A 57671-nucleotide genomic window follows, 5' to 3' on the forward strand; every position below is an offset into this window, starting at 1 on the left:
TTCGGTACCGCCTATAGATTGAAACACCAGATCGATCGGCGCCTTTTGCTGCACCAGTTGTAAAGAAGTGGTTACATGGCTTAAAATGCAGCTTTGCGTTGGGATCTCAAACCGCTGAATGATGGAATCGAGCATATGCAGCAGCATTTGCACATGCGCCGGTGAATCCGTTGCCGGATTGATGCCGATCACCGCATCACCGCTGCCATATAATAAACCGTCAACGATACTGGCTGCAATTCCTTTGGGATCATCTGTAGGGTGATTGGGTTGCAGCCTTACCGACAACCTTCCTTTCAACCCGATCGTATTGCGAAACTTCGTAACCACTTCGCATTTACGGGCCACGCTGATTAGGTCCTGGTTGCGCATCAGTTTTGAAACGGCCGCCACCATTTCAGGTGTTAATCCCGGCGCCAGTTGTCGTAAACCAGCCGGCGTAGCTTCATCGCTTAACAACCAGTTGCGCAACTGGCCGGTTGTAAAATGGGCAACCGGAGCAAATGCCTGTGCATTATGTGAATCGATGATGAGCCGGGTTACTTCGTCCTGTTCATACGGAATAACATGTTCGGTAAGAAAGTTTGTAAGCGGTACATCGGCCAGCGCCAATTGCGCTGCTACCCGTTCTTTATAATCAGCAGCCGCTACGCCCGCCAGCGCATCGCCCGAACGGAAAGGGCCTGCCTTCGCCAGCAGTTCTCTCAATGTATTAAAATGGTAAGTATGCTGCTGTATGGTGTAACGATAAGCCATCAGTTATTTAGTTATTGAGTGCTCTTTTCTGAACGCAACAAACAATACAACCAGTAAGATCAACAAGCCAAAGAATACAATACTTATTAAGGGGTTATACCAGACAATGGCCACCAGGCAAACCACCCCTAATACCAGGGCCGTTCCGGGGAACCAGGGATACAAAGGTACTTTGAAAGGCCGTTCCATAGCCGGCTCTTTTCGCCGCAATACCAGCAAACTGATCATACTGATTATATACATCACTACCGCCCCCAAAGCGCTTAAAATGATCACCTCGCCGGTATTCCCAATACATAAGGCAATAACACCTACCAGTCCACCGGCGGTCATTGCCGCATGCGGCGTTTGAAACCGTTTATTTACCCTGGCCAGCACTTCGGGTAAATAACCGCTTCGGGCCATGGCATATAACTGCCGCGAATAACTGATAATTACGCCATGAAAAGAAGCCACCAACCCAAACAAACCAATGCCCGCAAATACTTTTGTCCAGCTGTTTTGTTTACCCAAAACCACACTGATAGCCTCGGGCAACGGGTAATCGATAGCGGCCAGGTTATGCCAGTTGGTAACGCCGCCGGTAAAGAACATTACCCCAAAAGCCAGCAGCACCAACGTTACTATGCCATAAATGTATCCGCGGGGAATGGTACGTTGCGGGTCTTTCACTTCTTCGGCCACCATTGCCACGCCTTCAATAGCCAGGTAAAACCAGATGGCAAAAGGCAATGCGGCAAATACGCCGCCCCAGCCGAATGGCATGGGATCATGGTTAAAATTTTCCCAGCGAAAAGCAGGCGCGGCTATGCCCATGAACAATAATAGTTCAGCCACCGCCATCAGCGTTACTACCAGCGAGAACATCGCCGATTCTTTAATGCCCAATACATTTATCAACGTGAACACCACATAACACCCGATAGCAACGGGCAATACCGGCAATGCCGGGTGCAGAAAATGTACATAACTGCCCAGTGCGAAAGCAACGGCCGGGGGCGCCAGTAAAAATTCTACCAGCGTGGCGTAACCGGCTATCAACCCGCCCACCGGTCCCAACGCTTTGTATGCATAGGTGAACGGGCCGCCCGCCTGCGGTATGGCAGCGGTTAATTCGGTAAAGCTGAAAATGAATGTAATGTAAAAGACGGTGACGATGATGGTTGCGATCAGCAACCCGCCCGTTCCTGCTACCTGCCAGCCAAGGTTCCAGCCAAAATATTCGCCTGAGATCACCAAACCTACCGCCAGCGCCCACAGGTGCACGGGTTTCAATACCTTTTTCAATGAAGGGTTGCTATGCATGCAATTAGTTTTAATATTCCAACTTTCTGTTGTTTTGGACTTTAAAGCAACCGTAAGAACAATGAGAACTTAAGATATTACAAACTAATTAAAAGTTGGGAAAGAACAGGAAAAGAATTTATAATTATATCAATCAGTAAGTTAGGCTCAAATTATGGCACTGCTGATCAACGTGCATTTTTGCAAAAAACAGCAACCGGCCTACAGATTTTTAAAATTTTAAGGTTAGATTCGCTGCCATTTGAACGGTACGCATTAGTGCCTTTTATTACTTTCAAAACTTATTTATTTATGCGACTGCTGCTGTACATTTCCTCTTTTATCGCTATTACTTTAGTAAGCTTTACCGGAATGCAACAAAAACAAAAGATCGTTTTCTTCGGCGACTCAATTACCCAGGCCGGTGTATCACCAACAGGTTATATAACAGTGCTGGGCAACCTGATTGCACAAAAGGGATTGAAAGATCAGTATGAACTGGTAGGCGCAGGGATCGGCGGCAATAAAGTAACAGACCTGTATTTAAGACTGGAAGATGATGTGCTGGCCAAAAATCCCAATACGGTGGTGATCTGGATCGGTGTTAACGACGTTTGGCATAAAAAAGGCGGCACCGGTACCGATGCCAATAAATTTGAACAATTTTACAATGCCATCATCAAAAAATTACAGGCAAAAAATATTAAAGTGGTAATGGCCACACCGGCTGCCATTGGCGAAAAAACCGATTTCAGCAATGAGCTGGATGGCGATCTGAACAAATACGCCAATATCATTCGTTCCGTTGCAGCAAAGAACAACTGTCCGCTGGTTGATCTGCGCAAAGCTTTCCTTGCTTATAACCTGGCCAACAATACAGAGAACAAAGACAAAGGAATTCTTACCGGCGACGGCGTTCACCTGAACGAGAAAGGCAACATGCTGGTAGCCGAAGAAATGATGAAAGCGCTGGTTAAATAGGAACATTTGGGAAAGGTGTGCCACACTTTCGAAGTGTGGCACACCTTTGTTATTTTTGTATAATACTATGAATAAACCAACAACCATACGAGTGGCTCTGCTGGATCTGTATGAGGGCCAGGTAAATGAAGGGATGCGCTGCATCCGCGACATTCTGCAGCAGTATAGTAAAGCAAACAATATCAATCTCGTATGCAAAGAATTCGACGTACGGCAAAAATACCAGCTGCCCGGTCTGCATCACGATGTTTACATTTCTTCGGGCGGTCCCGGTTCACCGCTTATAACCGGCCATGAATGGGAACGGTTGTATTTTGAATGGATCTATGAACTGGAGCAATATAACCGCAGCGAACAGCGTCCCAAAAAACATGTATATTTTATCTGCCACTCTTTTCAGCTGGCCGTTCAATACTTCCGCATAGCCAAAGTTACCAAACGCAAATCCACCGCTTTTGGCGTTTTTCCGATTCATATGCAGTTGAATAGTAAAGAGGAGGCTATTTTCAATGGTTTGCACGACCCATTTTATGCCGTTGACAGCCGTAACTACCAGGTGGTGAAGCCCGATCATGAGCAAATGCAAAAAAAAGGCGCCGTTATTCTGGCCATTGAAAAAGAACGCCCGCATGTGCCGCTCGAAAGGGCCATCATGGGCATACGTTTCAACGATTATATGGTGGGCACCCAGTTTCACCCCGAAGCAGATGCGCCCGGTATGAGCCGGTACCTGCAGCGTGAAGACAAAAAACAAATGGTGATCAAAAACCATGGGTTCGAAAAATGGCAGTCCATGATCGAACATCTCAACGACCCCGATAAGATCTTATTTACCTACTCGCATATACTACCCAATTTTCTCGACATGGCAATTGAAGCGACAAAAGGGGGCGTGAATCGACAATCGTGAAATAAAATACAGCCGAAGGCCAACAGCTTAAGGCTTAAAGCCAATACAGAAACAGCCGCGCTGGAAACTGATAGGGATACTCACCGTTCTTCTGCACTAAGAACTCAGAACTGAATAACTGAATAACTGAATAACTGAACAACTGAACAACTGAATAACTGAATAACCAGTCAACTTGTTAACCCGTCAACTTTCTTACAATAACTTCTACGTATCTTTCCCTACAAAACAGTCAACTCATGGTACCCGGTTTGCGGAAAACATTTAATACATCTTTTACCGATCGGCAATACGAAGCATTTTTAAAAGACCTGAACAGTAAATACCCCGGCGCCATAGCGTTCAGGTTGTGCGAAACACCGGTCTTTGCCGATAAGCTGTTTGCCGGTAAAATGATCGGGGCCTGCGAGCATATTGTCGATGTGATCACCGACCCGGCATTTAAATCAATGACAGAAGCAGGCATCCCCGCCGGCGAACGGGTTCCCAACGAAAGCGATCATTGCGAACTGTTCTGCTTCGATTTCGGCGTTTGCCTCAATGAGGAAGGGGAACCCGAACCCCGGCTGATCGAAATGCAGGGCTTTCCTACCCTCTTCGGCTTCCAGGTATTTTACCCCGATCTCTTCAGAGAATATTTCCCCATACCAGAAAATTACAGCCAGTACCTGAACGGACTGAACCGTGAAACTTATCTGCAGTTGTTAAAGGAAGTGATCACCGGTGATGTACCTGCAGAGAACACAATTTTGCTTGAAATAAAACCACACGAACAAAAGACCCGGATCGATTTTTACACCACACAGGAATACCTGGGTATACAACCGGTTTGCATTACCGAACTTATACAGGAAGGAAAAGACCTGTATTATATGCGCAACGGTAAGAAAACCCAGGTAAAGCGCATTTACAACCGCGTTATATTCGATGAATTGCAGACAAAGAAAAATACACTTGGCAATTTTACCGACATTACCCAGGACCTGAACGTACAATGGGTGCCCCATCCCAACTGGTTTTACCGCATCAGTAAATACACCCTGCCGTTGTTACACCATCCTTATGTGCCGGCCACTTATTTTCTGAACGAAATAAAACAACTGCCTGCCGACCTGGAGAATTATGTTTTAAAACCCTTATTTTCCTTTGCGGGACAAGGCGTAGTGATAGATATAACACCTGCGGATATCGAAAAAATAACCGACCCGCACAACTGGATCCTGCAGCGAAAAGTAAAATATGCAGAGATCATTGAAACACCCGACATGCCGGCCAAAGCGGAGATCAGGATCATGTATGCGTGGAAAAAAGGCTGGGACCGGCCGCAACCCGTTATCAACCTCGCCCGGTTAAGCAAAGGAAAAATGATCGGCGTAGCTTACAACAAAGACAAAAAGTGGGTTGGCGGCAGCGTTTGTTTTTTTGAACGGTAATGCTCATTCTATAAAAAAATACATATGCAACACCTTAACGACATTAAAGGCAAAGAGATTGTGCCGGGTTTATTCGGCCGTTTTGTTCATGGCGATAAAATAACCCTTTCGTTCGTTGAGATACAACAGGGAGCGCAATTACCCGAGCACAGCCACCCGCATGAACAGATCACCTATCTTATGGAAGGAGAACTGGAAATGGTGATCGGCGGCGAGAAAATGTTGCTTACGCCCGGCATGGTGCATGTCATTCCGGGTAATGTACCACACAGCGCCTATGCCCGTACTGCGGTTAAAGTGCTCGATGCCTTTTCACCGGTGCGGGAAGATTATATAATACCATAGTTATTCAGTTGTTCAGTTGTTCAGTTATCGAACGCGATATTATTCGCGAGCTCCTGAATTTGAGAACTTATGAACTGAACAACTGAACAACTCACAAATTGGTTTACTCCTCCGCCGTATTTTTCATTTTACCCAGCACTGCATACGCATTCTTTGTAACTACACTCATTCCTGAAAGCTCACTGTTGTTTGCGCTAACGGCCACGCGGTCATTCTCGCGAATGCCCGTTTCTACATTCACCAGTTGAAAAGCATTTTTACCGGTTGCCTGTACAATGTATTGCTGGTTGCCATATCGCACTACTGCTTCTTCGGGTACGGTTAACGAGGGCACATTCTCCAGGTGGATGGAGGCATTCAAAAACATTCCGGGTAACAGGTTCTTTGGCCGGGTTTTGAAATGACAATGTATAATACCGCTGCGGTTGGCGTCTACGTTACGGGTAACCAGTATCACTTCGCAATCATATTCTTTATCCGGCTCGTCAACAAAGGACACTTTCACCAGTTGGTCAACCTTTATCTTAGCCATGTCTTTTTCAAAAACAGTCAATGCGGCATGGATGTCGTCGGGGTTTATTAGCTCAAACAACACATCGGTGGCGTTCACGAACTTGCCGATATTTACATTCACCTTCGATACAAAACCATTGATGGGTGAATAAATGGGTACGCTGCGCGAAATATTGTTTTCGCTCAACGAAGCGGGATTTACATTTATCAACCGCAGTTTTTCACCAAGCCCCTTTACCAGAACTTTCTGCGACGCATGATCAGCCTGCACCTGTTGAAAGGTTTTCGCCGCACTCACCTGTTCTTCGCTCAGTTCTTTTTGCCGCTCATATTCCTGTTGCAAAAAACGTAACCGGGCCAGCGCCATCAGGTAATCCTGTTGCAGTTGCACCAGTCCCTGGTCTTCGATGATGCCAATTACCTGCCCCCTGTTTACATGCATCCCCGGCAGCAAAGTGGTATTCTTCAGGTAACCGCCTAAAGGAAAACTTACCGATACAATATTCTGCGGCGGCACATCCACAACCCCGTTCACCTTCAGTACGGAGTTCAGGTTTTGCGATTGTACCGGGCCGGTTTCTATACCGGCATTTTTTATCTGTGCTTCGGTGAGCGTTACCGAACTTACGTCGGCGGGCTCTTGTTTTTCTATCGCTTTTTCATCCGTTGACGAACACGAAACAGATAAAAGCAAAACGGCTATATATAAAAACAAATTCTTCATGTAGTGATCATTTACCGGTTAAATATTCCAACTCAATAATCGTATTGTTAAGTGCGTGCACCGCCTGCAAATATCCCAATTCAATATGCACGGCATTGTTCATTTGCAGGGTCCACTCAACATAACTTACATCGCCCTTTTCAAAACCCAGCCGGGCATTGCGGGTGATCAATGCCGCCTGTTGCAAACCGTCTGTTTCATAATACCGTACCTGTTCTGCATATTTTTTATACGCTTCATTCAGCTGCTGCAACTGGTTGCCGAGGTATTGACTGGTTGCCGCCGCTTCCATCCTGGCGGCTTCTTCCTGCGCCTGATCGGCCCTGATGCGGGCTTTTACGGCTTTGTTGAAGATGGGCAGGGTAGCCGATAACTGGTATACATGAAAACGATCGCCGGTACCATAATACTTCTGGGTAACACCATCCTTTGTCTGATAGCCTGCAATCGACTGGTTGCTGTACCCTACCGTAAATTCGGGCGAAAGCCGCGCCTTGTCGATATTGGTTTGGGCGGCGTTCACCTTTACCTGTTGCTGTTGTATCTGCACCGCGGGATGGGCCGCAATGACCGCTGTATCTTTTTCAAACCCATATTCCTTTTTCAATGCTTCGTATTGCGGCAGCAGGCTGTCGGGTGTGTTCAGCAACCATTGCAGTTGTTGTTGTGCTATCCGCAGATCGGCCTTTACCTGTTCCTGCTGCAGCTTAAGTTGCAGCATCTGGGTTTCGGCATTGCTTTTCTCCAGCATAGTGCTTTCACCCGTTTTTAGCCGCAGTGAAGCGGCGTGCAGAAAACGACTGTAAACGGAATCGAGGCGCAGCAACAACCGCTGGCGTTCGAGCAGGTCAACCATGTTATAAAAAACGGTTTTAACCGCTTTATGCAGTTCCTGTTGTTTCAATGCTACCTGGCTGCCCGCCATTTGTTCATGAGCCTGGTATAATTCCTTTTGCCTTCTGTACACCACCGGCAACTCAAACGACTGGTTTATAAAAAAACGCGTATCGTTCTGCAAACTGTTGATGTTGCCATATTCTGCACCAAACTGCGTTCGGGGTAATTCGGTAGTTGCCCGTTGCAGTTGCTTCCAGTAATTGATACCCGAGCGGCCGGCCTGCAGCGCCAGGTTGTTGTTACCGGCCTGTTGTAACATTTGCTCCAGCGGCATTGTACGGCCGGCCCATGTTTGCGCAAATGACGTATGGCATAATACAAGCAGTAAAATAACCCCAATCGCTTTAGGCATTGATGATTCTATAGGCGTCTTCTTTTCAAACCACAGGTACAAAACCGGCAATACGATCAACGTTAACAAGGTAGCGGTGATCAACCCGCCAATAACGACAGTAGCGAGCGGGCGTTGCACTTCAGCGCCGGCGCCGCCGCTTAACGCCATAGGTAAAAAACCAAGTGAAGCCACGGCGGCCGTCATCAATACGGGCCGAAGCCTTATACGGGTTCCTTCCATAATAATTTGTTTAATATCGTGTATGCCCTGGTGTTTTAACCGGTTGAATTCGGCTATCAATACAATGCCGTTCAATACCGCCACCCCAAACAGGGCAATGAAACCAACTCCTGCCGAGATACTAAAAGGCATACCCCGTATCCACAGGAATAAAATACCGCCAATGGCAGATAAAGGAATGGCAGAAAATATCAGCAAGCCATATTTGAGCTTACCAAATGCGAAATACAACATTACCAGTATCAGCAATAACGCAACCGGTACAGCGATCGTCAACCGTTGTTTTGCCTCGGTCAAATTCTGGAACTGTCCGCCATAATCAACATAATAACCCGCAGGCAGTTTCAGTTGCTGTTTGATCTTTTCGTTCATTTCGGCAACTATACTTTCCACATCGCGTCCCAGCGCATTGAAACCAACGACGATCCTGCGTTTCGCATCTTCACGTTGTATCTGATTGGGCCCTTCCTGAATGCTTACCGTTGCTACCTGGTTCAACGGGATCTGTGCACCGGTGGGCGTTGGGATCAACAGGTTCTGTACATCGGTAACATCCTGTCGCTGGGTATTCTCGAGGCGAACCACCAGGTCGAACCGCCTTTCGCCTTCATAAACAAGACCGGCGCTTTGTCCGGCAAACGCGGTATTGAGCACGCGGTTCACATCTTCGATATTCAACCCATAATGCGCTATGGCCACCCTGTTATAACTGACCAGTATTTGTGGAATTCCCGTTACGGTTTCCACATACAGATCGGTTGTACCCTCTACGCTTTTAACAATGGGTACCAGTTTACCGGCATATTGGGCAAGGGTATCGAGGTTTTCACCATAGATCTTGCACACCACATCCTGCCGGGCGCCGCTGATGAGCTCATTGAAACGCATTTGCACCGGGTACATGAAACCGAAAGTAGCATCGGGTATATCCTGTAGGGCGATCCGCATTTTCTCTGCCAGTTCATCAAACGTATGAGCGCTTGTCCATTTCTTTTTGTCTTTCAGGATCACCATCAGGTCGCTGGCTTCGAGCGGCATGGGATCGGTTGGTATTTCACTGCTGCCATTCTTTCCCACTACTTTTATCACTTCGGGAAAACGGCTTTTTAAGATATGCGCCGCCTGCGTTAAGGTCTTTACCGATGAATTGATATTGCTGCCGGTGAGCATCCTGGTTTCGATGGCAAAATCCCCTTCGGCCAGTTGCGGAATAAATTCTCCCCCTAACCGGGAGAAGATGAATAAGCTCAATGCAAAGACCAATACGCATGAAGCAATGATCGTTTTCGGAAAGCGCAGCATTTTTGCCAGCACGTTCTCATATCCTTTTTCGAGCCATGCCATCATACGGTCGCTGAACGTTTTCTTATGCGATATTTTTTTGCTGAGGAACAGGGCGGTCATCATGGGCACATAGGTGAACGATAACAGGAAGGCGCCAAGCAGTGCAAAGGTTACCGTTTGCGCCATGGGGCGGAACATCTTTCCTTCAATACCCTGTAAAGAATAGATAGGCAGGTAAACGACAAGGATAATGATCTGGCCGAATATGGCAGCATTCATCATTTTGGAGGCGCTATGCGTTACCTCTTCATCCATTCTGCTTTGGTTAAGCCGGTTCACGCCGGCAAAATGCTTTGAATGAGTTAACCTGTGCATTACGGCTTCTACAATGATCACCGCGCCATCCACGATCAACCCGAAGTCGATGGCGCCAAGGCTCATGAGGTTACCGCTTACGCCAAAGACATTCATGAGTATGATAGCAAACAGCATCGACAAAGGAATAACAGATGCAACTACCAACCCGGCCCGCAGGTTCCCGAGGAACAATACCAGTACGAATATTACGATCAATGCACCTTCTATCAAATTGGTTTCAACAGTGCCGATGGCGGCGTTCACCATTTTCGTTCTGTCGAGAAATGGTTCTATCACCACGCCCTCCGGTAAGGTTTGCTGTATCTTTTTCACTCTTTCTTTCACACGTTTGATAACGGCCGACGAGTTCTCTCCTTTCAGCATCATTACTACCGCGCCTGATACTTCACCCTGATCGTTATACGTCATGGCCCCATACCGGGTAGCGCTGCCTAAACGCATGGTGGCCACATCGCGCATCAGCACAGGAATGCCTGTTTCGGTCATTCTTACAACTATATTGCCTATATCCTGCTCATTGGTGATCAGCCCTTCACTTCTTATGAACAATACGGCCGGGCCTTTTTCAATATAAGCGCCACCCGTGTTCTGGTTGTTCTTTTCCAGCGCATTGAACACATCGTTCATCGTAAGGTTATACGATTTCAGGCGTGACGTGTTTACCGCTATTTCATATTGCTTCAGCAATCCGCCAAAGCTCGAAACGTCGGCTACACCCGGCGTGCCCAGCAGTTGCCGCCTGATGATCCAGTCCTGGATCGTGCGCAACTGCATGGCATCGTACTTATGCTCATAGCCTTTTTTCGGTCGTACAACATATTGATATATCTCCCCGAGGCCTGTAGTAACCGGCCCCAGTTCGGGTTTGCCCAATTGAGCGGGGATCTGGTTCTGCACCTGTTGCAACCGTTCTGCGATCTGCTGCCGGGCCCAGTAAATATCGACGTTATCTTCAAATACAATGGTGACCACCGATAAGCCAAAACGGGAAAAGCTCCTGATCTTTTTAAGACCGGGTATTGTACTGTTAACCTGCTCAATAGGGAAAGTGATCAGCCGTTCCACATCGGGAGCGCCCAATGCCGGCGAAGAAGTGATCACCTGAACCTGGTTATCGGTTATATCGGGCACTGCATCGATGGGCAAACGGGTAACAGCATAACCGCCCCAGATGATAAGCCCCAGCACAAATAAACCGATCACCAGTTTGTTCTTTATAGAAAAACGAATGATGGATTGGATCATGAAATACTTTTTTGCAGGTACATGCACACTGCCAGCTACTCCTACGAAGTAAGAGGTATGAAGTAAGTACCTTACATCTGTAAGGACAGTATGAACGTTACCTGACCGAATAAACGATCGCGCATGCAAATGAAGACCTGCATGCCGTTTCAATAAATAATAACTGCTTTGTTGTTAAGCGCAACGGGGAGGTTGAAAAATATCTGCTACTGCGAGCAGGGAGTGATTATCTTCATTGTGGAGAATAAACTCGTTCTTTGTTTCGGTTGTACGGGGCGGCAATTCTATAATAGTATTGCCAGTGTTTCACAACAAACGGTGGTATAGGTTACACAGCAATCGGAATGACGGAAAGGCAATTGCTGATCCTGCTGGTAATCCTCATCATGTATATACTGGTGTATATAATGCAGGTTCAAAAAACCCAATAAAGAAAGGGAAGGGTCCTGTTGCCGATGCTCAATAAAATGTTGTATCAATACCGGCATCCGCAGGAACTGGTGCAGTTCCGAGAACGACAGCATGTAAATGCTAACAAAGAATATGGCAATTGCCTTTTTCACTGCTCAAATGTACAAAACTGCCGGGCAACAAACCAGTTAATCAAAATATTTTAACCGCTGGCAACAACAAGGGGTATACGGAAAATAGCGCTGATGAACCGGACATCAGCACATTATCACAACTTGTTCCAACTTCAGCCGGGATTAACAAATTATCACATTAGCTTGAGTATCTTTACGATCTCTATCAAGCACATGTATGGTAATAAACCGTCCGTTTCCTTTAGATACGCCCTCGGTTAAATCGTTCCGGTATACTTTTTATGCCGCACTGTGTGTATTTATGATCCTGGTACTGCTTCAACCTTTTGGCATCAATGAGGCCAGAGGTTCGTCTCTGGTGCTGAACGCCGCTTTATACGCCCTGGTAACATTCGTATCCACCTCAATTAATGCATTTTTGCTGCCCTGGCTTTTTCCCATGTTTTACCGGGAAGAAAAATGGACGGTGGGCAAAGAATTCCTGCATATGTGCTGGCACCTGGTGCCCATTACTTTTGGCAACTGGCTGTTAACGCATTGGTTGTATGGCGCTCCATTAAACCGGCACACCCTGTTCAGTTTTATGTGGATCACTTTTGTGGTAGGCATTTTCCCGTTATGGCTGAATGTATTATTGAAACAACAACGCTTATTAAAGAAATACCAGGCCGGCGCCTCCCGGCTCGATGAACAGTTGAACCAGCCCGAACCTGTTAGCCCAACACCGTTGAATTTGCCGGCAGCTATTGTTTTTACCAGCGAAAATGGAAAAGAACAGCTCGCCGTCGCCACTGAAAATATCAGATATGTTACTTCGGCCGACAATTATGTGCGTATTTTATATATTAAAGACAATCAACCGGTATCTCACCTGATACGCAACACCCTGCGAAAGGCTGAAGAGGCCCTCGCCGGCAACCCGCAGTTTTTCCGGTGCCACCGGACCTATATCGTCAACCTGAAGGCCATTGAACATGTAAGCGGCAATGCCCAGGGGTATAAACTGCAGTTGAAAGATGTGGCGGAATTGATACCCGTTTCGCGTAGTTTAAATGCCCGGTTATCTGAAGTGTTAACCCAACCGCAAATTGTAATATAAATCCGCTACGGAATACAGATTACAGGCGCTTAATTTCACACCTCTTTGCCTTAACGGCATCATACTAATGGCGCCCCTGAACCTTAACTTAAACCAGTTTTCCCTGAAACCGGCAACCCACAACCTGCAATTCACCCCTTATTCCGGCGCACCCTGTCAATTCGCCCCAAACCCCTGCATTTCGTCCCCTCCATTTGGAAAACGCGCTGATATACAGGCATTTTTGCAACAGGCAATTCGCTTTGCCGGTAATCAAAAAATGCAACATCATGAACAGCCTGTTAAAAATTATGCTCGTTTTACACATCGTCAGCGGTTTTCTTTCACTGGCCTGCGGACTATTTTCCATGCTCAACAGAAAAGGGGCGCGGCAGCACCGGCTTACCGGCCAGCTCTTTTTTTACGGGATGACCGGCGTGTTCATTACGGCCACTTTTATTTCCGTTGTAAAGAATATTCCGTTCCTTTTCATGGTAGGTTTTTTCAGTTATTACCTCGCCTGCTCAGGTTACCGGGCTTTATACCTTAAAAAACTGCACCTGCAACAACAACCCGCCCTGCTCGACTGGATCATCAGCCTTACCGGAATTATAGCCGGTATTGGCCTTATCGCATTCAGTTATGTATGGTTCACCCAGCGGGGTATGTGGGGAATGGTACCGCTTACTTTCGGGGTATTCTGTTTTCTCAGCGGCTGGAAGGACCTTCGCCATTTCTTCAGGCGCCCGGCCGATAAACAACACTGGTTCTTTACTCATGGCAGCCGCATGGGGGGCGCTTTTGCCGCAACGGTAACCGCATTTATTGTCGTGAATTTGCAAATAGGAGCACTTACGTGGATGCTTTGGATAGTACCCGGCACGTTGATCGGCACCTGGACGGGCATTATACTTGGCCGTTACCGTAAAAAATTTCAGGGAAAGAAAACAGCCGAAGCTGTACCTGCCAGGTCTTAATTTACAAAACTCCAGAAAACGCCTACCCGTATCTGTAATCCCGGATATGGGTAGTTGAAATTGGGAATATTATTCTTGGTAAACCCGCCGGTTGCAGGGTCGAGCGTATTCAGGTTTTCGGCACGCACATAGGCGCTAAAACTTTTAATGCGAAAATGCAGGTAACCGCTTATATCGGGCCGGCGTAATTCTATATTTTCATTGTCCTGGTAAACGAACTGCCCTATCAACGGAGAATATACCGGTGCCTTATAAGCTGTAAAATAACGCATTTCGGCGCCGAAACTGATCCGCAGGTTCTTAAAGCCAAGTGTTCCATCGTAACCAACCTGGTTGCGGGTTGAAAGCAGGGGCACATTGACCGGACCATCACCTACCCGTTGCTGTAATATCACCCAGGTTTTCCAGTTCCAGTTACCCCCGATCTTAAAGATCTTTTCTGCCGATACCTGTAACAGATTGAACAATGATGAAGCCTGATCAACCTCGAACAGGCTTTTATAATAAGCATAATTGGTTACCAGGAAATACTTTCCCGATAATTTCAGCTTCAGTTTGGGTTGAATAAAAGAAGCGAATAATGTGGTGATGTTCTCCTTTTTAAAATCGATGGGGCTTGCTGCCGTATCGATGTAAAAACTGCTGTTGGTGTTGAACACATAAGAAGGCGTACGGTTGGTATTCTGAAAGCCCAGCTCAAGGTAACCTATTTGTTTGCTGATAAGCCGTTGCAGGCTGATGTATGCATTGTAATCACCCGCATTGAAACCAGTAACATAAAAATTACCCAGCGCCTCTATATCCCATTTCTGATTGCGGGTACGGTTACGGTACTCACCGTGCGCAAAAAAATTATAGTAATCCTTTGCGTTGGAAACGACATTTATATAACCCGAATCGAACGTTCCCTGCAAACTTTGAAATGATGCACCCAACTTAAGAAACTGCTGGGGGTTCTTCGCATCGGGGAACGTATAGATCGAAAAATCGTTTGTCAGTTCCCGCCATTTATCCCGCAGAAAAAATGTGTCTCTGTTACCCGGCAGGGTAATGCCATACATCTCCTTGTAATAAGCGCTGTCGCCAAATGTATCGCGGAAACGATAGTGATACGTGTTCAGTGCAATGGTATGTTCTAACCGCAGGCGGGGATAGAATAATGGGATCACCGTGGTGTCGTTTACCACTATGGAATCTTTTTGCCCGATATCGTATTGCTGGCGCATCATGTACGATGCGTTGGTATAAAACGAACCGGTTGCAATACTGGTGCTGAAGAAATTCCGGTTGCCCACCTGATCGGGCCCTAACCTGGTTGGAATGTTCGAGCGTTCGTCGTACCCGGCTTCAACACTGTCCCTGCTCAAATAAGAGTCGTCCTGTATACCGCCGTTTTCGCCCGACTGCAGTTTGTTACCAACAACCACTATGAAGTTCTGGTACCGCAGGTTCTTCGATTTGTACCACGATGTAAACCGGTAATTGTTATGATTGGTATTCTGGTTCTGAAAGAAACCGGGCGAATTGATCAACCGGTATTCAAACGCCATATTCCAGTTTGGCCTCAGGTTTTGCGTATGCATCAGGCGGATCATTTGCTCAGACCGCGAACCCAGCAGGTAATTCAATTCGGAATATGGCCTTGTAGTATTGTAAAAGCGGGCATCGTTTGCCGTTAAATTATAAATATCGAAAGCATGAAAGCCATGGTCCCACCCGGCTTTTGTTTCAGGAGAGAACAGTATGCTGTGCGACGCGTTACCGAAGTTCCCGAGGGTGAAATGATGCCAGGGAATGGGTATTTTTTGTGTGAAATCGTATAATACGGAATCAAACTCACGTAAACGGCTTGTGTCGAGAAAACGGAACCGGATAGTGATCGAATCTTCCAGACCGGTACGGTGGCCTATGGTATCACTGCCGCCCTGCCCAACACCCATTCCGCTAAAACGCCCCTGCGCTTTGCGGAAAAGATCATCCTGCGCGTTTGTGGTGTTTACAAAACCGGCCAGTAAAAACAAAGTGACAATAAATATGTACCGGATCCTTAACAAGTATGAACGATTATTAAACAAGGCAACAAATTAATAATTATTAAACCGTTAGCGGTTATAAGAAAAGTTAATTGTACTATTTACAGTTCAGCTACCAGGTGTTTGAAGATAGCCGTCAGCTTGGGTTCAGCTTCTTTAGCTGCCTGTAATACCTCTTCGTGGGTAATGATATTATCATCTTCCCTAATGCCAATATCGGTGATAACGCTAACGGCAAATACAGGCAGGTCCATATGCACGGCGATGATCACTTCCTGCACGGTGCTCATACCTACTGCATCGCCCCCCAGTTTATGGATCAGTTTATATTCAGCCCTTGTTTCAAAAGTTGGGCCGGTTACGGCAAAATAAACGCCCTCCTGTACTTTTATGTCAAGCGATGATGCGATCTTTTTGGCTTTTTTGATAATGGCTTTGGGATACGGTTCGCTCATGTCGGGAAAACGTGGTCCCAGTTCCGAATGATTCTTACCCAGCAACGGGTTTACAATACTGAAACTGATGTGATCGGTTATGATCATAAGATCGCCAACCTTAAAGGCGGGATTTACCCCGCCAGCGGCATTAGATAAAAGTAAATTCGAGACGCCCAGTTTTTTCATCACCCTTACAGGATAAGCCACCTGCTCAGGCGTATATCCTTCATAAAAATGGAAACGGCCGGCCATTACCACCACTTTTTTGCCGCTGAGTTCTCCAAAGATCAGTTTGCCATGATGGCCTTCAACAGTTGAAACCGGGAAATGCGGAATCAGATCGTAAGAGATCTCGTGCTCAACGTTGATTTCCTGCGCAAAATTTCCCAGTCCGCTTCCCAGCACAATGCCAACTTCGGGGGTATGGGCATACCTGCTTTTTATAAAGGAAGTGGTTTCGTGCAATTGCTGAAGTAGATCGGGCATAACTGAATAATAATTAATGGCGAAATTGCTGGTTGAAAATGCGTGCAAATATACAGGTTTCCGGTTACCGGTTGCCAGTTACCAGGGCATTCCCCCGCGACCGGGAAACCGGTAACCGGCACCTATTGCCTTAGAAAGCGCAATCGTTCCCGGAAATAGGGAACCTGTAACTGACAGCAAAGGCATCACTTAACAGCTTTTTTGCTTATTTTCGCCAAAATTTTTTACGGCATGAATCTTCACGAATACCAGGCAAAGGAATTACTGAAAAAATACAATGTACCGGTGCAGGAAGGAATACCGGTCGACAGAGCCGACGCGGCCGAAGAAGCATATAAGAATTTAAAAGTTCAGTTTGGCAACAACTTCGCGGTTGTAAAAGCTCAAATACATGCAGGTGGTCGCGGTAAGGGCAAGATCCAGGGCACCGAACAACGCGGTGTGGCGGTAGGTAAAAGTGCCGAAGAAATTAAAAATATCGCTTCCAATTTACTGGGTGGCACCCTGGTTACCATTCAAACCGGTGCTGCAGGTAAAGTGGTAAACAAAGTACTGGTAGCCCAGGACGTTTATTATCCTGGTCCCAACCCGGTAAAAGAATTCTACTTATCAATTCTGCTCGATCGTTCAAAAGGACAGAATGTGATCATGTACAGCACCGAAGGCGGTATGGACATTGAAGAAGTAGCTCACAACACCCCCGACAAGATCTTCAAAGAGTGGGTTCACCCCGGCGGCGGTTTACAGGGCTTCCAGGCTCGTAAAATTGCTTTCAACCTCGGTTTGAAAGGCGAAGCATTCAAAAACTGCGTAAAATTCGTTACCAATTTATATAATGCATATGTTGGGTTGGATTGCGCTATGCTCGAGATCAACCCGCTTTTCAAAACAGCCGACGAAAAGATCATTGCCGTTGACTGTAAAATGGGCCTCGACGATAACGCACTGATGCGTCATCCTGAACTGGAAGCATTGCGCGATATCAGCGAAGAAGATCCTACAGAAGTTGAGGCTGGTAAATACAACCTGAACTTTGTAAAACTCGATGGTAACGTAGGTTGTATGGTAAACGGCGCCGGTTTGGCCATGGCTACCATGGATATGATCAAACTGAGCGGTGGTGAGCCTGCCAACTTCCTCGATGTAGGGGGTACAGCCAACGCTACTACAGTAGAAGCCGGCTTCCGCATCATTTTAAAAGACCCTAAAGTAAAAGCGATCCTCATCAATATCTTTGGTGGTATCGTACGCTGCGACCGGGTTGCACAGGGTGTTATCGATGCTTACAAATCTATCGGCAACATTACTGTTCCCATCATCGTGCGTTTACAGGGTACTAATGCCGAAGAAGCTAAAAAGCTGATCGAAGAAAGCGGACTGAAAGTACAATCAGCGATCCTGTTAAGTGAAGCTGCTGCACTGGTTGGTAAAGCCGTTGCTTAAGACAGAAATTTTGACATCGTTATATAAGGTCCCACTTCGAAAGAGGTGGGATTTTTATTTGGGGGAAATAAGAAATGAGAAATGAAGAAGGAATACAGAATATCGAATGTTGAATAATGAATGTCGAATGTAAAAGTTGAAAGGCAAATACAGCGTGGCACCGGGCGCCTTGAAAACTGCGACCGAAACGCTGTAACCAATCATTGCGAGGCCAAACAGGAGCCGTATTTAATTAGCACAACCTGTCCCGGCTTTGGTCGGGATCAGCAAATAATCCCAACAGCTAATCTGTATTTGTATTCCATTATCCCATTAGCACATTAGCGAATTGGTATTTGTATTCCATTATCCAATTATCACATTATTCTTCCTTCATATACCGCTTTAGCCAGGCAATTACAAAACTGACGCGTTTGTGGGTGTTTTGAAGCAATTGATCGTATGCAAACAGCTTTACTTTTTGGGGCTTCTCTTCCAGCGCATACTGCACTTTGCCCTCTTTATCCAGTACTTCAAAATGGTTGATGGAATAACGATACCGGCCGTTCACAATTTCAATGCTCATGTGCAACGCTACCGGTATTATAGATGGAGTTGAAATGCCGTGTTGTTTGGCTTTTACATTGATATACCCTTTGCCCGATACCAGCAGGTTGGCAGGATTTTCCCGCCGGGCTACCGTATCCCAATGTACCAGGAACGGCTGGTTAAAGAACGATTTAGCCCTTTCCATGCAGTGGGTGGTATTATCGGCCACTACTTCCCCATAATACTGGAACTGTCCTGATGTGGTGCGGGGTATCTGCCCTATCGCATTAGATACCAATACCATGAAAAACCATATAAACAATACAGACCGCATAATTGAACTACAAGATAATATATTGTACGCACTCATTATAACCACTCAACATAATTACGGCATCCTTCGTAAATAGTTGCTTCCGGTCATACCTTCCATAAAAACAAATGCCCCCGCAACGGAAAGCGGGGGCAACTTTTTTGAGAGACGGTTTCTGTGTTTTCACAAGGATAGCTGGATTAGCTTTCAATCGGATAACTGGACTTTACTTTTAGTTTTTCAAAGGGACGTGGACCTGGTTTTTCGGACTTTGGACATTTTGGATTGGTTTTACACGGATACGGATACAGTTCGGATTTTCGGATTTTGGACTTTTTGCATTGGTTTTACACGGATACGGATACGGTTTGGTTTTTCGGACATTTGGACGTTTTGGACTGGTTTTTCTATTGGACCTTGGATTAAGTTATATTTCTTTTGTTTGACATCATAAAGATCGAAATATTCTATGCTTTTCCTTCATTTCTTCTCTTCTTATTCGCTCCTCTCCTTGGTTAACTTATTTGTATCTAGGAATATACCCTTATATCTAACCGCACTTCTCAATCCTGATTCACTAACGGGTATGGGCAATAAAAAACCCGCCCTTACCAGACGGGATATATTGTAGTATGGTTGCACCACAACAGATCTCAGTTATGCTGGCTTTCACAGATATGGAACAGTTATGAATATTTCTTTTTTCGGTTTTCATTTGACGTTGGAAGCACAAAAATAAAATAAAGTTCTATAGTTGCATCCCGGGTATAAATATGTAACTATTTGTTCAAATTAGAAAGCGCCGGAAGCGATAACTTGCTCTGCATCTGCGTTTATTTTAGAAAGTAATACGATGAAACCTTTATGCATCGTATATTCACAACAATAGCATTTCGTACATTTACTAATTGCGTAAAACATTCATTTACTACCCGCAATACATTACATCGTGGATATCTAATTATACAAAAACACTCCACTACTTATTCATCAACCAATATCTTTGTATCCGTTGCCGATCACAATAGAAAACACAGTGCTGCCGTTATATGATCGCTACCTGTTAATGATATGTGTTTTCAAAGAACTACCCCCTATCAGGCCTCTATTCAGTACTAGTGTTGTTACGAAAAGCGCACCGTATTTTCTGTAATTGTAAAATTTAGTAGTTACCTCTTGTGGATAAACAGGCTTTTGGCATAGTATTTTGTCAATTATAAAAAGTAACCAAATCTTTAACCTGATTAATCTGTAGCAATGAAAAATCCCGTACGTCTTTTCTTCGGCTTCATCTTTGTAACCTATGTGATCATTTATAGTTTGATGGCCCTGCTTGCGTAGTTTTCACTTCTCACTTTACCGTTACAAAGACCACTTACCCGCCCCATACGATTATACTCCCGGCTTACCGTATAACCGAAATACTGTAGATGCTTCAGGCTGCACGCTTAAAGGGTAACGCTGCTTGCGCGTTCCGCATTCCGCGTATTGCATTTTGCGTTTCGCGTTCAGCGTTTTTATTATCTTCGTTACATGTCAACAATTGCCATCAGAACCATTCAACCTGCCGATAACCAGGCGCTTGCCGTTATTATCAGAAACGCACTCGCAGAATTCGGCGCCAATAAACCCGGCACCGTTTACTACGATGCCACAACCGATGCCTTGTACGAACTCTTCAGGAAGGCAGGAAGCATTTATTATGTGGCTGAAGAAAATGGCGTGCTCCTCGGCGGCGCCGGCATTTATCCTTCGCCCGGTTTACCGGCCGATACCTGTGAGCTGGTTAAAATGTACCTGTCGCCCAACGCGCGGGGAAAAGGCATTGGCAAATTGCTGATAGAAAAAGCGCTTGAATTTGCAACCGCAACCGGTTACCGGAATGTTTATATTGAAACCATGCCCGAATTAAGAAAAGCGATGTCGGTATACGAGAAGTTTGGTTTCAAATACCTCGACGGCCCCATGGGCAATACCGGGCACTTTGGCTGTGGAATATGGATGATAAAAAGTTTATAGTTTATTGTTTATAGTTTCTGGTTCTTTAATTTCAGATTACCGCACTCGTTTTAAACTGCATTATTTTCGAATTTAATTAGCGTACCCGCGGTGAGGATGAACCATAAACAGCTAACATGCTTTCACTTCATAGATGGGACTAAAGAGATACAATTTCCCCGTTTCCACCTCAACACATTGAAAGCGCTTACGCAGTTTTTTTCCTTTCCTGAAAATGCGGCCTTCACCAATGTCGAACAACTGCCCTTCGGGCAACTGCTCAACCATTACCAGGCCGTTATCGCGGTCGAACTTTTTCAGCACCCGCATCAGTCCTTCATCGGCGCAACTGCTGGCTGGCAGGTCGTGCATCGATTGTTTGAGGGCCTGTTCTACCACTGGCGGGAAGATCTCTTTGCCTAAAAAATCTTTCAGTAAAGTGGCGTACAGGTCTTTCCACTCGCGGCCATGCGGCGAAACCCGGTGACCATAGCGGGTAAACGTTACCAGGTGCGCCAGCTCGTGTATCAGTGTAATGAGAAAGGCATAGGGATTCAGATTCCCGTTTACGCTGATGCGATGGTTTTTATCGGTTGTAGCATGGCGGTAATCGCCGAGGATCGATTTTCGTTCGCGGGTAATGGTTAAATGTACTTTATACTGGTGCAGGAACTCCAGCACACGGGGAACGGCCGTGGCCGGAATGAACTTACTGAGGTATTCTAAAGGCGCCTGCTGCTTAGACATTCTTTTTTTGCTTGCTCAATTTCATCAGGATGATCACTTCGATGGTCGTATATACCAGGTACAGGAACATACATCCGAGGATCCCTCCTTTATTTACATCCTTTTGTACTATGCTAATATAAATAAACACGGTCACCAGGCAAATCATCATTTTTGAAAATACCCCGCCATATACCGTGCGCACAATGGCCGCCGGGTTGCTTGAACCCATCGACCGCGAGAACAGGTAGAACGAAACCGCAGTTGCGGCAAACAATACCAAATTACCAACCATCAGCACATCCACATCAAAGTTCCACTGGCCGAGCTTTGCCCGGCTGGTAAGGAATAATGTTGTTGTAATAATAAAGAGCAGTATGAGCGGACGGAAAGCTTTTAAAACCGGATTTTTAGTCATGTTGAAAAAATGGAGTGCAAAGATAGGTATGGGAGTTGAAAAGTTGGCTTGTTGACGAGTTGACAAGGGATCGCCTCCCCGCGGCAGGTCTTGCATAGGCATAGCTCGCGTTCAGGCAGCCGTTAATTTACAGGTTTCGCCGCCCGGCAGCATGCCATGTTTATGTATAACCTCAGGCATAAAATAAAAAGTCCCGCCGATTAGCGAGACTAAAATAAGTTTGAGGTTATGATTTTCAGGCAATTATATACCAACTACTAAGCCGGTTTTCCTTAGCCATTAGCATATTAGCACATTAGCAATACATACCTTTTCCGGTAACAACTGGGTTATCGAATAGGTGCGTTCAACAAGTACATAGGGGCGTAACCAGATCGAACTAGGAGGCTTTCTGAAGCTCTTTTGCCTTTTTCTCGGCAACTACTTCATTCACCTGTCCATTGGTAGCTGTAGTCATATGACACTGGCCATTGAAATTGGCGCTGGGCTCTATCTGCAGTTTTCCTGCATATAAATTCCCGTTCACATGGCTGCCACCTTTTAACTGCAGCAACTCTTTTACTTTAATGGTGCCGGATACTTTCCCCATGATATCGGCCTGCTGACCTGAAATATCGCCTTCAACAGAGCCATTGGAGCCAATAACTACTTTCGCCTGGCATTGGATATTGCCCTGCAGGTGGCCATCGATACGGATATCGCCATTGCTGGAAATATCGCCTTTCAATGTTGTGCCTGCAGCAATAATGGTTGCAGCCCCTGTTCCGGGTGCTGATACATCGCCAGTTGTTTCGGATTTGGATTTTTGATTGAACATACGGAAATGGTTGGTTTATTCTTCAATATTCTCGGTTTGGGGAATGGAAAGCGTGGTCGTGTCTAACTTAACGCTGATATTCCCCTGCAAAACACTTTTTACGTTATCAAGATACCTGTCTTTATAATGCATCGCCTGCTCCAGCGAATCGGTACGCACCTTCAGCTCACGCAACTCACGCATGGTGTTCACATCGCCATATCCTGGTATGTACATACGCAACGGGGTAAACACAATCAGTGCTACCGTTAACCCGGTGAGCAAAACAAAAATGGTGCTAAGCGTAATGTAAACACTCAGTCTGGATAATTTAAACGTCACAACCTCTTCGTAAGTATCATCGTTCATCACTACCAGTCGGTACCGGTTCTGCAAGCGCTTCAGGGTAGATTGGGCATCGAATTTAGCCATAGAGAGAGTTTCAAAACGCTAAAGGTAATAAGTTATTTTAATGAATTGTCACGGGGATAAAAATTAACGTTCTGACAAAATATTTTTCTTGAAAATCAGTTAATAAGATTTTAGTTTGTGGTTGAAATTAAAAGGATTTGACGAGGACAATTGCATTAATCATAATCTTAATAATATCGCTGCCGAAAGTATACGCGCAGCCAACGCTTTCTTTTGACCTGAAGAAGCCTCAAAAGTTCGAAAACCGCAAACTGGCCTCCGAAAAAACAGAAGACCGTAAATTCCACGCCGTACGGCGTTTTACCCAGAACGGTACCACCAAATTCAACTTTCATTTTAACGCATATAAGAAACTGGCTGAAGTAATTGCACGCGGCAAGGCAATGCATAAAGACGATTACTCGCGCCTGCTTTCTTTCTACAATTACAGCCTCGAACAAACCGCAAAGGACAAAATAGAGCTCGATTCAGTTATTTACAAAGCCAATGCAGGCATCCTGCTGCACGACCTGCGCAACAGCTGGGTCGATAACCTGTATATGCTCATGGGCCAGGCTTATTATTATAAAAACCTGCCCGACTCGGCCTATTTCAGTTTTCAGTACATCAACTATGCCTTCTCGCCCAAAGAGAAAGACGGATACGATAAACCGATAGGTTCCAATGCCAATAAAGATGAGGGCGGCAGTGTATTTTCGATCTCAACCAGGGAAAGCAGCAACCTGCTGAAAAAAGCATGGTCACGCCCACCCAGCCGCAATGAATCATTTATCTGGCAAATAAAGACCTACCTGGCAAAAGATGAATTGCCCGAAGCGGCCGGTTTAATAGAAACACTGAAACACGATCCCCTGTTTCCGGATCGCCTGCAAACAGACCTGCACGAAATGCAGGCCCTGTGGTTCTATAAACAACAGATATACGACAGCGCTGCCATCTATCTTGAGCAGGCTTTACCCAACGCAGAAAGCCGTGAGGAAACCGCCCGCTGGCAATACCTCATCGCACAATTATACGAGCAGGCCGGTAAATCGGCCGATGCCGCCAAATGGTTCGAAAAAGCAGTGGGCCATACGCTAAACCCGGTGCTTGAAGTATATGCGCGGTTAAATGCCATTCGCCAGCAAAAAGGCGACGACAAAATTATTCAGGAGAATATCAAAGAACTGGTACGCATGGCCCGCAAAGACCGCTATGCAGCTTACCGCGATATTATCTACTATGCTGCCGCCGAAATGGAACTGGAGCGCAATAACGTTCCCGGCGCAAAAGACCTGCTACTAAGAGCAACTGCCGCACAGGGTGAAGACCCGTCGGTTCGCTCAAAAGCGTTTTTACTGCTGGGCGATCTGTGCTTCAAGGAAAAGAATTACTCCGACGCCAAACGGTTTTACGATAGCATCACTACCATAAAACCCGATCTCGTTGACCTTACATCGTTCAATAAACTGAAAGCAGCGCTGGCCAGGATCGTTGCATACCAAACCACCATCAACCGGGAAGATAGCCTGCAACGCATTGCCGCCATGCCCGAAGAAGAACGCGAAGCCTATATAAAAAAACTGGTTAAACAGTTACGTAAGAAACAGGGCCTGAAAGATGAAGACGCCACCGATCCATCGGGCGGACCACTATCGTTCAATGATAACAGTGGACCATCCGATATGTTTGGCAGCAATACCAAAGGCGACTGGTATTTTTATAATCCATCCTTAAAAGGAAAGGGGTATACTGAATTCAAAGGACAATGGGGCAACCGCCCGAATGTAGATAACTGGCAACGGCTGGCAGCCATCAGGCAATCGCCCGCCGCCATGGCAGGTGCGCTCGATGAAGTTGAAGGCGGCAAAACAGCCGCCGCCGGTCCAATGACGTATGAGGAACTGCTGAAACCCGTTCCGCTTACGCCGGCGCAAATGGCTACCTCCAACGATTCTATTGAGGTAGCGCAGTTCAACCTCGGTAAAGCATACCTCGAAGGACTGGAAGACTATACTTCTACCATCAATACGCTGGAAGCATTTCTGACCCGTTTCCCCGAAAGCAAACACAGGCCTGAAGCCCTTTTCCTGCTGGCTTACTGTTATACCAAAACAGGTGATGCGGGCAAAGCGGCGGCGGTGCAGAGTGAGCTGAAACAAAAGTATCACGGAACCAGCTTTGAAAAGATCGTGTCGAATCCCAATGGCCTTTCGCCCGACAGCACGGCCAAACTGGATATGACCCGCCGGTACGACAACATCTATAATTTATACATAGAAGGCAATTTCGACGAGGCACAGGCGCAAAAGAAAATTGCCGATAGCATGTACAACAAAAATTACTGGACACCCCAGTTGCTGTACATTCAATCTGTTTACTACATCAAACAGCGGCAGGATGATGCTGCAACGAAATCACTGCAGGATATCACCCGCCTGTTCCCCAACTCGCCCATGGCCGCCAAAGCGCGTGCACTGATCGACGTGTTAAGCCGTCGCAAACAAATTGAAGAGTACCTTACGAACTTACAAATAGAACGTCCGGCTGAGGACAGTACGGCAGAACCCGTTGCTATCGTAACACCGCCGCCGGTATCGCAACAACCACCGGTAGTGGTACAACCTGAGCAACAGCAGCCGGCTCGGCAACAGCCAGCCGTAGCGGTTAAACCCGATCCGCAACCTGCTACCAACCTGCCTAAAACACAACAGCAGCCAACTACTGCGCCTAAAATAGATCAACCGAAGGCAGAAGTTACCAAAACGGTTATTCCCCCGGCAAAACAGCCTGCAGTCCAATTGCCGCCGCCACCGGTGAAAAAAGATTCGGTGAAGGCAAATGTGGAAGCGCCTAAACCGCTGGTGCTTGCCAATAATGCAGAACAACCGCATTATGTGGCTATTGTGCTCGATAAGGTAGATCCCGTATATGTGAACGAAGCCCGCAACGCCTTCACACGTTACAACCGCGAACAATATTCAGCCAAAGGTTATACGGTTAACAACCAGAATATAAGCGATGCTTACAAACTGGTGCTCATTGGCACCTTCCCCAATGCCGGTGAAGCCATTACCTACATCGATAAAACCAAAAAGCTTGCTGCCAGTGAAATAGTGCCCTGGTTGCCTGCGGCCAAGTACTCATTCGTTATCATCAACGATAACAACCTGCAGGTTTTGATGAACACCAAAGACGTAAACGCATTTAAACAATGGCTTAACCAGCATTACCCCGGTAAATTCTAATGCGCTTCTAACCGGGTTTTAATTCCTATATTCTTTTTTTTCATTTTCAACGCGTTAACTTTTCCTGCCCTCCCGGGGAAAATCTGTTAAAATAATTAACTAGACCAGCAAACCCGGCCGGTGGCCTAAAAAACTGGCCTGAAAAAATTATTAAGAATACTTTCGTAATGGTCCCTGGTTTTATTTGGTATAAAGCATGATTTTTGCAATTCGTAAAATCCCGGGTACAATTCCCGGTTTACAAAATTCCCAACTATGACGCGCTCAGTTAAAATATTCTGGAAAGTATTTCTCATTGGATTCCTTGCGGTTGTGCTGCTGCTTACCCTTATAAGCGCAGGCCTGTTCGGTAAAATGCCTTCGCTGGCCCAACTGGAAAATCCTTCCATCACCCTGGCCAGCGAGGTGCTTGGCGACGATGGAACCATGTTGGGTAAATATTATAAAGAAAAGGGAAACCGCAGCTTTGTTCAATACAAGGATATTTCAAAACATGTGGTCGACGCGCTGGTAGCAACGGAAGACGAACGCTTTTACCATCACTCCGGCATCGATGGCAAATCGCTGGCCCGGGCTATCTTCTATATGGGTAAAGAAGGCGGCGGCAGTACCATTACCCAACAGCTGGCGCTGAATATGTTCGATGAACGGGCCGAGAACAAGCTCACCCGCCTGATCCAGAAATTAAAGGAGAATATCATTGCCGTAAAACTCGAAAGGAATTTCACCAAACAGGAGATCCTGGCCCTCTATCTCAATACCGTTTCCTTCAGCGATAACGTATATGGCATTCGCAACGCATCACGCACCTTCTTTTCAAAGGAGCCCGATCGCCTGAATGTGGAAGAGGCCGCAGTGCTTATAGGCATGCTGAAAGCAACCGGAACCTATAACCCGCGAACCAACTACAAAGCCTCATTTGAACGCCGGAACACCGTGCTCGATCAAATGACGCGCAACAATTATCTCTCCGAAGGCGATGGAGCCAATCTGAAGAAACAGCCTATTCGCCTCAACTATAAAAAGCTTAACGAGAACAATGGTATTGCGCCTTACTTCCTCGATGTGATCCGCGATGACCTGAAGAAATGGTGCAGCGAGAATAAAAAACAGGATGGCGACAATTACGACATCTACGAAGATGGCCTGCATGTATACACCACTATCAATCCCCGTATGCAGTTGTATGCGGAAGAAGCGGTTGCCAAACACCTGCCTGTGTTACAACGTGCGCTGGCCAGCCAGAAAAGCCTGCGAAACGACATGGTTTGGAAGGGACATGAAAATGTACTGGAAAGCAATATGCGTAACAGTGACCGCTGGCGCAGCCTGAAAGCCGAAGGTTTAAGCGATGCGGATATCAAAAAAACGTTCAAACAGAAAGTGCGCATGAAAGTGTTTGCCTGGAACAGCAAACGTGAGAAAGATACCATCATGTCGCCGCTCGATTCAATCAAATACCACCGCGAAATGCTGCAAACCGCCTTTATGGTCACCGATCCTTTGAGCGGACAGGTAAAGGCCTGGGTAGGCGGTATCGATTTCAAGAACTATAAATACGACCACGTTAACCTGAAAACGAAACGGCAGGTAGGTTCGTCAATAAAACCATTCCTGTATTCACTGGCTATAGAAGAATATGGCATGACGCCTGAAACCCAGTGCGAGGCCGTGCAGCAATACTTTCCCAAATACAAAGGATATGTGCCCGCAAAGCCTAACCCTAAAGTAAGCGGTACGCGCAGTATGGCTACCGGACTGGCATACTCTATAAATGAAGTGGCTGCCTATATTATCAAGCAAACCACGCCCGAGCGGTTTGCAGAATTTCTGCACCAGATCAATATCCCAACCAAGGTGCCGTCTTATCCTTCCATCGCCTTAGGTTCGTGCGAACTGTCGCTATATGAAATGATGTGGGGGTACAGCATGTTCCCAACAGGCGGCTTTAGCATAAAACCGGTTTATATAACCCGCATTGAAGATAAGAACGGTAATGTGCTTGCCCGTTTCGATACCGAACGTAAAGAAGTGATCAGTCAGGCTACTGCTTATACCATGGCCCGCATGATGCAGGGCGCTGTTGATTATGGAACGGCAGCCGGCTTACGGGGCCGCCTCGGTATTGCTGAAATGGGTGGAAAAACAGGTACCACCAACGATAACTCCGATGCATGGTTCTTTGGTTTTACGCCCCAGCTGATGGCCGGTGTGTGGATAGGTTGCGACGACCGGTTTATTCGCCTCGAAGGCGGTCTCGGTTATGGTGGCGCTGCCGCCCGGCCCATTTGGGAAGCCTTCTTTGCCAAAGCCTTTGCCGATAAAACGCTGGGGCTCGACAAACAGGCTAAATTCGTAGCCCCTGAAAGTATGCGTAACCAGTACTTCGATTATTATCCATCGGAAAATACGCCGCCACCCGGCGCCGAAGGAGAAGATATGGGCAACGGCGGTGTTGACGCATACCTTGGTAAACCCGATACGCAAAACATTCCAACCGAATCGAAACAGGCAATGGAAGAACAAAAGGTACTGCAGGAAGCAACCAGTACCAAAAACCAGATCCCCAAAGATTCAACACTGCCTGCAGACGAAAAGAAGAAGAAAGGCTTCTTCAGAAGGCTCTTCGGCAGAAAAGATCAAGATTAACCAGATAGCTTTTATAAGTTACCCGTTGCCAGTAATTCCGCTACAGGCAACGGGTTTGCTTTTATAAGGAGCCCAATTTGCAGCAACCCGCGCCCGGAAGCCAGTCTCCGGTTGCAAGGCCTGTAAAGCGTAACGCCTGCCTTTACTCAGGCTGCCATAAATCTGAGTCCGGCAACTGGCATCCGGTAACCGGTAACCTTCTCCTGTAACCACCTAACCAGCCTTTACGCAGCAGGTGTAATATTCATGCAGCTGCTTTGAAATACTACGTAGATTATATTTCAAAACTATAACTGACATGAAATGTCCATGGCCTTCCGGTCCAGGCGGGCTGCTGGCCAAAACACATTAAATATTTACAGATGAAAAAGATACTGATTGCCTGTTTTGCAATGGCATGTTACATCGTTTCTTACTCACAGTTAACCACACCTCCTATTGGCGGTAATAAAAAAGCCGTTGTTGGCGAACGCATCGGCATCACCGATGTTACCATTCATTACGACCGGCCAGCCGTAAAAGGCCGTGAAGGAAAGATCTGGGGCGACCTGGTACAAAAAGGTTTTACCGACCCGGGGTTTGGTACCAGCAAGGCCGCACCCTGGCGCGCCGGCGCCAATGAAAACACCGTGATTGAATTCTCAACCCCGGTTAACATTGAAGGACAGGAACTGCCTGCCGGTAAATATGGTTTCTTTATTGCTTACGATCCCGAAGAATGCACGGTCATCTTTTCAAAGAACTCCACTTCATGGGGCAGTTTCTACTACGATGCCAAAGAAGATGCATTGCGGGTTAAAGTAAAACCCAAACCGCTCGATAAAAGCGTTGAATGGTTAACGTATGCATTTACCGATGAAACCGGTAACGGCGCAACCATTGCCCTGTCATGGGAAAAACTCATGATCCCCTTTAAGGTAGAAACCGATTACAACAACCTGCAACTGGAATCGTTCCGGCGCGAGTTGCGTAGTGAAAAAGCTTTCAATCCCGGCTGGCAAAGCTTCAACCAGGCCGCACAGTTCTGTTTACAGAACAATGTAAATCTTGAAGAAGGCATGAAGTGGGCCGACGATGCCATGAACTCCCCCTTCATTGGACAAAAGAATTTTATCACACTTTCTACCAGGGCCAGTTATTTAAGAAAGTTCAACAAGGAAGCAGAAGCAGATGCCCTGATGAAGGAGGCGCTGCCATTGGGATCGGTGCCCGAAATTCACGCGTATGCGCGGCAGTTACTGCAGCAAAAGAAACAAAAAGAAGCATTCGACGTATTTAAAATAAACTACGATAAGCACCCGAACGAGTTCACCACACAGGTGGGTATGGCGCGCGGTTATTCAGCCATTGGCGACTATAAAAAAGCATTGGGTTTTGCCCAAAAGGCCCTGCCCAAAGCGCCGGATAACGGCAATAAGTTGAACCTTGAAAGAATGATAAAGAGTTTACAGGAGGGAAAAGACATAAACTAATGTGATAATTTGATAATGTGATAATGTGATAATGAAATACAGTTCAGGTTATTAAGGGCTTGGGTGGCTGCAAAGCAAGTACCGATTGCCGATTTAAGTAGATTGCCGGTTTGTGCGCATGCCGAAAAATAATTATGAAGCCTGAGCAACGAGCATTTCACATTTCACAGCCCGTTTCACGATAAAGGCCACCTGGTATCCAGATGGCCTTCTTTATAATCTTTTTATTCCTTTTAGCTGGTAACTTAATTACAACCCAGCAACTCGCACAATTTCGCTTCGAGGTCCTGGCCGCGGAGGTTCTTGCCTACTATCTTTCCATCGGGATCGATGAGGAAGTTCTGCGGAATGCTTTCTATCTTGTATTTGCGGGCCACGGCATTGTTCCAGTGTTGCAGATCGCTCACCTGCGTCCACGCGAGATTATCGTCTTTTATAGCCTGGATCCAGTTCTCGCGAACCTTATCAAGCGAAACGCCCAGAACGGTGAAATTTTTGCTTTTAAACTTGTTGAACGCGGTAACCACGTTGGGGTTCTCCATACGGCAGGGTTTGCACCAGCTTGCCCAGAAATCGATGAGCACATATTTGCCCCTGAACGAGGTGAGCGATACCGGTTTACCGGTGGTATCGTTCTGTGAGAATTCAATGGCCTCGCTGCCAATGGCGCCTACTTTACTGTCGGCGATGCCCTGTTGTAAGATCTGGCCATAAAATCCCTTTTGACTGGCAGGGGTTAACTGGTTGAACCTGCTCTCCAGCTTAACGGGGTCCTGCTCCAGTTCGCGGGTAACCACCAGCATAAATGGAGTAACCGGCGAATTCTTTTTATCGGTCACGAATTTTTCAATCGCATTTACGGTAGCGTCATATGCCTGTTTATAAACAGCCATCATTGAATCGCTGGGCTGCCTGTTCGGCTGTGAATACATTTTCTGGTTCAGCGAAGTAAGGGTTTGAAACAGGGGATTGAAGATCCGCTGAAAATCGCTGAAGTCGTTGTTCACTGCAGAACCCTTTATCTCAAACTGCTGCACGTTGTCGATATTGCCCTTTATGGTTATGTTTTCATTGCCCATGAACAATACCGATTTCTTACTGGCAACATCAAAGTTCACCTGGTGAAGATTGGGTTCGGCCACCACTCCCTTTAATACAAAGGTTCCTTTTGTCACAACGGCCCGCGCCAGGGTATCGGTAGGTTTGTTCAGGTCAACCAGTGTTACCCGGCTGTTTTCGGCCAGTCCGGTTACGTTGCCCGTAATAACAAATCCCGTTTGCTTTTGCTGCGCCATCACCGCAACAGGTAATAAAAAAAGTCCCGCTATCAGCTTCTTCATGTTACTTTTTATTGGAATGTCGGTTTTGTAAAATACTTACCACCTGTTGCAAATTATAACCTTTTACGTTAAGTAATACCAAATAATGGAAAAGCAGGTCGGCCGCCTCATTCAGGAACAGTTCTTCATTGTTGTCCTTGGCCTCGATTACCAGTTCTACTGCCTCTTCGCCTACTTTTTGGGCAATTTTATTGAGGCCTTTGTTAAAAAGCTGGCGCACATATGACTTCTCATCTTCGCTCTTTTTACGTAACTCAATGATATCCTGCAAGTAATACAAAAAGTCGTCGCTATGGTTGCGTTCGCTCCAGCAGGTATCGGCCCCGGTATGGCAGGTGGGCCCCAGGGGCTGGGCTTTTACCAGCAGGGTGTCATTGTCGCAGTCAGATAAAATTTCCTTTACCAGCAGGTGGTTGCCGCTTTCCTCCCCTTTTGTCCACAGCCTTTGTTTACTGCGGCTGAAAAAGGTAACCCTGCCTTCCGACATGGTTTTATGCAGGGCCTCTTCGTTCATAAAACCCATCATCAGTACTTTATGGGTGTTGAAGTCCTGAATAATGGCCGGCACCAGGCCGTCGGCGTATTTTTTGAAATCAACTTTCATGGTGAATGGTCAATGGTCAATGCTTGTCCGTCCGAAGCCTAAGCGAAGGAGGAGTGAATTGACCTCATTATTAAATATTTTTTTGCTGGCGTTATTATTTGTCGTTTGTTCTGCCTGCCTTTATCAACTTTATTAACACTATCAACTTTTCAACTTCTTGTCAAACCGGTTAACCTGTCAACTAAACCGGCCTTATTTCAATATTTTTTCCCTGCAAATATCCCTTTAATTCCGGAATAGCTATTTCTTTAAAGTGAAATATACTGGCAGCCAGGGCCGCATCGGCCTGCGCCTGTTCAAATACATCAACAAAATGCTCCATAGCGCCGCCGCCGCCGGAGGCAATTACCGGTACAGGCAACTGGGTGGCCAGCTTTCGTGTTATATCTAACGCAAACCCCGCCTTGGTGCCATCGTGGTTCATGGAGGTAAGCAAGATCTCACCGGCGCCCAGCTCAACTGCCTGTTTTGCCCAATCGAAACACCGGGCATCGGTCTTAGTACGGCCGCCGTTCAGGTACACATACCATTCGCCATCTTCTTCCTGCCGTGTATCGATGGCCAGTACCACACACTGACTGCCGAACTCCCTGGCCAGGTCATGGATCAGTTGCGGATCTTTAAAGGCCGCGGTATTGACCGATATTTTATCGGCCCCGTTCTGCAACAGCGCACTTACATCGTCAACACTGCTGATGCCGCCACCAACGGTGAACGGAATATTGATGTGGTGCGCAATCCGGTTCACCAGTTCGCGCAGGGTCTTTCGTTTTTCAACGGTGGCGGTAATGTCTAAAAACACCAGCTCATCGGCGCCCTGTTGTGCATACAATGCACCCAACTCTACCGGATCGCCGGCATCGCGAAGATTTACAAAATTGGTCCCCTTCACCGTACGGCCGTCTTTTATATCTAAACAGGGAATGATTCGTTTACACAACATTACTTTACTATTTTACTGAAACCTCAGTGGTTATTTTATATTATCGAATTCAAAATACAGCTCAAAGCCGAAGGCCTAAAGCTGAAAGCGAAAGGCAAAACAGCAACAAGCAAATACAGCTTCGCACGCGGCAACCCGAAACAAAAAACCAAGAACTTAAAACTGAGAACTATTTTCTCTTTGTCAACTTTATCACCTCTATAAACTATATCAACTTTTCAACTCCTGTCAACTCGTCAACCCGTTAACTTGTCAACTTTTTCCAACTCCCTTCAGATCCTCCAGCGTGATCCGGTTCTCATAAATAGCTTTCCCAACTATCGCACCGGCGCAACCGATCTCTGCTAGGGTCTCCAGGTCGGCCATAGCACTTACGCCGCCACTGGCAATGAAATGTAAGGAAGGAAAACGCTCGATGATCTTTTTATACAGCTCAACCGACGGACCGGCCAGCAAACCATCTTTACTTACATCGGTACAAAATACCTGTTGCACACCATGATCAACATATTTTTGCAGGAAGTCATAGATCGAAATATCGGTGGTTTCGAGCCAGCCGCCTACCGTTATCTTTTCATCTTTTACATCGGCCCCCAGCAGGAATTTTTCAGCGCCGTATTGCAGTAACCATTTCACAAACTCAAATTCATTCTTTACCGCCAGGCTTCCAATGGTAGCCAACGCTGCTCCCGATTCAAATACGATGTTTACATCCTTCTCCGTTTTTATGCCACCGCCAAAATCAATAACCAGCGCGGTTTTACCGGCAATGGCCTCCAGCACTTTCCAGTTCTTTACCGCACCTGCTTTGGCGCCATCGAGGTCAACCAGGTGCAGGCGTTGCAGACCGGCGTCTTCAAACTGTTTGGCCACTTCAAGCGGGTGTTCGTTGTAAACCTTCTTTTGTTCATAATCACCCTGCGTTAACCGAACGCATTTTCCATCAATAATATCAATAGCCGGAATGATCTGCATATGCTTTTGCTGTAATAATTGCTTTTCCATTTTTATAAAATCGAGGCCGTATTTCTGCCAGGGCATTCCCACGGCCTGCATACCAAATTTTTTATAGATGGCCGTTGCGGTAAACCGGGCATTGCACCAGATGCTTTTCTTACCATTGCGCCGCGCCCAGTTCATTACATACTGCAACAGGGTAGTTCCATATCCCCTGCCCTGCCAGTTTGTTCTGGTGGCAAATTTCCTGAACTGTACAGCGCCATCTTTTTCAAAAACGGAGATAACCGAAACCAGTTCTCCCAAATCGTACAATCCCAAATGCATTCCGGTTTCATCATCTTCCAGCTTAACAAACTCAATGGTTTCATGCGGGTACATTACCTCCCGGCGCATGGCCCATACTTCGTTTAAAGGAACAGGTTGTATCGACATGTTACAGGTTCAAAAAGTTTTTCAGGATCTGTTCTCCCGCTTTGGCGCTTTTCTCGGGGTGAAACTGTACGCCATAGAAATTACCCTTGTGCAGGGCAGCGCTATATGGTTGTATATAATCTGCCGTGGCAATTGTATGTTCGCCCAGGGCAGCATAATAGCCATGCACAAAATAACAATAGCTGTTCACCGGCAGTTCTTTGAACAGGTCAGTTTTCAGGTTGAAGATATTGTTCCAGCCAATCTGCGGCACTTTTAGCCGTTCTACAGCATCTTCGCCTGCGTGGGAATGGCCTCCCACCGCCCCCCCCTGCTCACCCCCGGTGGGGGGGATAAATTTCCTAACGTGCTCATCAAATATATTGAGGCACGTAGTATCATTCTCTTCACTGTAAGCGCACATCAGCTGCATACCGAGGCAAATGCCCAGTACCGGCTGCTGCAGGTCTTTTATCAGCGTATCGAGTTTGTGCTCCTTCAGGTACCGCATGGCGCTGCTGGCCTCGCCCACACCCGGGAAGATCACCTTTCCCGCACTTTTAATTTTTTCGTAATCATCAGTAACCAATGCATTCACCCCGATACGTTCCAGCGCATACAGTACCGACTGAATATTTCCTGCATTGTATTTTATTATTACCAGGTCCATTTGTTATTTATCTCAGCTTTTAATATCAGTTATAAACTTTTTGATTGTGCCCTCCACATCGGGAGTATTCTCCAGCGCTTTAATGAACGCCGTTCCGATAATTGCCCCGTTGGCATGGCTACAGGCCTGCTGAAAAGTTGGTTTGTCTTTTATACCAAAACCCACCAGCACGGGATTCTTCAACTGCATCTTTTGCAGGCGCTGTAAATAATTATCAACCGCATTCATATCCTTGTCTTTCCCCGTGGTTGAAGATGACGATACCGCATACAGGAAACCCGTGCTCAGGCTATCGAGCCTGCGAATACGTTCTTCCGACGTTTCGGGCGTTACTAGGAAAATGAAATCCAACCCATAACGCTGCATAATGGGACCGTACTCCGTTTCAAATTCATATTCGGGCAGATCGGGAAGGATCAGTCCGTCAACCGGGGCATCAGCCGCATGCTGGCAAAACTTTTCAAACCCGTATTGTAAAACAGGGTTCATGTAGCCCATTAAAATAACAGGTACATATACCTGCTTGCGGAAATCTCTCAGCTGTTCAAATAACCTGGCAATGGTCATTCCGTTGGCCAGCGCTTTAGAGCTGCTTGCCTGTATCACAGGGCCATCGGCCAGCGGATCGCTATACGGCATTCCCAGTTCGATCATATCAACACCGCTCTCCTGCAATGCTTCCATTACCGGTACCGTGCTGTTCAGCTGCGGATAGCCGGCGGTGCAATACACATTGAGGATACCATTTTGTTTACGCTTAAAAAGTTCATTTATCCGATTCATATTAATTGCCAGTTTCGGGTTACCAGTTACCAGGGACTCAAATTATTACAGATCAAACATTGGCGGGCGTTCCGCATTAAAGCCCGGTAACAGTTTTATTGTATGTTCATCGCTTTCATGTACGTGGCCATATCCTTATCGCCTCTTCCGCTCAGGCAAACCACCACTGTTGAATCTTTGGTGAATTTTGCATTTGCCGGTACAGGCGCTTCCGATGGCTTGGGCGATTCCGGTTGAAGGAATTCAAGGCTCGCCAATGCGTGTGAGCTTTCCAGTGCCGGAATAATTCCTTCCTTTTTGGCCAGGTTAAAGGCGGCTTCCAGCGCCTGTTCATCTGTAGCGCTCAGGAAGGCGCCGCGCCGGCTATCGAACAAATGCGCATGCAGGGGACCGATGCCGGGGTAATCGAGACCGGCAGAGATACTATGCGGTTCTACTACCTGGCCGTCTTCCGTTTGCATTACCAGGCTTTTGCTGCCGTGTAATACACCGGGTTTGCCCAATTGGGTGGTGGCTGCACTGAGACCGCTATGCACGCCATTGCCGGCCGCTTCTATGGCTACCAGTTGAACCGTTGGTTCTTCGAGGAAATGATAGAAAGCGCCGGCTGCATTACTGCCGCCGCCCACACAGGCCAGTACATGCGTAGGTAATTCGCTGCCTGTTTTTTCTTTTAACTGCCACCTGATCTCTTCGCTGATCACGCTTTGAAAACGCGCTACCATGTCGGGATACGGGTGCGGCCCTACCACACTGCCGATGATATAATGCGTATCTACGGGGTTATTGATCCAGTCGCGAATAGCTTCGTTGGTAGCGTCTTTCAGCGTTTTGCTGCCGCTGGTAGCGGGGATCACCGTAGCGCCCAGCATTTTCATGCGGGCTACGTTCGGCGCCTGGCGCTCTATGTCTTTTTCGCCCATATACACAATACACTCCACGCCTTTCAGCGCACATACGGTAGCGGTAGCCACGCCATGTTGCCCGGCCCCGGTTTCGGCAATGATCCGTTTTTTGCCCAACCGTTCAGCCAGCAATATCTGCCCGATGGTGTTGTTCACTTTATGTGCGCCGGTATGGCAAAGGTCTTCCCGCTTCAGGTAAATATTGGTGCCATATTGTTTGCTCAACCGCTGTGCGAAATACAGGGGCGTAGGCCGGCCTGCATAATCGTGCAGCAGCGATCTGAATTCTTTCTGAAAGGCAGCATCGTAAATGATGTCGAGGTATTTCGATCTCAGTTCTTCCACATTGCGGTGCAGCATTTCGGGAATGAATGCACCACCGAACTTTCCATAATACCCCTGTGCATTGGGTTGCTGATATGTTGTTGTCGTCGTCATTTTTAAAACTTTTAATTGCTTACGCCCTGTGCAACCTTTTTGTTGCTGTGGTGTTCCATGGCGTCAAGTAAGGCCAGTAATATAGGATGCGGTTTTTCATAACCTGAATTCACCTGCGGAACAAAAAGCGTGGCAAGGTAGAACTGTTCGTTCAACTCAAGTACTCTTACCTCACCATTCAAATCGCTCCCTGTTATCAAAAAACCTGCTTCATGTATCTGCCGCTGATATTCAGGGTTAAGACCGAAATTGCAATAATAATTTTCGGTCATGACATGGGTCTTCATAATAGTATAGATCATCGAATCCCTGTCTGTTATTCTTATCTGTAGCCGCTGCCCTTTCAATGAACAGCTTAACGGATTTATAATCAGCTTCGATGCGTAAGGATTTGTTTCCGCATGCTCCGCATCTGTAATGCCGAGTACATTCCGTGCAAATTCGATGATCATGTGCTGAAACCCACCGCAAGTACCCAACGTAGGTATTTTATGAGTACGTGCGTATTCTATTATCTTCAGCACACCCGACATGCTTTTGTACGGACTGCCCGGCGCTATCAGCAATCCGTGGTACGAACGAATGATGGTCTCAAATTCAGGTTCTATCCTGTCAGTATCTACCCATTCGTACTGAAATGGTTTACCAAACTTTCCGGCAGCGTGATCAAATGCTTCGTTGGTAGCAATATGCGTATCATTCGAAGCAACAAAATCACCCATGATGCCCAATTTTATCATAGTATGAGGTTTAATTGCCTTCTTAGGCGTGCCACAGTTCGAAAGTGCACACCTTTGTTATCCGTCAACCGGTTGTTCCGGCGTCTTTAGCAATAACTGCATAAACGTAAGATCGAGCCAGCGGCCAAATTTGTAACCTACCTGTTTAAACTGTCCGGCTTCGGTAAAACCAAAACTACGGTGCAGGTTAATGCTTACTTCATTGGTAGCATCTATGCCGGCGATAATGGCATGCAGTTCCAGCTGTTCAGCGGCTTCTATTAACGGTTCAAGTAATTTCTTACCAATGCCTTTTCCGCGTTGATCAGCCGCCACATAGATCGAGTTCTCCACGGAATATTTATACGCTGCCCAGGCACGCCACGGACCAATGGAGCTAAAGCCCACCACCCTGCCATTTTCTTCAGCCACAAACACCGGGTAGCCCTGCGCTTCTTTTATCCGGAACCATTGTTTACGCATTTCAAGGGTATGCGGTTCGTAATCGTACACCGCCGTAGTGTTGATGATTGCGTCGTTATAAATTTCCAGTATGGCCGGAAGGTCTGTTTCAAGAGCGGCCCGTATCTGTATCATAGTATAAGATTTAGATTTTGAGACTTAGCGATTTTGAGATTTAGCAAATTGTCAGACTTCCCGGCTGTATTGAAATCACAAAATCTATAAATCTTAAAATCAGAAACTGTATTTAATACCGGCTGTTCAATTGCGTTACAAACTCTTTTATTTTGGCCATATCCTTTATACCCGGACTAACCTCGAACTTACTATTGATGTCTACCGAGAATAGCGCTTTACCTATGGGCAATTTGGCAAATTCGTTCAGTTCATCCTCATCACCCGGCTCTATGCCGCCGCTCAGGAAAAAGGGTTTGCCAATGGCTGCGTCTTTCAGCATGTTCCAGTTGAACTTTTTCCCGGTTCCGCCATACCCCGCGCCCATGGTATCGAACATGAACATATCGCACATATCCATATAAGGCTTTACCATCCATTCAATATTATCGTTTTCACTAATGCGGAAGGCCTTTACCACCGAAACATAATCAGCGATCTTCTCACAATACTTAGGCGTTTCATCCCCATGTAACTGAACCATATGCAAGCGGCATTCATCAACCATATGCAACACTTCCTCAATAGAGGCATTTACAAAAACGCCCACCTTGTTGATACTGTTCTCTTTCCTGATCTGACTGGTGGTGAGGCCCTTGAAAACGTAGCGCGGACTTTTAGGATAAAAAATAAATCCCGCAAAGGTAACGCCCATTGGGCCCAGTTGCTCCACCTGTTCAGGAAGTGTCATACCGCAAACTTTTACTCGCATAGCGTTGTCAGATTTTAAGTGTTAGGGTTATGGCCATGCAATCGCTATTTTACTTCGATTCCAGTTGCGCTATGAATTTATGAAATGCCTCGCCTGGATGAGCTTCTTTCATAAAATTTTCTCCAATTAAGAACCCACGAAAGTCATGTTCCTTAAAAAGCCTGATATTGGCAACGGAGCTGATGCCGCTTTCCGCTATTTTTATTTTATCAGCAGGGATCCGTTCCGCCATCCGCAGGCTGCGGTCAATATCTACTTCAAATGTTTTGAGGTTCCGGTTGTTGATGCCTACCAGTTTCGTTTCGTCGCAAATATGTTCCAGCTCGTCTTCGGCATGCAGTTCGAGCAACACTTCCAGTTGTAAAGAGGCGGCAAAGGTCGCCAGCCGTTTTACTTCGGCCGGGGTTAAACAGGCCGCGATAAGCAATATCACATCGGCGCCCATAGCCCGGGCCTCGGCGATCTGGTATTCATCTATCATAAAATCCTTACGCAGAACAGGCACCTGGTTCACCCTGGCCCTGATGAGATCGGCTGTGCTTCCGCCAAAGAACAGTTCATCGGTGAGCACCGATAAACCCGAAGCCCCAAAGCGGGCATAGGCTGAAGTTACCTCTACTACATCGGCCGCACCATTGATGATGCCTTTGCTGGGCGATTTACGTTTGAACTCGGCTATTATCCCCGTTTTTGCATCATCGAGCAGGAACTGCGCAAGTGACAATACCGGCCGGTTGAAAAAAGCCTGTTGCTCCAATTCGCTTACCGGAGTTTGTTTTTTGCGTTCGGCTACTTCGGTTCTTTTGTGTTCTATTATTTTATCGAGAATGTTCATCGTGCATGGTCAATGGTGAATGGTGAATGCTTCAACATCAGCTTCCCTCTCCCATTTAAATTTTAATATTCGGTTTCTGTATTCCATTAGCTAATTAGCACATCGGCTAATTACTGCAATGCAACCAACTTCTTCAATGCCTCATTCGCCCTGCCACTCTCCAGACTCTCTACTGCTTTCGCATAGGCATCGTCATAGGTTTTGTAATTTCCGGTGCAATGCAGGGCCATGGCCGCGTTGGCCAGTACAACCGCATTCTGCGCCCAGGTGCCTTCACCCTTTAATATTCTGGTGAAGATCTTAGCAGCTTCTTCCACCGTGTTGCCGCCATAGATATCAGTGGGGTTCACCATTCGTTTTCCGAGTTGCTCGGGCGTCATTATTTTTTCGCCGTTATTGGTGATCACCTTGGTATCGTTGGTAAGCGATATTTCATCGTACCCGTCGAGGCTATGAATAATGGTGAATGCTTTATCTGATAATTGTAACAGGTAATTGTAAATACGCGCCATCTCCAGGTTATATACCCCTATCAGTTGAAACGGCGGGAAGGCCGGGTTCACCATGGGGCCGAGCATGTTGAAGAACGTGCGCATGCCGAGGTTCTTCCTGATAGGCCCAACAGTTTTTAATGCGGGGTGAAACAGGGGCGCATGTAAGAAACAGATATTGGCTTCATCCACTTCTTTCTTCAGCCGGCCTGGGTCATTCTTGAATTTGTATCCCAACTGCTCCATTACGTTTGAAGCGCCACTGATCGACGAGGCTCCGTAGTTTCCATGCTTGGCCACTTTTTGACCGGTACCGGCCACTATAAAGCAACTGAGGGTAGAAATATTGAAGGTATTTTTTCCATCACCACCGGTACCCACGATATCGATAACGGGGAAACCGTTCAGGTCGACCTTTACGCACAACTCCAGCAGGGCTTCCTGAAATCCCTGCAGTTCTTCAATGGTTACACTGCGCATGAGGTAAACAGTCATAAAGGCCGTTACTTCATGTTCGTTATATACACCTTTGCCAATATTCATTAAAACTTCCTTTGCCTGTTCGCGGCTCAGGGTTTTATGTTCGAAAAGGTATTGTAATATCTTTTTCATATTGCTTATGAATGATGAACCATTTTTTATATTCTGTATTCCATTATCACATTATCGAATTATCACATTATCACATTAGCTATTATGCCTTCAGCCAGTTGCGTAAAATATCTTCCCCCTTTGGCGTCAACACACTTTCGGGGTGAAACTGCACGCCCTGTACATCATACTGCCTATGCTGCAATGCCATGATGAAATTATTTGCATCGCGGGCGGTGATCTCCAGTTCTTCAGGAAATCCTTCTTCACTTACCACCCAGCTATGATACCGGCCTACTTCGAATTCGTTGGGTAAACCTTCAAACAATGAATTTTTGATGGCGGTTGGCACCTGCTCTATTTCAGTGGCTGTTGCCGGTTGCCGGTTAGCAGTTGCCGGTTTCCTTTTTACGTTTGCCGATTCACCTTTCCCATTTTCCGGTTTACGGCCGGTCAACTGTATTGGCGTAGCCACGCCATGATACACCGTACTGAGGTTAACCAGCTTTCCGCCAAATGCCTGCCCAATGGCCTGGTGGCCCAAACAAACACCAAGTATTGATTTGCTGGCCGCATATTCTTTTATCAGCGGCAGCAACAGTCCGGCTTCTTCAGGAATACCGGGCCCTGGCGACAAAATGATCTTATCGTAATCCTTTACTTTTTCCAGCGGCAGCTGGTCGTTGCGGTGAACTTCTACTTTTTGATGCAATATCTTTTCAACCAGGTGTACCAGGTTGTAGGTAAAAGAGTCGTAGTTATCAAAAACAAGGATCTTCATGTTCAAGTATGTTATGGTGCTGAACGGAGAACGATGCTAGCTGTACTTCAGCCGGGTACCGTTTAAAATATTTCCTGGGCAAACACGATGGCTTTTTTCAACGCGCCCAGTTTGTTGTTTACTTCCTGTAATTCGCTTTCGGGTTTGCTGGCGGCCACCACACCGGCACCGGCCTGGTATATGAGTTTGTTATGGCGGCTCATAAACGTGCGGATCATGATGGCATGATTGCACTGGCCGTCGAAACCCATAAACCCGATGGCGCCACCATAGTAACTTCTGGCGGTTGGCTCAAAAGCATCGATGAGCTCCATGGCCTTGAACTTGGGTGCGCCGCTCAACGTACCGGCGGGAAAGGTTTTCGCCAGTAATGCAAACGGGTTGCTGCCCGTGCGCACTTTGCCGCTTACCTCACTTACCAGGTGTATTACGTGCGAATAATATTGTACTTCGCGATAGTGCTCTACTTTTACTTCATCGCACAGGCGGCTGAGGTCGTTTCGCGCCAGATCTACCAGCATTACATGCTCGGCATTTTCCTTGGCATCGTGTAACAGGCGTTCCGCTTCACGCTGGTCGGTTTCATCATCACCGGTGCGTTTGAAGGTGCCCGCTATAGGGTGAACCACCGCTTTGCCGTTCTGCATAATAAGCTGGGCTTCGGGCGAAGAACCCATCAGTTTATAATCGCCATAATCAAAGAAGAACAGGTATGGTGATGGGTTGATGCTGCGTAACGCGCGATATACCGCAAATTCATCACCGGTAAAACCCTGTTCAAAACACCGGCTCAGCACTATCTGGAACACATCGCCCCGCATACAGCTCTGAATGCCTTTCTTCACCATATCGGTATAATCGGTATCGGTCATGTTCGATGCCTCAGGCCCCTTTGTTTTGAAAGGATACACAGGCACATCTTTACTGCGGATGAGCGATTCCACCACGGCCAGCTCGCTTTCGACACCCGGCATGGTATTTTCGCAAATGAACAGTTCGTCTTTATGATGATTGATCGCAATTACATACTGGTACAGGCGATACCGCATAAGGGGAATTACCGGTTGCCCGTTGGGCGATTTGCGTTCAACGCCCAGTTGAATGGTGTCGAAGAACTGAACGGCGTCGTACGTAGTGTAACCGTACAGCCCCTGGGCAAATTTTGTTTCTTTTCCACCGGGAGCAGCCTCGAAGCGCTGCATAAATTCCCACAGTTTTTCAGGTACTTCGGCGCTGTTTGAGATGGCGGCTTTTTCGGGAGGGAGGCCGGGTAATTTGAATTCGATGCTTTTGGCGGAAGTGATCTCTATGCCGGCGATGGCATTGATGCAGATGAAGGAGTAGCTGTTGTCGGCGGCATGGTGGTCGGTACTTTCGAGGAGCACCGTATCGCGAAAACGATCGCGCACCCGGAGGTAAATGCCCACCGGCGTGAATACATCAGCCAGCAGCTTTTTACAATTTGTAGTAATATTTATCTTTTTCATTGAGCATAGCCCTTAAAAAATTCAAAAAAAAACCCCGACGGTAACGTCGGGGCCTGAATATTATGTTTTAATAAAACATCAATAGCAGCTTACAAGCCCCTTTTAGAGTTTGTATGCCACCACCAATGATTATTTTGTAATTGCTTTTTCATTACGTTTACAAAAGTGCTTTGCAAAAATGAATTGACCAAATTTATTTTGTTGTAACTGAAGGTATTTTTATCAGGATGCAGCCGGGTGTCGAAAATATTTACAATTCAAAGCCAATCTTTAGAAATCCTATAATAAAACCGGTTATGTTTGGTAATTGATATACTTCTTACATACGGATCGGTTAAGGAAGGTAACCCTGTATATGGATGTTTCTTTTCTTTCAATTTCTTCTTATCCTTAACGTACTATTTAAATAAAAATGCGAATTTTAGCCGTCAATTGCCGTTGGCCTGGAAGAACCTGATGGTAAACAATATACAGCCACGCAACAACCCAAAATACCTCTAAACCGCTTGCCGGCATGAAGTAATTTCGAGATCTCGGGATTTGGAGATTTTTAGATTTGTCGGAAGGCTAAATCATAAGAAATCGCAAAATCACTACATCTCACAATCAGAAATTGATTTATTATTCCTATTCATTATGGTAATACAACACAAACAGTTAAATGGGAAAGGTATGTTCTATGTAGGGCAGGATGGCGCCATCCTTGCCGAAATGGTGTATACTATGGCCCCTAACAAAATGATCATCGAGCATACTGAAGTAGATGATTCCCTCAGCGGAAAAGGCGTTGGCAAACAAATGGTACAAACCGCTGTTGAATATGCCCGCACCCATAACATCAAGATCGTTCCGCTCTGCCCTTTTGCGAAATCGGTATTGGATAAAATGCCTGAGTGGCAGGATGTGCTGGTGTAACAGGTTAACAAGTTGACGAGTTAACTTGTTAACCTGTTAACCCGTCAACATTTTCAACTTATTTCAACTGTCTTTTATACAACTGAATGGTATTTTCATACCCGAGGTACAAGGCGTCGCTTATCAACGCATGCCCTATAGATACCTCCAGCAAACCCGGAATATTTTGTGAGAAATAAGCCAGGTTGTTCAGGTCGAGGTCGTGACCGGCATTGATGCCCAGCTTTAGTTCATTGGCTCTTTTGGCAGCCGCTACATAACCGGCAATGGCCTTTTCTTTACCATTCGCATATTCGCGGGCGTAGCCTTCGGTATACAATTCTATACGGTCGGTTCCGGTTTCGGCAGCGCCATTCACCATTTCCACAACCGGGTCAACAAAGATCGATACGCGAATACCGGCCTTTTGAAATACCTGAATCATTTCCCGCAGGTAATCGCGGTGTTTAATGGTATCCCAGCCATGGTCGCTTGTCAACTGTCCTTCTGCATCGGGTACCAGCGTTACCTGGTGGGGTTGCGTTTGCAGCACCAGGTCAACAAACTTCTGCTCACTGCAATTTCCTTCTATATTGAACTCGGTAGTGATGATCTTTTTTATCTCACGCACATCGGCATAACGGATATGCCGCTCATCGGGCCGGGGATGCACGGTTACGCCATCGGCGCCGAACCGCTGCGCATCGATGGCCGCTTTTACTACATCGGGATTATTACCACCGCGGCTATTGCGCAACGTGGCAAATTTGTTGATGTTTACACTCAGCTTTGTCATGCCCAAAATTAGTTATAAGTTCTTAGTTTTTTGTTCTAAGTTCTTTTAATTGGCACTCGCTATTAATAGCTGTCGGGTTCCGCGGCGGCGTGTATTCGCATTCGCTTTCGGCTTTCGGCTTTCGGCTGTATTCCGCGTTAAGCATAAAAAAAGAGCTGTTTTGCAACAGCTCCTCGTTGGGGTTAGGGGTTCTCTATATTTTCTAGCCTTTTGAAATATTTGTACTGTATAAAATGTCTCCTTCCAGGTCTACGATGTCGAGCGAATAAACACCAGTTGGTAAAAATTCAACTTCACTTATGTTGGTTATGTTAATTCCTTTTACCAGAAACCAACTGAACATTTTTACGATCTTATCGTCCTCATCGAACATCCGCACTATAACATGTTTGCCCTGCACACAGGTTACGTCGAGCGTTATGGAGGTGAAGAAAGGGTTGGGGCGGACAACAACTTTAGGGATCATAATTTCTGAATTTGGGGCTTCTGAAGAACCACGAGCTTCATTTTGTGAAGTCTGGTCAATCTGCAATATCCTGTTCAGCTTTTGCCTCATTGATACAGCGTTTTTCTCCGCCTTGTGCTCTTCTGTGTTATGACTATGGCTTAATGGTATCACTAATAATGGTTTGATAAAAGGTTACTAATGCGATGCCATATTTTAAACCACTCATAATCAATCTCATGTCCGGCCATCTTGTTTGCTCCTGTCTCTTTTTGGGATAAAACTTTATTAATTTGGGAAAGCTGGGCGCGGTTTTCGGTCTTGCATACATGTTTCCATTTTTAATACTTAGGAAAACCTGTATGTGCTTCCCTGCGCCATGGGAAACCGGTTACTTTACTACCTTCGTGCTGCATAAGATAACACCATCTTCATCCATCAAATCGAGCATGTACATACCGGTACCAAGCTTGTTGAGGTTATTGATATTGCTGATGTTGATGCCCTTTTTCAGCTTCCATAAAAAAAGACTGATGATCTTTCCGGTAGTATCGGCCATACGTACTACGCCGGGTTGATCTTCCGATGCAGTTATCTCAAGGGTAAGAGATGAAATAAAGGGGTTGGGCCGGGTTGTTATCACATTTACAGCCATCATACTCATACAATTAAGGGTTTTGGGTTTTCAAGCAATTAGTTCGTTAGGGTTCGTGAATAGTTATTCGATAAAAATGCCAAAAGTTAAGTACATGATAAGCAATCATTTATGAAATCATGTTTAAACGCTTCATTCTCATTTTTGGAAAAGAGGTTGGAAAACGGGAAGTCGATTGGCAAAGGCAACGGCAGCAGTAGCAATTTGCAACATCCGGTAAGCAATAACAATACGCACTAACACCTGGCTAAAGTGAGCCTGGCGCGGATTACAGGTAACCCCCTCTCATTTTCATAGGAGAATTATAGATATCCCGGAGATATTCCCGATATATTCCGGAGATGTTCCCGAGATATTCTGGCTGTAAATAGAGCGGGAAGATCCCGGGAATAAGGCGGGATAACGACTAACTCAACCCCCGGAAACCCCTGGATAGTACCTGATAATAATGCCCCAAAAAAGCCGGATCACCATAATGGTAACCCGGCTTCTTATACTATATAGGTTGTCTTCTATTTTCCTTCAGGGACCGTTTGTATCAAAACCTCGCCACCAGCTTCACGTTCAGCAAACGGGGCGTAAGCCGGTTCGGCATGGCAAATACGGTGTTCGAAAAATCCTTGATGAGCAGGTATGAAATGGTATTGTCGCGGTCGATGAGGTTGAACACCTCCAGCGTAGCCCAGATGTTCTCAAAATTGCGGAACGGGCTATGGCTGCGGCGATTGCTTTTCTCGCTATCGAGCAGCAACGCGCTAAAGCCCAGATCGATCCTTATATAAGGATCGATGATCATCGCATTGCGGTACTTTACACTGTTGGGAATATTATAGGGCAGGTTGCTGCCGTACAGGAAATTGAGGTATACTTTAAAGTTCTTGTTGGTGCTCAGGTAATCCTGCAGGAACATCCCGAAGGTGAACAACCTGTCTGACGGACGGCGTAACCAGCCCGCTTCTTTCAGGGTGCTGTCGGTTACCGTACCGGCATCGTCGACCTTGTAATCGTAATACGTATCGCCTTTCAGGTTTTCGCGGGTACGCATAAAGCCGAGGCTTATCCAGCTTTCCGCATCTTTTATCAGCTCGCCAAACAGGCGGGCCTCAAAACCGGCAGCGTAGGCCTTTGCCTGGTTCTCGCCAAAATAACGCAACCTTACATTATCGATATCATAGGGCACTACATCCCACATGCTTTTATAATATGCTTCGGTGGCCAACCTGAACGGCCGGCTGCCCGAGCGGAAATTGTAATCGAACCCGGCAGATACCTGCCAGCTTTTTTGCGCTTTCAGATCCTTGTTCACCGTTCCATCGTACCGGCGTAATTCGCGGTAAAACGGCGGTTGATTATAAATACCGGCCGCGCCGCGGAAGATAACATCGCGTTTCCAGTGCGCAGGCTTCCAGGAGAAGCCAACACGGGGCGAGATCAGCAACTCATTATTCAGATCATTTACATTGTAACGCGCACCGGCCTGTAACACTACCCCACTTGAATCGCCGCCAACTATTATATTATCCTGAATATAACCGGTAAGCCGGGTTATGGTAAGGTCGGCCTTTGAGTTCAATACTTTATTTAAAATAAAATTACCGCGATCATAAGGGAGGCTGTAACCTGCCGAATCCTGGTACTCCCATTCATGCAGTTTATCGCTTATCGTTTGCCGTTCTACGCTTTGCCCCCACTGCAGGTAATGTTTTCCCATATCGAGAAAGCCCTTATGCGAGGCATTCCAAACCTGGATATTGAGTTTGTTACGGGCATAGTTCTGATACAATCCGGCCCCAAGCGGGTTGTTGATCAATCCAAAATCTGCTTTGGTTTTATCGAATTCGCGTTCGCCAAAAATATATGCACCGGTAATATCGATGCCTTCGCGTTCGTCGTTTTCGAATCGGCTAAGCATCCATTTCAGCCGCAGGTTTTTTTTAGGGTTCTGGGTCAACGATAAACCCACCATGTTGGTGCGGTACCTGTCTTCTTCCCGGCCCTGGAAATAAATATCCAGTCCAAGATTGGCGCTGAAATAGGGCGAGAATACCGATGAGGTGAGCTGGCTGTATTCAGGTACCAGCGTGAATTTGGTTTGGGAAATGTTTCCCATCAGTTCAATGCTGTTCTTTGCATTCAACTGCCAGGTAAGCAGGGCCTGCAGGTCGGAAGAAGAGGGCACATAATTACCCTGGGTTTCCTGGCTTTTAAGCAGGTTGCGGTTGCTGCGGTTACGAACGCCTATGAGGTAACTGAACCTGTTGTTCTTTGTAATGCCTTCGAGATGGAGGCCCTGTTCAAGCAGGCCAGCATATACCGAACCGCCGAAATTGCGCGGCTTTTTATATTGAATATCGAGAACCGACGACATTTTATCGCCATACTTTGCCTGGAAGCCGCCATTATAAAAGCTCACATTGCGCGCCAGTTCGGGATTAATAAAACTGAGCCCCTCCTGCTGGCCGCTACGCACCAGGTATGGACGGAAAACTTCAAAATCGTTCACATAGATCAGGTTCTCGTCGTAGTTACCGCCACGTACCGAATACTGCGAGGTAAGCTCATTGTTGGAACCGACGAATACTTTTATGAGGCTTTCGATACCACCGGTGGGCGAAGGAATATTGATGGCGTTTTTTGGATTGATGACCACCAGGCCGGCCTCGCGCCGTTGCCGCTGGTCGGTAATTACCACAGGTTCCAGCTCGCGGGCGCCGCGCTCGAGGCGCACCACCAGGTGTTCTTCCTCATTTTCGTTGAGCAGGAAATTGCGTTGTTCGGTTTTATACCCGGTATAGCTGAAAACGATGGCAAATGCTTTATCGGCCGGAACGCGCAGGCGAAAGGTACCGGAATCGGAAGTTGTGATGCCCTTTAGGCGTCCCAGTATCACTACTGAAACATTTCCGAGAGGTTGTTCATTTTCACCCACAACCCGGCCAGTAACCCAGGCCGTTTTCTTTTGCGCAACCACCTCAGTGGAAAAACCAACTGCGAAGAATAACAGTAAAAAAGGGACAAATTTCACCCGGGTATGTTTTAGTGCCGTCGAAATTAGTTGAAATTGACGTCATTAGAAACTGAAAATGGGCAATTTTATTGTTACCGGGTGCCGGTTACCGGGCGCCGGTTCAGGCCGCACTATATTTAGTTGCAGGTTATAAGATCCAGGTTACAGGGAAATTTTATCGAAAAGCGACTTGTTGATTATTATTGACAACTTTGGTTGTACAGAACACAAATACAAGTTCTCATTAGCAAATTAGCACATCAACATTTGCGTCTAACGCACACAAACACTTGCAAACGATCACTACGTATGTACACATTATATTAATCTTATAAGTGCTTCTTTGTAGCAATGCCAATACCGTTGCCAAATTCTGGAATACTGTTCCCTGCGGTGGACAACGGCATTTTTCGGCATGCATATAAACGACTGATTATAAGCATGTTAATATTTGGCATTAGGTTGGGAAATACGATTACAACAACGCGATCAGCGCACAGATGCAGAAAGAAAAGGAAAGTGATCAAAAATGAGTGATGCCGGAGAAAGATGCTGATTGCAGGTTCCCGCTGAAAGCGGGACAGGCTGTGGGGGATTTCTACTTTGAACAAACTTACTTAATAATATTTTCCTGGAAGGCGTGTTTTGTACAGGGGCTGATATTCTTATCGGCCCATTTTTTTTATGTTCAACTGTATTGGCCTATTTTCAAACCCCGTTTAAATATTATATTCGCTATATATAACCGCTACCCTGCCACCCCATTCCCGTAAGTAAGTTTTTTCTATTCCTATACCATTTACTAAAACAAAAATTAACCATGAGCAATTCAGCTTTTCAATTTGCTTCGCCCGAAACTTTAACGAAGCTGGCCAGTATTAAACCTTACGTGCTTGTTGTTTTAACCAAGGGGGAAAATTATGGGTTAAGCGATACGCCACGGATCATTCAAAGCGAACACCTGCCTTATATCTTTGAACAGCGGCGCGACAATCAAATGGTGTTAACCATGCCCGTTATGGACAACAGCACGAACCTGGCAGCCGTTGCTATTTACAATACCACCGATAAAGATGAAGTAAAACATTTGATGGATAAAGACCCCGCTATCATGGCCGGCGTGTTCAACTATGAAATTGTGACCGGCATGGGTTTACCGGGCGATAAACTGCCTTAAATTTATTATGACCTAAAAGCAAGATCCCGTTCCATTTAACCGGAACGGGATCTTTTGCCTTGTTGCTTATATCCTGATTTTCCTATATGACATAAAAAAAACCGGAGGATATTGCGGTACGAGTAAAACTCGGTTACAATAATCCACCGGTTAAACGAAAACGGAACGAACTTCTATCACAAATTCAGTGCAAAGGTTCTTTGGATCCAGCCAGTGGTTAAGCCCACCACAACCAGTAAAACAACTATAAGTAAAAAGATGGCCCAAACGGGCATACCCCGTCGATGCACAGCCGTACGTCTTGTACCATCAACAGTTCTGGTACCATCGACAGTTCTTGTACCGTTGCCATATTCCGGAGCCATTTCATTTTCTTTTACCACTCTTGCTTTTATAACATATCCGGCGTACCGGCTACTGAATGCATCAACTTCTACCTGATTCCTTACCATTTGTTCTGCCACAAACAATTCTCCGTTGGCTGAAGGTTGATAAGCCTGTATCACCACCGGAAATTCTTTATCGTTTATTACCATAACAAACTATTTTGTTTACATACGTATTATTGCAAAACCGTTGCCATGGACGCCTCGCAGGTTATTGATTGAATATTAAGCAAATCAACCGGTGAGGAATAATTTACTCATCGCACTGGTTTGCTTTATGCAGTTGCGGGCTTTTTTTCCGGCGTTCCTGGTTATACGTTTCTGAGGTCTTTATCGGCTTCCTTCTGTATCCGCTTCTTCGATTTTCCGTTTGATGTTGCCATACAAAACTGTTTCCATTATGTATGCAAAAAATGCCACGGGTAATCGCTTCTATAAACAGGTTTTTTCTGTAGATATTTTTTCGCAGCAGTTATAACTACTGCTCATTCATTTCGGGCTTAACGGGCTTTACAGCGGCCAGCGAACGGGTTGGCGCTCTTTCATAGAGCGATACAGCGCTGTGAACAGTTCAACCGTTTTTCTGCCTTCCTTTGCCGTTACCAGCGGTTCGCGGTTTTCGGCTACGGCCAATATAAAGTCGCGGTTCTGCCGGCGCACATAATGTTCAACAGCATCTGTTGCATTGAACTCGGCGGTATCGGCGGCACGCCATGCTTCCAGGTGTTGTTCATCGCCGGGCACCGTCCAGATGTCGTTTGTAGGTGCTTCGAGAATAGCCGATTGTCCCGGCAGGAACATGGAGCCGCCATCGGTTTGTACCCCGGCCGATGCGCCATTGGAACCATGGATATGCACTTTGCCATAGATCCCCGGCTTTTGAGCATTGCTTACAACTATATTCGCCACCGCCCCATTCTTGAAACGAATGATAGCAGTTGCCGTATCTTCTACTTCTATATACGGGTGATTGATGTTTTGCCAAACGCCATACAGTTCTTCCATTTCACTGCCCATATACCATTGCAGCAGATCGAGCTGATGCGGCGCCTGGTTCACCAATACACCTCCCCCCTCTTTATCCCAGCTACCGCGCCAGGGATCGCTTTTATAATACTTTTCATCGCGCCAGCCATACATAACTACCGTTCCCAACATGGGGGTTCCCAGTTTGCCGGCATCGATGGCCTGCTTTATGCGCCGGCATGCGGGGTAGAACCGGCGCTGGCTGATCATGCCCAATTGTTTATTGTACTGCGCAGCCGTTTCTATCATGGCATCACAATCTTCCAATGAAACGGCCAGGGGCTTTTCGGTTAACACATGCGCCCCGTTTTGCAGGGCAATAACGGCGGCCGCGCGGTGGGCCGGGTGCGGGGTACATATAACCACAACCTGTACCTGCTCTTTTTGTATCATTTCAGCAATATCACTATAGGCCTTAACGCCAAAGCGGGCTGCAGTAGCGGCCGCTTTTTCTGCATTGCGGCTCTGCACCGCTACCAGTTCCGTTTCTTCAATATTCTTTAATGCCTGCGCATGTACCTGCGCCATTTTACCACACCCTATGATAGCTGATTTTAGCCTGGTCATATATTGAATTCTCTTTTATAACGTGAGATTATTACCCAATTAATGATTTATGATTTTGAGATTTTAAGATTTTGAGATTTTGAGATTTCGAGCCACGGCATAAATCCCGGGATCAGAAAATTCTAAATCCTAAATCATACAACTTCAAATCATACATTTTCAAATCCTACATCTCTAAATCTTACCCAGCTTCAGAAACAATGGAAAATAAAAGCCTTTTTCGGTATCATCCCGCCACACCTTTTCAATTTCAACTTCCAGCTCATTTACGGGATTGTATCCATTCGCTTTTATAAAATGCTGTACGCCCGACCAGGTATTGAAATAACCAGCCAGGTGCTGCCTGTTCCACTGAACGCTTATGCGGAACTCTTTTTCCGGTAATGGTTCATAAGGGAACGGAACGGTCGTGTAATGCTCGTCGATATACCGGCGTTCTTTATCCCAATATGCGCCAACTGTTTCGCGGTAAAACGTATTGATGAGGGCGTTGACCGCTTCATCTTCACATACTACCAGACCGTACCCCCAAACAGCTATGATGGCGCCGGGTTTAGCCACGCGCTTCACTTCTTTACCAAAGTCATCAAATTTGAACCAGTGGTAAGCCTGGGCTACTGTTATGCAATCAAAGCTGTTATCGGCAAAGGGAGTTTGTTCTGCGGTTGTTACTGAGTAGGTGACCTTTTCATGCGGTTGCGCCTGCTGCAACTGTTTTTCGCTGAGATCGGTAGCAAACACCTTTTCAAAGTATTGCGCCAGATCAACGGCTGCCTGTCCGTTCCCCGTGGCGCAATCCCAGGCCTGCTGCCTGTTTGTTACCTGCTGCAAAATATACTCATATAACCCGCGCGGATAACCCGGGCGGTATTGAGCATAGAGTGAGGCCTGATCACTGAAAAGATCTTTTGCCATAGCATTATACTATTTTTTTCAACTGTGCAATGGTGTCTTTGGGATCTTTTGATTTGAATACGGTATTACCGGCCACCAGCACATGCGCTCCTGCTTTAATGATATCGGGTGCGTTTTGCAGGGTTACGCCGCCATCGATCTCTATTTTGGCAGCAAGCCCTTTTTCATCGATCATGCGGCGCAGGGTGGCAATCTTATTTAGCGTATTGGGAATGAATTTTTGTCCGCCAAAACCCGGGTTAACGCTCATGATCAACACTACATCTATATCGTGCAATACTTCTTTCAATGCTTCCACCGGCGTATGGGGGTTCAATGCCACACCGGCCTGCATGCCCAGCGATTTTATCTGCTCAATATTCCTGTGTAAATGGGTACAGGCTTCGAGGTGAACGGTTAAAATATCCGCGCCGGCTTTTTTAAAGTCTTCCACATATTTTTCCGGTTCAACGATCATCAGGTGCACGTCACATATTTTGGGCGTTGCTTTTCGTATGAAGTCGATGATCATTGGGCCAAACGTAATGTTGGGCACAAAGCGGCCGTCCATTACATCGAGGTGAACCCAGTCGGCCTGGCTTTCATTGACCATTTTACAATCCGTTTCCAGGGAAAGAAAGTTAGCCGATAAAAATGAGGGTGCTACTATTGCCATGATATGTTAATGTGATAATTTGATAATGCGATAATGCGATAATGAAATTACAGGCGAAAGCAGAAAACCGCTAAGCGCTGCAGGCCAACCCGGAATCCTGCAAATACTTTTGAATTACGAATAAAGAACTGCGAACAGTGAACAGTGAACAGTGAACAGTGAACTGTGAACTGTGAACTATGAACTGTGAACTGTGAACTGTGAACTATGAACTGTGAACTATGAACCGTCACCTATTTCTCCACCCTCCTGATCCCTTCCCGCGCTTCGTCAAATCGCTTATCGATGGCCAGCGCCCGTTTATAATTTACAAGGGCCAGGTCTTTTTTCCCCTGCTCTTCATAACAACGCGCCATCCAGTACCATGCATCGGGATTGGTGTTTGCAACCGTAGCGGCCATAGTGAACACTTTCAATGCACTATCGATCTTCTTCAGGTCGTGAAATATGATACCTTTTTCAATATAGGCGTCGGCAAATTTCCAGTCGCGGCTGATGCATTCATTGAACAACTGCATGGCCTTGTCGTATTGTTTCGTATCGGAGTAGTAGCTGCCTTTCAGGTACAGCACATCATTTAAAATACCGGAAGTGTCTTTGCGAATAAGTTCGTCGCAGATGGTAATTACTTTGGGATTTAAGGTAGCGGCATATAAACTGGCCAGTGCAAGGCCGTTGTAGTTGAGGGGTTGTACCTGGTAGCTTTTTTCCATTGCCTGAATAGCAGCCGGGGTATCGTTCAATTGCGCCAGCAACACCCCTTTTTCATACCACACTTCAAAGTTCATAGAGTCCTGCTGCGCCCACTCATCATATTGGGCCATGGCTTTATTGTTTTCGCCTGTTTGTGTATAGATCTCGCCGAGGCGGCGGTGCAGATCGGGATTGGCAGGCCATTTGGCCAGACTTTCTTTCAATAGCCTGATCGCCTCTTCGGGTTTGTTCACCAGCATCAGGTTAGAGACGTATTTCAGGGCAACAAATTCATCAGGTTTTATTTCCCATGCTTTTTTGTAATCGGCCATGGCCAGCTCATGCAGATTGTTCTGCGAAAGCAGCACAGCCCGCTGCATATACAGCTCCTGGTTTTTAGGAAATTGTTGTATACTGTCAGTGAGGCCGGCATAAGGCGGTGTGTTCAGGATCTTTTCGGCCGAAACCCTGTCATTGTTCCCCGAAGTACAACTGCATAACCAACATAACCAACCAACCAGTAAAACCGGTATAGAGACGCATTTTTTCATCAGTATAATAAGTTTTTTCAAAGGCGCGGCACCGCACACGGTATACCATTGCATCGGCATATGATGAATATTACAAATACCAGCATCCATGCACGATCCTGGGCAAAACTAACCGATTTTTATAAAGTACTTATGACAATATTCTGACATGCAAACTATTTAACAAAATTATCTTCATTTTATCAAGCGCGCATTACCAGTTATACAACACATTGCGCGCTTGTAAAACCTGTTGTATATGAAGAAATGGCTATTAATTCCGTTGCTGGCCGGTATAACCGGCATCGCCCTTATGGCGTTTGATCCTATGCCCTTGCCGCCTGCAGTTGCACCGCAGGCAGCCGATACCATCCTGTACCCTGAAGAAAAACATTTTAAGAACGTTCGGCAACTGACGTTTGGCGGCGATAATGCCGAGGCTTACTTCAGTTATGATGGAAAATGGCTCGTATTTCAACGCACCAGCGTAAAAGACGGCATTCCCTGCGACCAGATCTTTGCAGGAAAGATCCCTGCACCCGGCGCTCCTTTTGAATATAAAATGATAAGCACCGGTAAAGGAAGAACTACCTGCGGTTTCTTTACCAAAGATGGTAAACATATCATTTACGCATCAACTCATCTGGGCGGCGATAGTTGTCCGCCACCGCCCGACCGCTCCAAATACGGTAATAAGTACATATGGCCTTTGTACAGCAGTTACGATATTTTTATGGCCGACCTCGATGGAAAGATCGTTAAACAACTTACCGGCAGCAAAGGATACGATGCCGAAGCAACGCTGTCGCCCGATGGTAAAAAGATGATCTATACAAGTGTAAAAGACGGCGACATTGAACTTTACATAATGGACCTGCAAACCGGTAAGGAAAAAAGGATCACACATACGCCGGGTTATGATGGCGGCGCATGGTTCAGTGCGGATGGTAAAAAGATCATCTGGCGCGCTTCGCGCCCGCAAACACCTGAAGCATTACGATCGTACAAAGAACTACTGGCCGAAAACCTGGTAGCGCCTACACAAATGGAAGTGTTCATTGCCGATGCCGATGGCAGCAATGCCCAACAGATCACCCGGCTGGGACAAGCCAACTGGGCGCCGGCTTTTATGCCCGATAGCAAACACATCATCTTTGCTTCGAACCATGAATACAAAAGAGGTTTTCCGTTCAACCTGTATACCATGAATGGTGATGGCAGCAACCTGCAAAAGGTAAGCCGTGATAAAGGTTTTGATGCATTCCCTATGTTCAGCCCTAACGGTAAAAAGATCGTTTTCTGCAGCAACCGCAACAATGGCGGAACACGCGACACCAATATTTTCCTTGCAGACTGGGTAGAAGAATGACGCAGAACGCATGCTACACTTCATTTTCTTAGTAATGTGTAGGTGTGGCACACCCCACCTCCAGCTATCAGGAATCAAATTTGATGTTTCCGGTTGCCAACATTAGCTTTGCGCCAAATCTCCGCATTATGAATTTTTTAGTTTTACTACATAGCTATTTAAGGTGGATACTGTTGATATTGTTACTGGCTTCGATCTTCAAAGCCCTTTCGGGTATGAATGGTAAAAAGGCATTGACAGCTGGCGACAAAAAAATATGGTTGTTCACCATGATCACTGCCCACACTACCTTGCTGATCGGTTTGATACTTTTGTTTGTTGGCAGAATTGGTTTTACCAATATACCTGAAGGTGTAAGCGTAATGAAA

49 protein-coding genes and 1 pseudogene (2 of these 50 cut by a window edge) are annotated in these 57671 nt (G+C 46.3%); 15 read left to right on the forward strand and 35 right to left on the reverse strand.

The features are described 5' to 3' along the window. On the reverse strand, positions 1–756 hold the 5' portion of the coding sequence (locus A4R26_RS08785) for an ethanolamine ammonia-lyase subunit EutB (RefSeq protein ID WP_081163412.1). The gene continues 624 nt to the left of window position 1, outside the view; only the first 756 of its 1380 coding nucleotides appear in the window; it begins with the start codon at positions 754–756; the stop codon falls past the left edge of the window. A 3-nt stretch (positions 757–759) separates the two neighbouring features. Next, positions 760–2061 (reverse strand): ethanolamine permease, encoded by a 1302-nt coding sequence (gene eat, locus A4R26_RS08790; RefSeq protein ID WP_081163413.1) that lies wholly within the window; start codon positions 2059–2061, stop codon positions 760–762. Positions 2062–2352: 291 nt separating this feature from the next. Between eat and A4R26_RS08795 the strand changes: the two genes are divergently transcribed. The 4 genes from A4R26_RS08795 to A4R26_RS08810 all read left to right on the forward strand — a co-directional run bounded on the left by A4R26_RS08795 (position 2353) and on the right by A4R26_RS08810 (position 5709). Continuing rightward, the gene (locus A4R26_RS08795; RefSeq protein WP_081163481.1) at positions 2353–3021 is read left to right on the forward strand and encodes an SGNH/GDSL hydrolase family protein; all 669 of its coding nucleotides are present in this window, start codon (positions 2353–2355) and stop codon (positions 3019–3021) included. 67 nt (positions 3022–3088) lie between these two features. Continuing rightward, positions 3089–3931: a glutamine amidotransferase-related protein gene (locus tag A4R26_RS08800; RefSeq protein WP_081163414.1), complete on the forward strand. Its 843-nt coding sequence runs from the start codon at positions 3089–3091 to the stop codon at positions 3929–3931. A 239-nt stretch (positions 3932–4170) separates the two neighbouring features. Next, positions 4171–5364 carry a hypothetical protein gene (locus A4R26_RS08805; protein ID WP_081163415.1) on the forward strand — a complete coding sequence of 398 codons (1194 nt, stop codon included), beginning with the start codon at positions 4171–4173 and terminating at the stop codon, positions 5362–5364. Positions 5365–5388: 24 nt separating this feature from the next. After that, positions 5389–5709, forward strand: a complete 321-nt coding sequence (locus A4R26_RS08810; RefSeq protein WP_081163416.1) for a cupin domain-containing protein — start codon at positions 5389–5391, stop codon at positions 5707–5709. 103 nt (positions 5710–5812) lie between these two features. Here the strand turns inward: A4R26_RS08810 and A4R26_RS08815 are convergent, their stop codons facing one another. The 3 genes from A4R26_RS08815 to A4R26_RS08825 form a co-directional block, all read right to left on the reverse strand. After that, entirely contained in the window at positions 5813–6946 is a 1134-nt protein-coding gene (locus tag A4R26_RS08815; RefSeq protein WP_081163417.1) for an efflux RND transporter periplasmic adaptor subunit, read from the reverse strand. Between the two features lie 7 nt (positions 6947–6953). Beyond that, complete coding sequence (locus tag A4R26_RS08820) at positions 6954–11324, reverse strand: CusA/CzcA family heavy metal efflux RND transporter (protein ID WP_081163418.1); 4371 nt, start codon at positions 11322–11324, stop codon at positions 6954–6956. A gap of 284 nt (positions 11325–11608) precedes the next feature. Next, positions 11609–11887 carry a hypothetical protein gene (locus A4R26_RS08825; protein ID WP_133054598.1) on the reverse strand — a complete coding sequence of 93 codons (279 nt, stop codon included), beginning with the start codon at positions 11885–11887 and terminating at the stop codon, positions 11609–11611. 199 nt (positions 11888–12086) lie between these two features. Here A4R26_RS08825 and A4R26_RS08830 point away from each other — a divergent pair, with 199 nt between their 5' ends. Both A4R26_RS08830 and A4R26_RS08840 read left to right on the forward strand, forming a co-directional pair. Continuing rightward, positions 12087–12968 carry a LytR/AlgR family response regulator transcription factor gene (locus A4R26_RS08830; RefSeq protein WP_081163420.1) on the forward strand — a complete coding sequence of 294 codons (882 nt, stop codon included), beginning with the start codon at positions 12087–12089 and terminating at the stop codon, positions 12966–12968. A gap of 269 nt (positions 12969–13237) precedes the next feature. After that, positions 13238–13924: a hypothetical protein gene (locus A4R26_RS08840; protein ID WP_081163422.1), complete on the forward strand. Its 687-nt coding sequence runs from the start codon at positions 13238–13240 to the stop codon at positions 13922–13924. Here A4R26_RS08840 and A4R26_RS08845 read toward each other — a convergent pair. After that, positions 13921–15978 (reverse strand): putative porin, encoded by a 2058-nt coding sequence (locus tag A4R26_RS08845; RefSeq protein ID WP_107685812.1) that lies wholly within the window; start codon positions 15976–15978, stop codon positions 13921–13923. The genes A4R26_RS08840 and A4R26_RS08845 overlap by 4 nt on opposite strands. An 80-nt stretch (positions 15979–16058) precedes the next feature. Continuing rightward, positions 16059–16928: a purine-nucleoside phosphorylase gene (locus A4R26_RS08850; protein WP_439330554.1), complete on the reverse strand. Its 870-nt coding sequence runs from the start codon at positions 16926–16928 to the stop codon at positions 16059–16061. A 183-nt stretch (positions 16929–17111) separates the two neighbouring features. On the opposite strand from A4R26_RS08850, the gene sucC reads away from it, so the two are divergent. Continuing rightward, a complete protein-coding gene (gene sucC / locus A4R26_RS08855; RefSeq protein WP_081163483.1) occupies positions 17112–18323 on the forward strand; it encodes an ADP-forming succinate--CoA ligase subunit beta in 1212 nt (403 codons plus the stop codon). Between the two features lie 361 nt (positions 18324–18684). On the opposite strand, the gene A4R26_RS08860 is transcribed toward sucC, so the two are convergent. After that, positions 18685–19155 carry a hypothetical protein gene (locus A4R26_RS08860; protein ID WP_133054599.1) on the reverse strand — a complete coding sequence of 157 codons (471 nt, stop codon included), beginning with the start codon at positions 19153–19155 and terminating at the stop codon, positions 18685–18687. 1542 nt (positions 19156–20697) lie between these two features. Between A4R26_RS08860 and A4R26_RS08865 the strand changes: the two genes are divergently transcribed. Next, positions 20698–21183, forward strand: coding sequence for a GNAT family N-acetyltransferase (locus A4R26_RS08865; protein WP_081163425.1), 486 nt, complete (start codon positions 20698–20700; stop codon positions 21181–21183). A 111-nt stretch (positions 21184–21294) separates the two neighbouring features. Here the strand turns inward: A4R26_RS08865 and A4R26_RS08870 are convergent, their stop codons facing one another. From A4R26_RS08870 to A4R26_RS08885, 4 genes are all read right to left on the reverse strand, one after another. After that, positions 21295–21909 (reverse strand): SprT-like domain-containing protein, encoded by a 615-nt coding sequence (locus tag A4R26_RS08870; protein ID WP_081163426.1) that lies wholly within the window; start codon positions 21907–21909, stop codon positions 21295–21297. Continuing rightward, positions 21902–22306, reverse strand: a complete 405-nt coding sequence (locus tag A4R26_RS08875; protein WP_081163427.1) for a hypothetical protein — start codon at positions 22304–22306, stop codon at positions 21902–21904. Before A4R26_RS08875 ends, A4R26_RS08870 begins: the two co-directional genes overlap by 8 nt. A 379-nt stretch (positions 22307–22685) precedes the next feature. Then, the gene (locus tag A4R26_RS08880; RefSeq protein ID WP_081163428.1) at positions 22686–23123 is read right to left on the reverse strand and encodes a bactofilin family protein; all 438 of its coding nucleotides are present in this window, start codon (positions 23121–23123) and stop codon (positions 22686–22688) included. A gap of 15 nt (positions 23124–23138) precedes the next feature. Continuing rightward, a complete protein-coding gene (locus tag A4R26_RS08885; protein ID WP_081163429.1) occupies positions 23139–23534 on the reverse strand; it encodes a hypothetical protein in 396 nt (131 codons plus the stop codon). 137 nt (positions 23535–23671) lie between these two features. On the opposite strand from A4R26_RS08885, the gene porW reads away from it, so the two are divergent. The 3 genes from porW (at position 23672) to A4R26_RS08905 (ending at position 30882) form a co-directional block, all read left to right on the forward strand. Beyond that, positions 23672–26761 carry a type IX secretion system periplasmic lipoprotein PorW/SprE gene (gene porW, locus A4R26_RS08890; protein WP_081163430.1) on the forward strand — a complete coding sequence of 1030 codons (3090 nt, stop codon included), beginning with the start codon at positions 23672–23674 and terminating at the stop codon, positions 26759–26761. A 255-nt stretch (positions 26762–27016) separates the two neighbouring features. Next, positions 27017–29410 carry a transglycosylase domain-containing protein gene (locus A4R26_RS08895; protein ID WP_081163431.1) on the forward strand — a complete coding sequence of 798 codons (2394 nt, stop codon included), beginning with the start codon at positions 27017–27019 and terminating at the stop codon, positions 29408–29410. Between the two features lie 362 nt (positions 29411–29772). Next, the gene (locus tag A4R26_RS08905) at positions 29773–30882 is read left to right on the forward strand and encodes a DUF2911 domain-containing protein (RefSeq protein ID WP_081163433.1); all 1110 of its coding nucleotides are present in this window, start codon (positions 29773–29775) and stop codon (positions 30880–30882) included. Between the two features lie 245 nt (positions 30883–31127). Here A4R26_RS08905 and A4R26_RS08910 read toward each other — a convergent pair whose 3' ends face one another. The 14 genes from A4R26_RS08910 to A4R26_RS08975 all read right to left on the reverse strand — a co-directional run bounded on the left by A4R26_RS08910 (position 31128) and on the right by A4R26_RS08975 (position 44188). Next, positions 31128–32222, reverse strand: coding sequence for a TlpA disulfide reductase family protein (locus A4R26_RS08910; protein ID WP_081163434.1), 1095 nt, complete (start codon positions 32220–32222; stop codon positions 31128–31130). A gap of 1 nt (position 32223) precedes the next feature. Further along, positions 32224–32826 (reverse strand): bifunctional phosphoribosyl-AMP cyclohydrolase/phosphoribosyl-ATP diphosphatase HisIE, encoded by a 603-nt coding sequence (gene hisIE, locus A4R26_RS08915; protein WP_081163435.1) that lies wholly within the window; start codon positions 32824–32826, stop codon positions 32224–32226. 181 nt (positions 32827–33007) lie between these two features. Continuing rightward, on the reverse strand, positions 33008–33769 hold the full coding sequence (gene hisF / locus A4R26_RS08920) for an imidazole glycerol phosphate synthase subunit HisF (protein ID WP_081163436.1): 762 nt from the start codon (positions 33767–33769) through the stop codon (positions 33008–33010). Between the two features lie 252 nt (positions 33770–34021). Next, positions 34022–35161, reverse strand: a complete 1140-nt coding sequence (gene hisA, locus A4R26_RS08925; protein ID WP_081163437.1) for a 1-(5-phosphoribosyl)-5-[(5-phosphoribosylamino)methylideneamino]imidazole-4-carboxamide isomerase — start codon at positions 35159–35161, stop codon at positions 34022–34024. Position 35162: 1 nt separating this feature from the next. Beyond that, positions 35163–35810 (reverse strand): imidazole glycerol phosphate synthase subunit HisH, encoded by a 648-nt coding sequence (gene hisH / locus A4R26_RS08930; protein ID WP_081163438.1) that lies wholly within the window; start codon positions 35808–35810, stop codon positions 35163–35165. Between the two features lie 12 nt (positions 35811–35822). Next, positions 35823–36593, reverse strand: a complete 771-nt coding sequence (gene trpA, locus A4R26_RS08935) for a tryptophan synthase subunit alpha (RefSeq protein WP_081163439.1) — start codon at positions 36591–36593, stop codon at positions 35823–35825. A gap of 95 nt (positions 36594–36688) precedes the next feature. After that, the gene (trpB, locus tag A4R26_RS08940; RefSeq protein ID WP_081163440.1) at positions 36689–37936 is read right to left on the reverse strand and encodes a tryptophan synthase subunit beta; all 1248 of its coding nucleotides are present in this window, start codon (positions 37934–37936) and stop codon (positions 36689–36691) included. 11 nt (positions 37937–37947) lie between these two features. Continuing rightward, on the reverse strand, positions 37948–38676 hold the full coding sequence (locus A4R26_RS08945; RefSeq protein WP_081163441.1) for a CTP synthase C-terminal region-related (seleno)protein: 729 nt from the start codon (positions 38674–38676) through the stop codon (positions 37948–37950). 57 nt (positions 38677–38733) lie between these two features. Then, on the reverse strand, positions 38734–39252 hold the full coding sequence (locus tag A4R26_RS08950) for a GNAT family N-acetyltransferase (RefSeq protein ID WP_081163442.1): 519 nt from the start codon (positions 39250–39252) through the stop codon (positions 38734–38736). Between the two features lie 112 nt (positions 39253–39364). Next, the gene (locus A4R26_RS08955; RefSeq protein ID WP_081163443.1) at positions 39365–40003 is read right to left on the reverse strand and encodes a phosphoribosylanthranilate isomerase; all 639 of its coding nucleotides are present in this window, start codon (positions 40001–40003) and stop codon (positions 39365–39367) included. 49 nt (positions 40004–40052) lie between these two features. Further along, on the reverse strand, positions 40053–40838 hold the full coding sequence (trpC, locus tag A4R26_RS08960) for an indole-3-glycerol phosphate synthase TrpC (protein WP_081163444.1): 786 nt from the start codon (positions 40836–40838) through the stop codon (positions 40053–40055). A gap of 110 nt (positions 40839–40948) precedes the next feature. Beyond that, entirely contained in the window at positions 40949–41941 is a 993-nt protein-coding gene (trpD, locus tag A4R26_RS08965; RefSeq protein WP_081163445.1) for an anthranilate phosphoribosyltransferase, read from the reverse strand. 82 nt (positions 41942–42023) lie between these two features. Beyond that, a complete protein-coding gene (locus A4R26_RS08970) occupies positions 42024–42701 on the reverse strand; it encodes an anthranilate synthase component II (protein ID WP_081163446.1) in 678 nt (225 codons plus the stop codon). A gap of 62 nt (positions 42702–42763) precedes the next feature. Further along, positions 42764–44188, reverse strand: coding sequence for an anthranilate synthase component I family protein (locus tag A4R26_RS08975; RefSeq protein WP_081163447.1), 1425 nt, complete (start codon positions 44186–44188; stop codon positions 42764–42766). Between the two features lie 636 nt (positions 44189–44824). Here A4R26_RS08975 and A4R26_RS08985 point away from each other — a divergent pair. Next, on the forward strand, positions 44825–45103 hold the full coding sequence (locus A4R26_RS08985; protein WP_081163449.1) for a GNAT family N-acetyltransferase: 279 nt from the start codon (positions 44825–44827) through the stop codon (positions 45101–45103). 58 nt (positions 45104–45161) lie between these two features. Here the strand turns inward: A4R26_RS08985 and A4R26_RS08990 are convergent, their stop codons facing one another. From A4R26_RS08990 to A4R26_RS36220, 4 genes and pseudogenes are all read right to left on the reverse strand, one after another. Then, entirely contained in the window at positions 45162–45878 is a 717-nt protein-coding gene (locus A4R26_RS08990; protein WP_081163450.1) for a pyridoxine 5'-phosphate synthase, read from the reverse strand. 202 nt (positions 45879–46080) lie between these two features. Then, on the reverse strand, positions 46081–46344 hold the full coding sequence (locus tag A4R26_RS08995) for a hypothetical protein (protein WP_133054600.1): 264 nt from the start codon (positions 46342–46344) through the stop codon (positions 46081–46083). A gap of 370 nt (positions 46345–46714) precedes the next feature. After that, positions 46715–46987 (reverse strand): T9SS type A sorting domain-containing protein, encoded by a 273-nt coding sequence (locus A4R26_RS09000; RefSeq protein WP_081163452.1) that lies wholly within the window; start codon positions 46985–46987, stop codon positions 46715–46717. A gap of 2422 nt (positions 46988–49409) precedes the next feature. Beyond that, a pseudogene (locus A4R26_RS36220) lies at positions 49410–50003 on the reverse strand (carboxypeptidase-like regulatory domain-containing protein); the annotation flags it as partial. Positions 50004–50805: 802 nt separating this feature from the next. Here A4R26_RS36220 and A4R26_RS09015 point away from each other — a divergent pair. After that, a complete protein-coding gene (locus tag A4R26_RS09015; protein WP_081163455.1) occupies positions 50806–51162 on the forward strand; it encodes a YciI family protein in 357 nt (118 codons plus the stop codon). 176 nt (positions 51163–51338) lie between these two features. Here A4R26_RS09015 and A4R26_RS09020 read toward each other — a convergent pair whose 3' ends face one another. From A4R26_RS09020 to A4R26_RS09040, 5 genes are all read right to left on the reverse strand, one after another. Further along, on the reverse strand, positions 51339–51698 hold the full coding sequence (locus A4R26_RS09020; protein ID WP_081163456.1) for a hypothetical protein: 360 nt from the start codon (positions 51696–51698) through the stop codon (positions 51339–51341). Between the two features lie 360 nt (positions 51699–52058). Beyond that, positions 52059–53141 (reverse strand): Gfo/Idh/MocA family protein, encoded by a 1083-nt coding sequence (locus A4R26_RS09025; RefSeq protein WP_081163457.1) that lies wholly within the window; start codon positions 53139–53141, stop codon positions 52059–52061. Positions 53142–53315: 174 nt separating this feature from the next. Beyond that, entirely contained in the window at positions 53316–54056 is a 741-nt protein-coding gene (locus A4R26_RS09030) for a class I SAM-dependent methyltransferase (RefSeq protein ID WP_081163458.1), read from the reverse strand. A 4-nt stretch (positions 54057–54060) separates the two neighbouring features. Beyond that, the gene (gene rpe / locus A4R26_RS09035; RefSeq protein ID WP_081163459.1) at positions 54061–54711 is read right to left on the reverse strand and encodes a ribulose-phosphate 3-epimerase; all 651 of its coding nucleotides are present in this window, start codon (positions 54709–54711) and stop codon (positions 54061–54063) included. Between the two features lie 233 nt (positions 54712–54944). Further along, positions 54945–55955 carry a tetratricopeptide repeat protein gene (locus tag A4R26_RS09040; protein ID WP_165760201.1) on the reverse strand — a complete coding sequence of 337 codons (1011 nt, stop codon included), beginning with the start codon at positions 55953–55955 and terminating at the stop codon, positions 54945–54947. A 238-nt stretch (positions 55956–56193) separates the two neighbouring features. Between A4R26_RS09040 and A4R26_RS09045 the strand changes: the two genes are divergently transcribed. Both A4R26_RS09045 and A4R26_RS09050 read left to right on the forward strand, forming a co-directional pair. Continuing rightward, on the forward strand, positions 56194–57303 hold the full coding sequence (locus A4R26_RS09045; RefSeq protein ID WP_081163461.1) for a TolB family protein: 1110 nt from the start codon (positions 56194–56196) through the stop codon (positions 57301–57303). Between the two features lie 128 nt (positions 57304–57431). Then, positions 57432–57671, forward strand: partial view of a hypothetical protein gene (locus tag A4R26_RS09050; protein ID WP_081163484.1) — the 5' portion only. It continues 219 nt past the right edge of the window; the window shows 240 of its 459 coding nt (coding positions 1–240); it begins with the start codon at positions 57432–57434; its stop codon lies off the right edge, out of view.

Source organism: Niastella populi (genome assembly GCF_002078015.1).
Lineage (GTDB): Bacteria > Bacteroidota > Bacteroidia > Chitinophagales > Chitinophagaceae > Niastella > Niastella populi.

Excerpts from the sequence above, each read along its gene's own strand:
- A4R26_RS08955 (WP_081163443.1), bottom strand. The coding sequence starts at position 40,003 with ATGCGAGTAAAAGTTTGCGGTATGACACTTCCTGAACAGGTGGAGCAA.
- eat (WP_081163413.1), bottom strand. The coding sequence starts at position 2,061 with ATGCATAGCAACCCTTCATTGAAAAAGGTATTGAAACCCGTGCACCTG.
- hisF (WP_081163436.1), bottom strand. The coding sequence starts at position 33,769 with ATGTTGTGTAAACGAATCATTCCCTGTTTAGATATAAAAGACGGCCGT.
- A4R26_RS08945 (WP_081163441.1), bottom strand. The coding sequence starts at position 38,676 with ATGATAAAATTGGGCATCATGGGTGATTTTGTTGCTTCGAATGATACG.
- A4R26_RS08815 (WP_081163417.1), bottom strand. The coding sequence starts at position 6,946 with ATGAAGAATTTGTTTTTATATATAGCCGTTTTGCTTTTATCTGTTTCG.
- A4R26_RS09000 (WP_081163452.1), bottom strand. The coding sequence starts at position 46,987 with ATGAGTATGATGGCTGTAAATGTGATAACAACCCGGCCCAACCCCTTT.
- A4R26_RS08985 (WP_081163449.1), top strand. The coding sequence starts at position 44,825 with ATGGTAATACAACACAAACAGTTAAATGGGAAAGGTATGTTCTATGTA.
- A4R26_RS08805 (WP_081163415.1), top strand. The coding sequence starts at position 4,171 with ATGGTACCCGGTTTGCGGAAAACATTTAATACATCTTTTACCGATCGG.
- A4R26_RS09015 (WP_081163455.1), top strand. The coding sequence starts at position 50,806 with ATGAGCAATTCAGCTTTTCAATTTGCTTCGCCCGAAACTTTAACGAAG.
- sucC (WP_081163483.1), top strand. The coding sequence starts at position 17,112 with ATGAATCTTCACGAATACCAGGCAAAGGAATTACTGAAAAAATACAAT.
- A4R26_RS08795 (WP_081163481.1), top strand. The coding sequence starts at position 2,353 with ATGCGACTGCTGCTGTACATTTCCTCTTTTATCGCTATTACTTTAGTA.
- A4R26_RS08875 (WP_081163427.1), bottom strand. The coding sequence starts at position 22,306 with ATGACTAAAAATCCGGTTTTAAAAGCTTTCCGTCCGCTCATACTGCTC.
- trpB (WP_081163440.1), bottom strand. The coding sequence starts at position 37,936 with ATGACGACGACAACAACATATCAGCAACCCAATGCACAGGGGTATTAT.
- A4R26_RS08860 (WP_133054599.1), bottom strand. The coding sequence starts at position 19,155 with ATGGTATTGGTATCTAATGCGATAGGGCAGATACCCCGCACCACATCA.
- A4R26_RS08820 (WP_081163418.1), bottom strand. The coding sequence starts at position 11,324 with ATGATCCAATCCATCATTCGTTTTTCTATAAAGAACAAACTGGTGATC.
- hisA (WP_081163437.1), bottom strand. The coding sequence starts at position 35,161 with ATGTCGATACAACCTGTTCCTTTAAACGAAGTATGGGCCATGCGCCGG.
- trpC (WP_081163444.1), bottom strand. The coding sequence starts at position 40,838 with ATGAACATTCTCGATAAAATAATAGAACACAAAAGAACCGAAGTAGCC.
- trpD (WP_081163445.1), bottom strand. The coding sequence starts at position 41,941 with ATGAAAAAGATATTACAATACCTTTTCGAACATAAAACCCTGAGCCGC.
- hisH (WP_081163438.1), bottom strand. The coding sequence starts at position 35,810 with ATGGACCTGGTAATAATAAAATACAATGCAGGAAATATTCAGTCGGTA.
- A4R26_RS08880 (WP_081163428.1), bottom strand. The coding sequence starts at position 23,123 with ATGTTCAATCAAAAATCCAAATCCGAAACAACTGGCGATGTATCAGCA.
- A4R26_RS08830 (WP_081163420.1), top strand. The coding sequence starts at position 12,087 with ATGGTAATAAACCGTCCGTTTCCTTTAGATACGCCCTCGGTTAAATCG.
- A4R26_RS08975 (WP_081163447.1), bottom strand. The coding sequence starts at position 44,188 with ATGAAAAAGATAAATATTACTACAAATTGTAAAAAGCTGCTGGCTGAT.
- A4R26_RS08895 (WP_081163431.1), top strand. The coding sequence starts at position 27,017 with ATGACGCGCTCAGTTAAAATATTCTGGAAAGTATTTCTCATTGGATTC.
- A4R26_RS08905 (WP_081163433.1), top strand. The coding sequence starts at position 29,773 with ATGAAAAAGATACTGATTGCCTGTTTTGCAATGGCATGTTACATCGTT.
- A4R26_RS08810 (WP_081163416.1), top strand. The coding sequence starts at position 5,389 with ATGCAACACCTTAACGACATTAAAGGCAAAGAGATTGTGCCGGGTTTA.
- A4R26_RS08870 (WP_081163426.1), bottom strand. The coding sequence starts at position 21,909 with ATGTCTAAGCAGCAGGCGCCTTTAGAATACCTCAGTAAGTTCATTCCG.
- A4R26_RS08885 (WP_081163429.1), bottom strand. The coding sequence starts at position 23,534 with ATGGCTAAATTCGATGCCCAATCTACCCTGAAGCGCTTGCAGAACCGG.
- A4R26_RS08995 (WP_133054600.1), bottom strand. The coding sequence starts at position 46,344 with ATGATCCCTAAAGTTGTTGTCCGCCCCAACCCTTTCTTCACCTCCATA.
- A4R26_RS08800 (WP_081163414.1), top strand. The coding sequence starts at position 3,089 with ATGAATAAACCAACAACCATACGAGTGGCTCTGCTGGATCTGTATGAG.
- rpe (WP_081163459.1), bottom strand. The coding sequence starts at position 54,711 with ATGGCAATAGTAGCACCCTCATTTTTATCGGCTAACTTTCTTTCCCTG.
- A4R26_RS08865 (WP_081163425.1), top strand. The coding sequence starts at position 20,698 with ATGTCAACAATTGCCATCAGAACCATTCAACCTGCCGATAACCAGGCG.
- A4R26_RS08910 (WP_081163434.1), bottom strand. The coding sequence starts at position 32,222 with ATGAAGAAGCTGATAGCGGGACTTTTTTTATTACCTGTTGCGGTGATG.
- A4R26_RS09020 (WP_081163456.1), bottom strand. The coding sequence starts at position 51,698 with ATGGTAATAAACGATAAAGAATTTCCGGTGGTGATACAGGCTTATCAA.
- A4R26_RS09030 (WP_081163458.1), bottom strand. The coding sequence starts at position 54,056 with ATGGCAAAAGATCTTTTCAGTGATCAGGCCTCACTCTATGCTCAATAC.
- A4R26_RS08990 (WP_081163450.1), bottom strand. The coding sequence starts at position 45,878 with ATGACAAAGCTGAGTGTAAACATCAACAAATTTGCCACGTTGCGCAAT.
- A4R26_RS08970 (WP_081163446.1), bottom strand. The coding sequence starts at position 42,701 with ATGAAGATCCTTGTTTTTGATAACTACGACTCTTTTACCTACAACCTG.
- A4R26_RS08840 (WP_081163422.1), top strand. The coding sequence starts at position 13,238 with ATGAACAGCCTGTTAAAAATTATGCTCGTTTTACACATCGTCAGCGGT.
- A4R26_RS08950 (WP_081163442.1), bottom strand. The coding sequence starts at position 39,252 with ATGATACAGATACGGGCCGCTCTTGAAACAGACCTTCCGGCCATACTG.
- A4R26_RS09025 (WP_081163457.1), bottom strand. The coding sequence starts at position 53,141 with ATGACCAGGCTAAAATCAGCTATCATAGGGTGTGGTAAAATGGCGCAG.
- hisIE (WP_081163435.1), bottom strand. The coding sequence starts at position 32,826 with ATGAAAGTTGATTTCAAAAAATACGCCGACGGCCTGGTGCCGGCCATT.
- A4R26_RS09045 (WP_081163461.1), top strand. The coding sequence starts at position 56,194 with ATGAAGAAATGGCTATTAATTCCGTTGCTGGCCGGTATAACCGGCATC.
- trpA (WP_081163439.1), bottom strand. The coding sequence starts at position 36,593 with ATGAATCGGATAAATGAACTTTTTAAGCGTAAACAAAATGGTATCCTC.
- A4R26_RS09040 (WP_165760201.1), bottom strand. The coding sequence starts at position 55,955 with ATGAAAAAATGCGTCTCTATACCGGTTTTACTGGTTGGTTGGTTATGT.